The sequence below is a fragment of the Bradyrhizobium sp. USDA 4341 genome, from assembly GCF_054063755.1.
The window spans coordinates 8553159-8610829 of the sequence record NZ_JBSSGO010000002.1 but is presented as its reverse complement, the minus strand read 5'-3'; the positions used below and the strand labels follow the sequence as shown (position 1 = coordinate 8610829).

Here is a 57671-nt window from a genome sequence, read left to right as displayed (position 1 = left end):
ATCCGGCGCAGCTGCAGCTGATCAACTCGCGGATCGCGCCGTTGTGGACCGCCGACGGCCAGAGCCCGTTCGTGCTCGGCACCGACGAGCAGGGCCGCGACGTGCTCTCGGCGATCCTCTACGGCCTGCGCATCTCGCTTGCCGTCGGCGTTGCCGGCGTGGTCTTCGCCGGCGCGCTCGGTATCGCCCTTGGGCTGGTCGCCGGTTATTTCGGCGGCGTGGTCGACAGCGTGATCATGCGGATCGCCGACGTCCAGCTCACCTTCCCGGCGATCCTGATCGCGCTCCTGGTCAACGGTGTCGCCAAATCGCTGCTCGGCAACCGGCTCGACGAGATGAGCACGTTCGGCGTGCTGATCATCGCGATCGGCCTCAGTTTCTGGGTGCAATATGCCCGCACCGTGCGCGGCTCGGTCATGGTCGAGAAGAACAAGGATTATGTGGCGGCGGCTCAGCTGATCGGCCTGCCGGCACCGAAGATCATGCTGCGGCACGTGCTGCCGAACACGATGGGCCCGATCCTGGTCATCGCCACCATCAACCTCGCGCTCGCGATCATCACCGAGGCGACGCTGTCGTTCCTCGGCGCCGGCATGCCCGACACCATGCCCTCGCTCGGCACCCTGATCCGGATCGGCAACAACTACCTGTTTGCCGGCGAATGGTGGATCGTCGCCTTTCCGGGCATTGCCCTTGCCGGCCTGATCCTCTCCATCAACCTGCTCGGCGACTGGCTGCGCGACGCATTGAACCCAAGGCTCCGATGACCCAGCCTGTTCTTTCCGTGCGCAATCTCGAGGTGGAATTCGTCACCCGCCGCGCGACCTTGCGCGCCATCAACGGCGTGTCGTTCGACATCGCCAAGGGCGAGGTGCTCGGCGTGGTCGGCGAGTCCGGCGCCGGCAAGTCGGTCACCGGCCTCGCAGTGATCGGGCTGATCGATCCGCCCGGCCGTATCTCCGGCGGCGAGATCGAGCTCTCCGGCACGCGGATCGACCATCTTCCGCCGGAGGAGATCCGGCGCATCAGGGGCAAGCGGATCGGCATGATCTTCCAGGATCCGCTGACCAGCCTCAATCCGCTCTACCGGATCGGCGACCAGATCATCGAGACCATTCGCACCCACACCAATCTGAGCGAAAGCGCCGCGCGCCGGCGCGCCATCGATCTGCTGGCCGAGGTCGGCATCCCCGCGCCGGAAAAGCGCATCGACGGCTACCCGCATGAATTCTCCGGCGGCATGCGCCAGCGCGTCGTGATCGCGCTTGCGATCTGCGCCGAGCCCGAGCTGATCATCGCCGACGAGCCGACCACCGCGCTCGACGTCTCGGTGCAGGCGCAGATCATCACGCTGATCAAGCGGCTCGGCCGCGACCACGGCACTGCCGTGATGCTGGTGACCCACGACATGGGCGTGATCGCCGAGACCTGCGACCGCGTCGCGGTGATGTATTCCGGCCGCATCGCGGAGATCGGCCCGGTGCAGGAGGTGGTGCGCAACCCGTTGCATCCTTACGCCAGGGGCTTGATGGGCGCGATCCCAACGCTCGCGGGCGAGGACAAGCGGCTGGTGCAGATCCCGGGCTCGATGCCGCGGCTGTCGGCGATTCCGGCCGGCTGCCCGTTCAATCCGCGCTGCGCATTTGTCTTCGATCGGTGCCGCGTCGAACGCCCCGAGCCGATCCGGCAGGGCACCCAATCCGTCGCCTGCCATCTGTTCGAGCCGGCGAAGGAGACGGCGGCATGAGCGGGACATTGATCGAGGTCAAGAACCTGCGCCGCGTCTTCGACGTCTCGAAGCCGTGGCTCAACCGCGTGATCGAGGGCGGCCATCTCGAATTCCTGAAGGCCGTCGACGGCGTCAGCTTCGACATCAAGCGCGGCGAGACGTTTGCGCTGGTCGGCGAATCCGGCTCCGGCAAGACCACGGTTGCGCGCATGGTCGTCGGCCTGTTGCCGCCGAGCTCGGGCGAAGTCGTCATCGATGGCGTCTCGATGACCGATCCGCGGCAGGCGCAGGCGCGCCGCCGGCTGCGTCGGCGCATCCAGATGGTCTTTCAGGATCCCTATGCCAGCCTCAATCCGCGCTACCGGGTCGCCGCCATCGTCGCCGAGCCGATCCGCGCCTTCGACCTGATCGAGGGCGAACGTGAGATCAAGGCCCGGGTCGGCGAACTGCTCTCGCTGGTCGGCCTGCACCCCGACGACGGCCAAAAATTCCCGCACGAATTTTCCGGTGGCCAGCGCCAGCGCATCGCGATCGCCCGCGCACTGGCGTCCGAAGCCGAATTCATCGTCTGCGACGAGCCGACCTCGGCGCTCGACGTCTCCGTGCAGGCGCAGATCCTCAATCTGATGCGCGACCTGCAGGACAAGTTCGGCCTGACCTATCTCTTCATCAGCCACAATCTGGCAGTCGTCCGTCACATGGCGACCAGGATCGGCGTGATGTATCTCGGCCGCATCGTCGAGATCGCCGAGGGCCGGAAATTGTTCGAGAACCCGCGGATGCCCTACACCAAGATGCTGCTCGGCGCGGTTCCGGACCTTGCGATGTCCGGCCGCCAGCGGATCCCGGTCAAGGGCGAGATCCCCAACCCGATCGATCCGCCGCGGGGCTGCGCGTTCAATCCGCGCTGTCCCCTCGCCTTCGATCTCTGCCGCGAGAAGGCGCCGGAACTGATCGACGGCGTCGCCTGCCACGCCGTCAACAGCCCAGCCGCCGCCGTTCCGGCATGATCACGCGGATGGGAGCGGCCATGTCCACCAAGCGGTTGGCATACCAGGCGGCCTGTGATCAAGTGCGCGCGCCACAAGACCTAGCCGGAAGCGCAGCCCCATGAGCAACGTCAACCCCGATCCGTTCACCACAAGGCCTGAGATCGAAGGCACCTTCGGCGTCGTCACCTCGACCCACTGGATCGCGACCGCCGTCGGCATGGCGGCGTTGGAGAAGGGCGGAAACGCCTTCGACGCCGGCGTTGCGGCGGCGTTCACGTTGCAGGTGGTCGAGCCGCATCTGAACGGCCCCGGCGGCGACGTCCCGCTCATCGTGCACGACGTCAAGCGCGGCAAGACCGAAGTGATCTGCGGCCAGGGACCGGCGCCGGCGAAGGCGACGATCGCGCATTATCGCAGCGAAGGGCTCGAAATGGTGCCCGGCACCGGCCTGCTCGCGGCCTGCGTGCCCGGCACATTCGAAACCTGGATGCTGCTGCTGCGCGACTACGGCACGATGAAGCTGCGCGACGTGCTGGAGCCCGCGATCGCCTATGCCCGCGACGGCCATCCGCTGGTCGAGCGCGCGTCGGCCACCGTCAAGACCGTCGAGCAGCTGTTCCGGAAATACTGGCCCACGTCGGCCGAGGTCTATCTGCCTGGTGGCGAGGTGCCGAAACCCGGCACCATCTTCACCAACAGGAAGCTCGCGGAGACCTACGCACGCATCCTGACCGAGGCCGAGAGCGCAGGCGGCGACCGCGTGGCGCAGATCGAGCGCGCGCGGCAGGCCTGGTCGAAGGGCTTCGTCGCCGAAGCGATCGACAGATTCTGCCGCACCCAGGAGGTGATGGACGTCTCCGGCTCGCCGCATCGCGGCGTGCTGTCGGCCGACGATATGGCGCGCTGGCAGCCGACCATCGAGGCGCCGCTGACCTACGATTACGGCCGCTACACCGTGCAGAAGTGCGGCGTCTGGAGCCAGGGTCCGGTGATGTTGCAGCAACTCGCGCTGCTGAAGGGTTTTGAGCTCGACGGGCTCGATCCCGCAGGCCCCGACTTCATCCATCTGCAGATCGAAGCCGCCAAGCTTGCCTATGCCGATCGCGAAACATTCTACGGCGACCCGAAGTTCGCGGACATCCCGATCGAAACGCTGCTGTCCGATGCCTATAACAACGAACGGCGCAAGCTGATCTCGAAAGACAAGGCTTCGCTCGACTTCCGCCCCGGCTCGGTCACAGGCTTCGGCGGCGTCGTGAAGCTGCGACACGCCGAAGGGCACCGCGAAGCGGTCGGGGCCATGGGCGCGGGCGAGCCGACCGTCGGCCGGTTCGGCGAGGTGCGCGGCGACACCGTGCATTTCGACATCATCGACAAGGCCGGCAACATGATCTCGGCGACGCCGTCCGGCGGCTGGCTGCAATCCTCGCCGGTGATTCCCGAGATCGGCTTCTGCCTCGGCAGCCGCGCCCAGATGTTCTGGCTGGAAGAAAACCACCCTGCCTCGCTGGCGCCGGGCAAGCGGCCGCGCACCACGCTGTCGCCGACGATGGCGCTGCGCGACGGCGAGCCGTATCTCTCCTGGGGCTCGCCGGGCGGCGACCAGCAGGATCAGTGGATCACGCAGTTCTTCCTGCGCCATGTCCACGCCAGGCTCAATTTGCAGGAGGCGATCGACGCGCCGGCCTGGCACTCCGAGCATTTCCCGATCTCGTTCTGGCCGCGCACCTCGCGCCCCGGCGTGCTGGTGCTGGAAAATCGCGTGCCGAAATCGACCATCGACGAATTGAAACGTCGCGGCCATGTGGTCGAGATTGGCCCGGATTGGTCGGAAGGCCGCCTCACCGCGGCCTCGAAAGTCGGCCCCCGCCGCCGCGCCGCCGCCAACCCGCGCGGCATGCAGGGTTACGCTGCGGGCCGTTAGACGAGATGACCATCGTATCATGATGACGTCGGATCGAATTGCGGGCCAAGCCTCAAACTCCACCTCGCCCCGCTTGCGGGGAGAGGTCGGATCGCATCGAAGATGCGATCCGGGTGCGGGGGAGCCTCCGCAAACCCGACATCTGCCGCTTTCGCGGAACGAGCCCCTCATCCCAACCCTCTCCCCGCGAAGAGCGGGGAGAGGGAGAAGAGACATGAGATGACCTGGTCGATCATCGCCCGCGACAGCACCACCGGCCAGCTCGGCATCGCCGTCGCGACGCGGTTCTTCGCGGTCGGCGCCCTCGTGCCGCACATTGCACCGGGGATCGGCGCCATTGCGACGCAGGCGCTGGTCAATCCCTATTACGGCATCGACGGCCTCGCGCTGCTGCGCGACGGCAAGAGCCCGCATGAGGCGATCGCGGCGCTGCTCGCGTCTGACGGCGGCCGCGAGAGCCGGCAGGTGCATGTCATGGACGGCAAGGGCCGGATCGCCGCCCACTCGGGCAAGGATTGCATCGACTGGTTCGGCCATATCGCCGGCGACGGCTTCTCGATCGCCGGCAACATGCTGGCGGGGCCCGCCGTGCTCGACGAGACGGCGCGCATCTATGCCGCGAACGAGAAGCTGCCGTTCGCGGAACGGCTGATCAAGGCGATGTTCGCCGGCGAGACAGCCGGCGGTGACAAGCGCGGCAAGCAATCGGCGGCCCTTCTGATCCACGGAACCGAGCAATGGCCGTTGCTCGACCTGCGGGTCGATGACCACGCCGATCCCTTGCGCGAGCTGGAACGGCTGGAAGCGGTCAGCCGCGAACATTGGGTGCCGTTCCGGGACTTCATGCCGACCCGCAACAACCCCGCCGGAACCAGCGACCGCACCAAGATCGACGCCGGCATCGCAGCGGCATCCAAGAGCCGCGAATGACCGCCGGTCCGCTGATCGAGATCGAGGGCCTGCGCGTCACCTTCCATGGCGACGACGGCCGCGTGACGCATGCCGTCGACAGCGTGGATCTTTCGGTAGCCAACGGCGCCACGCTCGGCCTGGTCGGCGAGTCCGGCTGCGGCAAGAGCGTCACCTCGCTCGCGATCATGGGCCTGTTGCCGAAGCAGTCGGCTGCGGTCTCCGGCGCGATCCGCTTCGACGGCTTCGACCTGCTCGACGTGCCGGACGCGACGCTGCGCGACCTGCGCGGCAATCGCCTCGCGATGATCTTTCAGGAGCCGATGACCTCGCTCAACCCGAGCTTCACGATCGGCGACCAGATCGCCGAGACCATTTTGCGCCACCGCGGCGGCTCCCGGCGCGCGGCGCGCGAGCGCACCATCGAGCTGCTGCGCCGCGTCCATATTCCCTCGCCCGAGAAGCGCATCGACGAGTATCCGCACAAGCTGTCCGGCGGCATGCGCCAGCGCGTGATGATCGCGATGGCGCTGGCCTGCGATCCGCAGCTCTTGATCGCCGACGAGCCGACCACCGCGCTCGACGTCACGCTGCAGGCCCAGATCCTCGATTTGATGCGCGAGCTGAAGGCCGCCAGCGGCGCTGCCATCATCCTGATCACCCACGATCTCGGCGTCGTCGCCGAAGTCTGCGACGAGGTTGCGGTGATGTATGCCGGCGAGATCGTCGAGCGCGCGCCGGTCGACGAGCTGTTTGCCAATCCGCAGCATCCCTACACGGTCGGCCTGCTCGGTTCGATCCCGCGGCTCGACCGCCGCACCAGCCATCTCGCCACGATCGAAGGCATGGTCCCGAATATGGCGAACCCGCCGGCAGGCTGCCGCTTTGCCGCGCGCTGCCCGTTCGTGGAAGATGCCTGCACCCGGTCGCCGCCGCCGCTCGCGCTGCTGAGCGCGACCCACGCCTCGCGCTGCATCCGCGCGCCGCTGGAGCGGCTGGTATCATGACTGTGCTGCTCGAGGTCGAAGGGCTGGTGAAGCATTTCGTCGCCGAGCGCTCGGTGTTCGGCCGGCCGACCGCTCATGTGAAGGCGGTCGACGGCGTCAGCTTCACGGTCGAGGCCGGCAAGACGCTGGCGCTGGTCGGCGAATCCGGCTGCGGCAAATCAACCGTCAGCCGCCTGGTGCTGCGGCTGATCGAGCCGGACGCCGGACGTATCCACTTCGAGGGCCGCGACCTCGGCGCGCTCAATGCCGAGCAATTGCGCGCGTTCCGCCGCGACGCGCAGCTGATCTTCCAGGACCCCTACGCCTCGCTCAACCCGCGCATGACGGTAAGCCAGATCCTGACCGAGCCGCTGGCACTGCACAATCTTGTCCCGGCGGCAGGCCGCCGTGAGCGGGTCGAGGAGCTGTTGCGCCTGGTCGGGCTCGAGCCGCGCTTTGCGCGCCGCTATCCGCATGAATTCTCCGGCGGCCAGCGCCAGCGCATCGCGATTGCGCGCGCGCTTGCGGTCGAGCCGAAGCTGATCATCTGCGACGAGCCGGTGTCGGCGCTCGATGTCTCGATCCGCTCCCAGATCCTGAATCTGCTGCGCGACCTGCAGGATCGCCTGAAGCTCGCCTACATCTTCGTCTCGCACGATCTCGCGGTGGTGAAGCACATTGCCGACCGCGTCGCCGTGATGAATCTCGGCACCATCGTCGAGATGGCGGAGGCGCAAGCGCTGTTCGCCGCCCCGCGCCATCCCTACAGCCGCGCGCTGTTGTCGGCGATCCCGGTGCCGAAGCCGCGCGCCAGGCGCAGCCGCATCGTGCTCGAGGGCGAGCTGCCGAGCGCGCTCAATCCGCCCTCGGGCTGCCGTTTCCATACCCGCTGTCCCTATGTGATCGCGCGCTGCCGCAGCGAAGTGCCGCAGTTGCGCGAAGATGGCACCGGATATGCAACGGCCTGTCACCGGACGGGCGAGCTGCCCGGCGCGGAAGCGATCGTGCCGTCCGATGGCGGATTCTCGCCGATACTGGAAAAGCTGGTGGCGGCGTTCAATGCGGCGGAAGCCTCGGGGCGGCCCGGGGTTATTTCGTAAGGAACAAATGCGCAGGGGATTAAGGGGTTGGCGATGAGATTTTGGCGCTTGGCGGTCCTGATGGCGGCCCTCGTGACCTGGTGCGGAACGAGCGCACGTGCCGAGACGACGCTTCGCATCGGGCTCGCCGAGGACCCCGACATCCTCGATCCTTCAGTCGGACGCACCTATGTCGGCCGCATCGTCTTTTCGGCCTTCTGCGACAAGCTGTTCGACATTGACGAGAAGCTGAACATCGTTCCGCAGCTCGCGCTGTCCTACGAGAACTCGGCTGACGGCAAGGAGATGACGATCAGGCTGCGGCCGGGCGTCAAGTTCCACGACGGTGAGCCGTTCGACGCCGAAGCCGCCAAATTCTCGCTGGAGCGCCATCTCACGCTGCCGACCTCGTTTCGCAAACCGGAATTGGCCGCGCTCGACCATGTCGACGTCGTCGATCCGCTGACCATCAAACTGGTGCTCAAGACGCCCTACTCGCCGCTGATCGCCCAGTTGACCGACCGCGCCGGCATGATGGTCTCGCCGAAGGCGGTGAAGGAAGCGGGCGACAAATTCGGCCTGCATCCGGTCTGCGCCGGACCCTACAAGTTCGTCGAACGCGTGCAGCAGGACCGCATGGTGTTCGAGAAATTTCAGGATTACTGGAACAAGGACAACGTCTTCATCGATCGCATCGTGTTCCTTCCTATCGTCGATGCCACGGTGCGGCTCGCCAATCTGAAGTCCGGCGGGCTCGATCTGATCGAGCGCGTGCTCGCCACCGACATCAAGGACGTCCGCGCCGACAAGCGGCTCGTGCTGTCGACCGCGCCCGAACTCGGCTATCTCGGCCTCACCATCAACATCGGCAACGACAAGAGCAAGGGGCCGCTCAGCCAGTCGGAAAAGGTGCGCCAGGCGCTCGACCTGTCGATTGACCGCGAGGCGCTCAACCAGGTGGTCTTCAACGGCGAGTTCACGCCCGGCAATCAATGGGTCAGCCCGGTACATCCTTACTATCAGAAGGCGTTTCCGGTTCGGGGACGCGACATTGCCAAGGCTAAGGCGCTGCTGAAGGAGGCCGGTGTCACGCTGCCCGTCGCCATCGACTACATGGTCCCCAAAGGGGCCGAGAATGAGGCCGTGGCCCAGGTCGTGCAGTCGATGGCGGCCGAAGCCGGCTTCGACATCAAGATCCGCGTGGTCGAATTTGCGACGACCTTCAAGCAGGCCCAAGCCGGCGAATTTCAGGTGTTTCAGATCAACTGGAGCGGCCGGATCGATCCTGACGGCAATTCCTATGTCTTCCTGCACACCAAGGCGCCGCAGAACGACGGCGGCTATTCCAACGCGGAAGCTGACAGACTGATGGAAGATGCGCGGCTGATCAACGATCCCGTCCAGCGCAAGGCGATCTACGAGAAGATGACCAAGATCGTGCTCAATGACGAGCCGATCATCTACATCTATCACCGCACACTCCTGATCGCGCACACCACCAAGGTCGAGGGTTACCGGCAGATGCCGGATGGATTGGTGCGCGTGGTCGGGCTGAAATTGAAATGATCGCCACAGCGCAGGGCACGCGGGGCCGCCAATGCTGAACTTCCTCGCCAAGCGGCTGGTTCAGCTGATCCCGACGCTGTTCTTCGTCTCGCTCCTGATCTTCTCGCTGCAACACCTGCTGCCCGGCGATCCGGCACTCGTGATGGCCGGCGAGGAGCGCGATCCGGCCGTCATCGAACAGATCCGCCAGCAATACCACCTGGATCGATCGATCCCGGTGCAATACGCCTATTGGGTCAAGGGCGTGCTGATGGGCGACTTCGGCGAGTCCCTGCGCAACAAGATGCCGGTGTCGAGCCTGATCGCGCAGAAGCTGCCGGTTACGATGCAAATCGCCAGCATGGCGATCGTGGTCGCCTTCCTGATCGGCATTCCCGCCGGCATCATCTCGGCGGTGAAGAAAGGCACCGCCTGGGATTACGGCGCCAATTTGTTCGCGCTGTGGGGCATCTCGACGCCGAATTTCTGGCTCGGCATCATGCTGATCTTCCTGTTCTCCGTCGAACTTGGCTGGCTGCCGGCCTCCGGCTATGTGCCGCTCAGCGAAAACTGGCGCGCCAGCCTAGCCGCATCCGTCATGCCGGCCTTCGTGCTCGGCAATGCGATCGCCGCGATCCTGATGCGGCACACCCGAAGCGCGATGCTGCAGGTGCTCGAGAGCGACTATGTCCGGACCGCACGGGCGAAGGGCCTCTCCGAACGCACGGTGATCCTCAAGCATGCGATGCGCAACGCGCTGACGCCGATCATCACGCTCGGCGCGCTCGAGCTCGGCACGCTGCTGTCGGGCGCGGTCCTCACCGAGCAGATCTTCTCGATCCCGGGCTTCGGCAAGCTGATCGTCGATGCCGTGTTCAACCGCGACTATGCCGTCGTGCAGGGCGTGGTGCTGACAACGGCGACGATCTACATCACGCTCAACCTGATCGCCGACATCGCCTACATCCTGGTCAATCCGCGGCTGAGGGGCTGACCGGATGACCGACGCCGTACTCAGCACATCAGCTTCGCTTGCCGCCGCCGAGACGCTGGAGAGCCCGGCACGGCGCGCCGGTCGGCGGCTGATCCGGCGCAAGGGTGCCGTGCTCGGCCTCGCCGTGATCGCGCTCTTTGTTCTGCTCGCCGTCTTCGCGCCGCTGATCGTGCCCTATGATCCGATCGCGACGAGCTGGTCGCTGGTGCGCAAGGCGCCGTCGATGCAGCACTGGTTCGGCACCGATGAGCTCGGTCGCGACGTGCTCGTGCGCGTCGTGTTCGGCGCCCGCGCCTCGCTGCTTGCCGGCGTCATCTCGGTCAGCATCGCGCTTGCGATCGGCGTGCCGCTCGGGCTGCTCGCCGGCTATCGCGGCGGCCTCATCGACGCGCTGATCAGCCGCATCACCGATGCGATGCTGGCCTGTCCGTTCCTGATCCTGGCGATCGCGCTCGCCGCCTTCCTCGGCCCGAGCCTCGGCAATGCGATGATCGCGATCGGCGTCTCAGCGACCCCGATCTTCATCCGCCTGACCCGCGGCCAGGTGATGAGCGTCAAGGTCGAGGACTATGTCGAGGCCGCGCGCGCCATGGGAAATCCGCGCTGGCGCATCGCGCTGGTCCACATCCTGCCCAACATCCTGCCGGCTCTGTTGGTGCAGGCGACGCTGTCGATCGCGGCCGCGATCATCGCCGAGGCCGCACTGTCCTTTCTCGGCCTCGGCCAGCAGCCACCGGCGCCGTCCTGGGGCAGCATGCTCAACGCCGCGCAACGCTTCCTGACCAGCGCGCCATGGATGGCGATCTGGCCGGGGCTTGCGATCTTCCTGGTCGTGCTGTCGTTCAACCTGGTCGGCGACGGCCTGCGCGACGCGCTCGATCCGAAGGCGCGGTGACATATCGGCTAAATCTCAACTCTGGGATGCACGGTTTGTTTACGCGATGCGCCGACCTTCGATGCGCCGACCGGCAATTCCGTTCGAGGCGTCCATGCGGTTGTTCTTTGCATTGCTCTTGATCTGTGGATCGGTCCCGCTGGCGCGCGGGGCCTCGCTCGACCTTCCGAAGAGCGACCAGGTCGAGCGAGACGGGCCGTGCCGGGTGCAGGCGACCAGCGCTGGGCCCACCAAGCCTGCAGCGCCCATCCGGATCAGCCATCGTAGCGCACTCTACATCATTCGTCATGTTAACAAGGCTTGCCGAATCCTCGCGGGCGCAGACGCAGATCGCTCGCGATCGGACTCAATTCGCGCCGATCTCTACGACAGCATTGTCCGCCCGATCTATCGCGTTCACCCGGGTGTCGCAGTCGCTTCGTTGAAGCCACCCACGCCAAAGGTATTGCATGCGACGGCGCATGATATGGGACGAACAACCGCGCAACGCCTGGACAACGAGTTCAAGCGCTTACGACAAGACATATCCAAGATCAGCCAGGATGCGGTGGGGCAATCCGCAGATGAGCGCACGGCCAAGGCAGCGCTTGAGGTATTCCTCGATGCCACGGCCGAACTCGCGTTCGCCGGCCATATCGCATTCGACGCATACCCCGACCTGTTCGCAAAGTCGTTCGATGATGTTCCGGCTCAACCCCGTACGGCGGAGTCCGACGCTGGCTTTCGCAAGGGGGCTCCCCCCATCGGCTCGGTCAAGCTGAGCGATTCTGCGTTGGCGCTGATACAATCGTTCATGCGAGAGGTTCATCGCTCGTCGAGACACGATCAGGTCGTGGTCATCTTCTGGGCACGTGATCGGCAGTCAAAGGGCCCCGGCGACGTGGCATGGTCCAGTCAAGGTTCCGGCTGGACGCTGGGCGCCTACCAGAGAACACAGATTCCACCTGACGTCATCGACACTGTTCGAGACGTCGAAATCGTGTTCAGCGCCGAAGCCCCCTCGGCGCTCGCAGGCAAGACAATTGATGCGACGAAGCAGAAGCTGTTCGTTCGCGATTGAACTTAGGCGAGCGTGCATCCGCCTAAATCACCACCTCGCGCAGCACCCTCCTGCAATCCATCTCGTATTCGAGATCGACCACCGGCGGGCGGCAGAAGTGCCAGGTCAGGCCGGACCCGCGTGGCGCCGCGGCGGACCAGCTCGTCGACGATCACGGGATGGATGTCGTGCACGGTATAAGCCTGTACCGCTGTCGTCTCCGCCCAGCCGAAGCTGAACTCCGCAAGACGGCGCTCCATCTCGCCGGTGGTGAAGCGGACCTTCTCCCGCCACGCGCCGGGGCTGAGATCGCGGTAGCAAACGATGCGGTCGGGGTAGCTGGCAGTGCCACTGCGGGCTTCCGCGCCGCCCGCGATCACGAAGGACGGCGACGTGCTCGTGCTCGGCCGCGTGAACGAGAACGCGTAAAACGACGGCTCGGCCGGCGGATCGATCTCGGGACAGACATTGCTGCGCGCCACCGGATTGATGGTGCCGTCGAACAGGCCCCATTCGGCGAGCGTCTTGACGTAGTGCTGGTTGAAGGCGCGGAAGCCGTCCTCGGTAAAGGCCGCCGGCGAACGCAGTTCGCAGGCGCAGAACGAGGTCAGCGGCCGGCCGGCGTCCTTGATGTAGGCCGCAACGCGCGCAAAACCTTCTGCAAGCGACACCAGACGATCGAAGCGCACCCGCTCGATCTCATAGCCGGCGTTCGCCTGCGCGCCGCTTGAATATTGGAACACGGCCGGAATGAACCGGTAATTGCCCGCCGCAAATTCGCTCGCCATGCCTGTTTCCTCCAGATCTTGTGAGGCGAGTACGTTCGGCCCGCCCATCGGCAAGGCTATCACGAGACAAAGAAAAGGCGGCAGTGGCTTTCGCCAGTGCCGCCTTTCCTGCGAGCATGAGCTTGGAGGGCTCAAGTCGGTTTCAGCGCGCCCTCGCGGCCGTCGAGTTCGTAGTCGGCGATCTGCTTGGCGCGCTCGGACCGGGCCGCGGCCTGGTGGTCGGTCGCAATCGTCATGTAGACGGCCGGCAGCACGAACAGGGTGAACAGCGTGCCGATCGTCATGCCGGCGACGACCACGAGCCCGATCGAGAAGCGGCTGGCAGCGCCGGCGCCCGAGGCCGTGAGCAGCGGCAACAGGCCGGTGACCATGGCCGCCGTCGTCATCAGGATCGGGCGCAGACGAATCCGGGCCGACATCTCGATCGCCGAACGGCGGTCCAGTCCCTCCTTGAGCTGCAGCTCATTGGCGAACTCCACCATCAGGATGCCGTGCTTGGTGATTAGTCCGACCAGCGTCAGCAGACCCACCTGGGTGTAGATGTTCATGGTGGCGACGCCAAAGAACAGCGGGATCAGGGCGCCGACGATCGCCATCGGCACGCTGATCATGATCACGAACGGATCACGCAGGCTCTCGAACTGCGCCGCCAGCACCAGGAAGATGATGATGATGGCGAACGCGAAGGTGACCAGCAGCTGGTTGCCTTCGTGGACGTACTGCCGGGAGTCGGCCAGGAAGTCGTAGCTGAAGCCGGACGGCAGCTTCTTGGCTTCACCCTGCAGGAACTCGACCGCCTGCCCCATCGAAACGCCGGGCATCGGCACCGCCTGGAAGGTCGACGAGTTGAGCTGGTTGTAGTGGGTCAGCGCGTTCGGATCGACGCCGGTCTCGACCGTAACCACGGTCGACAGCCGCACCAGCTGCCCGGTCGCGGTCGGGACGTAGAAGTTGTCGAACGATTCGGGCGCGAGCCGGCTGACGCGCGGCACCTGCGGGATCACCTGATAGGAGCGCCCTTCGAGGTTGAAGCGGTTGACATAGTTGCCGCCGAGCAGCGTCGCCAGCGCACCACCGATCGACTGCATGGTGATGCCGAGGTCGCTCGCCTTGGAGCGATCGACCTTCACCCGGACCACCGGCTGGTTGAAGTCGAGGTCACTGTCGGTGACGATGAACAGGCCGCTCTTGCGCGCGGCATCCTTCAGCTTGCTCATCTGGTCGAACACCTGCTGGAATCCGGCCGTCGAAGAGATCACCATCTGCACCGGCAGACCGCCGGGTCCGCCGGGCAACGGCGGCAGGCTGAACGCGAATGCGCTGACGCCCTCGATCTTCGACAGCTCGGCCTGCACCAGCGGCTGCAGCGCCTGAGCCGAGCGCTTGCGCTCATCCCACGGCTTGAGCAGCATGCCGGCGAAGCCGCCCTGCGGACCGGTGATGCCGTTCAGGATGAACCGCAGGTCGGTCTCGGGGAACTTCTGGAACTCCTTGTCCATCTTGTCGCCGTAGAAGTCGATGTAGTCGATGTTGGCGTATTTCGGCGCCTTGGTCACCGCGAACACGATGCCCTGGTCTTCCTGCGGCGCCAGCTCCTTCTGGATGTGCATATAGAGGAAGCCGACCAGACCGAGGATGGTCACGGCGAACAGCGCCGTGATCGGACGGTAGTCGAGCGAACGGTCAAGCTGGCGGCCATAGGCGCGCGTCAACGCGCCGAACACGCGATTGACCAGCCTGGCGAAACGCCCCTCTTCCGCGCTCTTCAGGAACACCGAGCACATCATCGGCGACAGCGTCAGCGCGATCACGCCCGACACGATCACCGAACCTGCCAGCGTGAAGGCGAATTCGCGGAACAGCGTGCCGGTGACGCCGCCGAGGAAGCCGATCGGCGCGTACACCGCCGCGAGCGTGATCGTCATCGAGACGACCGGGCCCACGATCTCGCGCGCACCTTTCAGCGATGCCTGAACTGGTGGCAGGCCCTCCTCGAGATGTCGATGGATGTTCTCCACCACCACGATGGCGTCGTCGACCACGAGACCGATCGCCAGCACCATCGCCAGCAGCGTCAGCAGGTTGAAGCTGAAGCCCGCGGCCAGCATCAGGATGCAGACGCCGATCAGCGACAGCGGAATGGTGACGACGGGGATGATCACCGACCGGAGCGACGCCAGGAACAGGAAGATGACGACAACGACGATCAGGACCGCTTCGGTCAGTGTCTTCTCGACCTCGTCGATCGACGATTGGATGAACTTGGTGGAGTCGTAGGCCACCTTCATCTTCATCGACGGCGGCAGGTTGCGCTCGAGGTCGGGGAACAGCGCGCGGACGCCCTTCACCAGGGTCAGCGGGTTGCCTTGCGGCGTCGCCTTAATGCCGATGAAGATCGCATGCTCGCCGTTGAAGGCGACGCTGGCGTCGGTCGACTGCGCCGCGAGCTCCACCGTCGCGATGTCCTCGATGCGCACGAAGCCGCCGTCCTTCGCCTTCACGATCATCCGCTTGAACTGATCGATGTTCTGAAGGTCGGTATTGGCCGAGACGTTCGAGACGATGAAGAAGCCCTTGGTCTGGCCGGCGGCCGCCTGGAAGTTATTGGCGGCGATCGCAGCCGCAACGTCGTTGGGCGACACGCCGCGTCCGGCCATCCGGTTCGGATCGAGCCAGACACGCATCGCAAAAGTTTGTCCGCCCAAAATGTCGGCCGAAGCGACGCCGTCGACCGTCGAGAGCACCGGCTGCACGACGCGGGTCAGATAGTCCGAGATCGCCGATCCGGTCAGCTCTTCGCTGGAGAAGCCGAGATACATCACGGCGATGGTGTCGCCGGTCGCCTTGCTCACGACCGGGTCGAAGGCTTCCTTCGGGATCAGATATTTGACCGAATTGACCTTGGCGAGCACCTCGGTCAGCGCCTGGTTCGGATCGTGATTGAGCTTGACGTAGACCTGGATCGTCGAGGTGCCGAGCACCGAGTTCGACGTCATGTAGTCGACGCCTTCAGCCGAAGCGACGGCCTGCTCGATCGGGGTGGTGATGAAGCCGTTGATCAGCTCGGGCGACGCGCCGGGATATGACGTCGTGATCGTCACGACGGTATTCGACAGGTTCGGATATTGCCGGATCGGCAGCACCATCGCCGCGCGCAAGCCGATCAAGAGGATCAGCAGGCTGACGACGACCGACAGCACCGGGCGCTTGATGAAAATATCAGTGAAGGCCATCGCCAACTCGATTCGTGTTGTCTGCCGATTGCGGCAACATGTGGCGGAGGGCCAATCGGCCCTCCGGGTTTTATGATCGGGATTAGAGCTTCGGCTTGGAGTGCCGAAGCTCTAACTTCTTATCTTGACGCGTTTTCTTCACGCGAACCGGTGTCCACTTCGCTCGAAAACGCTTAGTAGCGTGGCGGCTCGGCCGGAACCGGCGGCTGCGGATCGTTCGAGATCGCGACAGCCATGCCCGATTGCAGCTTGATCTGGCCGACGGCCACGACCCTGTCCCCGGCCTTCAGGCCCTTGAGGATCTGGACGCGGCCTTCGACACGGTTGCCCGTCTTCACGAAGGTGCGGTCCGCGGTCAGGCTGGTCTTGCCGTCCTCACCCTTCTTCTCGGTGATCAGGAACACCGAGTCGCCGTACAGCGTGTAGTCGACGGCGGTTTCGGGAATGGTCACGACCGGCGGCTTCTCGGGCAGCACGATCGTGGTGGTCGCGAACATGCCGGGCTTAAGGATGCTTTCCGGATTCTGGATCGTCGCCTGCACCCGGATGTTGCGGGTCTCGGTCGCGATCTGCGGCTCGATGGTGGTGATCTTGCCCTCGAAGGTGCGGCCCGGATAGGCGTCGACCGCGACCCGCACGGCCTGGCCGACCTTGATCTGCGAGCTCTGCTTCTCGGTCACGGTCAGGTTGGCGTACAGCACCGACAAATCCGTCAGCGACACGATCTGCGTGCCGGCCGTCAGATACTGGCCGACTTCGACCTGACGAACGCCGAGATCGCCTTCGAACGGCGCGCGCACCAGCTTCTGCGAGATCAGCGCTTCGGTCTTGGCGATGCCCGCCTTGGCCTGGTCGTAGGTCGCCTGCGCCGTATCGACGGTCGACTGCGGCCCGAACTGGCGCGACGCGAGCTGCTTGGCGCGGTCGAGCTGCTGCTCGCCCACGGTCGCCTGCGCCTTGAAGCTGGCGAGGTCGCCCTGCTCCGGTGCGTCGAACAACTGCACCAGCGGCGTGCCCGCCTTCACATGGCTGCCGGCGGTGAACTGGATCTCGGTGATGCGGCCCGGCACGTCGGTCGTGACATTGACCTGGTGCACGGCGACGAGATCGCCGACGGCGGTCAGCAGGTTCGGAATCACCTCGGTCTTCGCCTCAGCGATCGAGACGTTCGACGGCGGCGGCTTATTGTTGGCGAAGAACTGCGCGATCATGTGGCTGCGGAAGGCGTTGAAGCCGACCAGCGCGCCGACGAGCAGGGCCAGCAACAGGCCTACGATGATGAACCAACGCACCAGGCGGACGGGGCGCTTGGCTTGCTTTTCCTTGAGCGGTTGCCCCGAGATGTGGCTTTCGGTCTGGATATTCATGTCATGCACTTTCTGCAGTTACCGACGGTCCTGCGCTCGGCGACGGCTGGCGGCCCAAATGAGTTGAAATTGCGGCTTCGGTAAGTCCGATGCCGCGAAGAATGAACTGGCAAAGCTGCCGTTCGGCCGCGGCGGCATCCCCATAGGGGAGACAAGGTGTCGCAGGCAGTTGCGTCAGCGCGCCCATAAGCACGGTATGGTGCGCAAACCAGAACAGGTTGAGCGGCTCGTCGCCGATCCGCGTCGCTTCGCCGGCGGCGATCGCGCGCTCGAGCGAGGCGGCGAAAGTCGGACCGATCAGCTTGCCGACCTTGTCGTAGAGCAGGCGCGCAAACTCGCCGTCGTCGAGATGGCTCGTCACCATCAGCCGCATCCGCTGCGCCTCTTCCTGGTCGGGCGCGTCGCGCAGCTGCATGAAGTGGCCGACCATGCCCTGCACCAGTTCGATCAGCGTCGCGGTGGAGGGCTCTTGGCCGAGCAGATGCGCGAGATCGGGATCCGCCTCGCACTCTTCGGCAAGGATTTCGGCGTACAGCGCAGCCTTCGACGGGAAGTGCTTGAACAGCAGCCCTTCCGAAATGGCAGCCGCGGCCGCCACGCTCTTTGTCGTGGTGCCGGCAAAGCCGTTGCGGGCGAAACACCGCTTTGCGGCGCTCAGGATCAACTGACGCCGCAAGTCACTCGTCATGCGTAAGGTAGACATTTGGATCGTGAGTAATCACTCACTTTACCAAAAGTCAAGGTTCTATTGCACCGCGAAAGCCACTTTATATCGGAGTGTGTCCGATCGACCCTCTGATGCGGTTGACGATGAAGGTGCCGTCGCGGCTGGACAGCACGCGTTCCAGATTGGCACCGTCGATCTTCGCGCTGGCGAACCGTGGCCCCGCCGTAACGTCTTGCAAAGACGAAGCAAAAGCGTCGACCTCAGCCATCGTGCTGATCGCTCGGCTATCTCCGATTCCGCAGGCTTTGGCAACACCCACGAGGTCGGCGGGGCCGCCGGTATGGCTGGCCTGGCCGCCGGTCTCGCCATAGGCCTCGTTGTCGAGCACGATGATCGAGAGGTTTTTCGGCTGCTGCAGCGCGACGGTCGCGAGGCTCCCCATCCCCATCAGCATCTCGCCGTCGCCGGTGATCACGACGACCGGCAGCGTCGGCTGGGCCAACGCGAGGCCGAGCCCGATCATCACCGCGCCGCCCATGCCACCCCAGAGGTAGAAGTTGCGGTCGTGGTCGCCGGCCGCGGCGATGTCATAGGTCGAGGCGCCGAGGCCGCCGATGGCGAAGGCGCCCTTGCGATCCCTCAGCAGTTCGGCAACCACGGCGCGGCGGTCGAGGAGATTGGCTTTGCTCATTTGGTGAAGACCTTTGCCCCGATCAGGCGCTGCGACAGCAGGACGGCGGTTGGCGTGCAGGCGTTGTAGGCTTGCGCCGCGCCGGCTTCGACGACCTCGCGCACCTCATCCGGACGCGAGGCGCGCAGCACCTTGATCCCCCCCAATTCGAGAATGCCTTGGGTGTTCGAGCCCATCGGCACCTGCCAGGGATTGAACTCGCCCCATTCGCCGCGCATCGTCACCAGCGTGAGGAACGGCAAGCGGAAGATCTGCACCAGCGACAGCATGTTGATGCAATTGCCGACCCCGCTCGACTGCATCAGCAGCACGCCGCGCTGGCCGCCGGCCCAGGCGCCTGCGAGCAGCGCCACGCCTTCCTCCTCGGTGGTCAGCGCGATGCCGCGCATCGAGGACGATCCCAGCACGCGCTCGATCAGCTCTGAATGCCCGGCGTCCGGCACATAAGGCACCTGACGCACCTCGAAGCGCTGCAAGATCGAAAAGATCTCCTCGGGCCAGGAGGCCGCGGTGTCGGCTCGGGCATGCATCGGCGTTTCCGGTCTTGATTGTTTGGCCGCGACTGTAGAGGGGCGCACGCGCTTCATCAAAGCGCAAAACCGCATATGGCTCTGCGATTTACTCGCATCGCGCGGCGTGCGCCGCGGTGTTCCCGGTGCCGCAAATCCTGTTGCGCGGCCGCCGCTCGCGGCCTACGATAGTTGCAAATGAAACTAATCAGGGTTGGATATCCGCCATGAACGGGCACGCGCGAGAGCTGGCTGACGGCTTCGACCTGGAAAAGCTGACGCCGGACTTTTACACGAACCCCTACCCGACCTATCGCGCGCTGCGCGAGCACGCGCCGGTCAAGCGGCTGCCGAACGGCTGCTATTTTCTCACCCGCTACGACGACCTCATCGCCGCCTACAAGAACACCAAGACGTTCTCGTCCGACAAGAAGAAGGAGTTCTTGCCGAAATACGGCAACTCGCTGCTCTACGAGCACCACACGACCAGCCTCGTCTTCAACGACCCGCCGGCGCACACCCGCGTGCGGCGGCTGATCATGGGCGCATTGTCGCCGCGAGCGATCGCCGGCATGGAGCCGGACCTGATCGCACTGGTCAACAGTCTGCTCGACCGGATCGCCGCGAAAGACCGCTTCGAGCTGATCGGCGACTTCGCCTCCGCGATCCCGGTCGAGGTGATCGGCAATCTGCTCGACGTGCCGCACGACGAGCGCGAGCCGCTGCGCGACTGGTCGCTGGCGATCCTGGGCGCGCTGGAGCCCGTGATCGCAAAGGATGCATTCGACCGCGGCAACGATGCGGTGAAGGATTTCCTCGCCTATCTCGAAACCCTGCTCGAAAGGCGTCGCGCCAAACCGGGCAATCCCGAGCGCGACGTGCTGACGCGATTGATCCAGGGTGAGGACAATGGCGAGCGGCTGACCGCGAAGGAATTGCTGCACAACTGCATCTTCCTGCTCAACGCCGGCCACGAGACCACGACCAACCTGATCGGCAACGGGCTGGTGACGCTCACCCAATATCCCGAAGAAAAGCAGCGCCTGATCGCGCAGCCCGAGCTGATCAAGACCGCAGTCGAGGAGATGCTGCGCTACGAGAGCTCGAACCAGCTCGGCAACCGGATGATCGTGGAGGAGACCGAGCTCGGCGGCATCAAGATGCCGGCCGGCACGCTGGTCACTTTGTGCATCGGCGCCGCCAACCGCGACCCCGCGCAGTTCCCCAACCCGGAAGGCTTCGACGTCGCGCGCACGCCGAACCGCCACCTCGCCTTCGGGACCGGCGCGCATCAATGCGCCGGCATGGCGCTGGCGCGCCTCGAAGGCGCCATCGCGATCTCACGCTTCCTGGCGCGCTTCCCGAACTACGCACTCGACGGCGAGCCGGTGCGCGGCGGCCGGGTGCGCTTCCGCGGCTTCCTCAGCGTGCCATGTCGGCGCGGCGCGTGATCCGATGACGACAGGGCAACTGCGCGAGCGCTGGGGCGATTCGCTGCTGACGGTGCTGACCGTGCTGCTCGTGATCATGATGTTCGTGGTGGCGCCGTTGCAGGCGCTTGGCCTGTTTGAGTTCCAGATATTCGAGCTGTTGCTCGCCATCTTCCTGGTCGGCGGCGTCTTCGTGATGTCGGGCAGCACGATCGCCGTCGTCACCATGCTGGTCGCGCTCGCGATGATCGTGACCGGCGCCGTCTTGCGGCTGCGCTCCCCCTCGATCCTCGACCTCAATCTGTTCGCCGGCTCCTGGCTCTTGGTCGGCATCACGATGGCGGTGACGGTCGCGCGCGCGACCTTCGCGCCGGGACGCGTCACCTATCACCGGGTGATCGGCGCGGTCCTGCTCTATCTTACGGTGGCGGTGATCTTCTCGTCGCTCTACACCTTCATCGGCACGCTGGTGCCGAACGCGTTTGCCGGCATGAAGGTCGAGGACCGCCCGACGCTCGCAAGCCAGCTGATCTATTTCTCCTTCGCCACGCTCACGACGACAGGCTATGGCGACGTCGCGCCGCTGCATCCGATTGCGCGGAGCCTCTGCAATGTCGAGGCGATCTTCGGCCAGCTCTATCCGGCGACACTGCTTGCCCGGCTCGTCACGCTCGAGATCGCGCACCGCGACCAGGATTCGTAGCGCAGCGCCACCACAATGGACCGAATTTGGTCCACAGTAATCCTTTAAGCCGCGCGGGCCGATACCCAAATCAGTGATAATGTGCAGGGACGGCACCCTTGGTGCCGGCACAACTGGAGTGACGAGACATGCGTCCGCCAGTCACCGATTTCATCGCAAGGGAAGCGCAGTTCGGCGCCCAGAACTACGCGCCGCTCGGCGTCGTGTTGTCACGCGGCGAAGGCGTCTGGGTTTGGGATACCGATGGCAATCGCTACCTCGATTGCCTGTCCGCCTATTCGGCGGTCAATCAGGGCCACTGCCATCCAAAAATCCTCGCCGCCATGGTGGAGCAGGCCGGCCGGCTGACGCTGACCTCGCGGGCCTTCCACAACGATCAGCTCGCCCCGTTCTACGAGGAGCTCGCCGAGTTGACTGGATCGCACAAGGTGCTGCCGATGAACAGCGGCGCTGAAGCTGTGGAGAGCGCGATCAAGTCGGTGCGCAAATGGGGCTACGAGGTCAAGGGCGTGCCTGACGGTGCGGCCGAGATCATCGTGTGCGCCGACAATTTCCACGGGCGCACGCTTGCAATCGTCGGCTTCAGCACCGACCCGGACACAAGCGCGCATTTCGGGCCGTTCGCGCCCGGCTTCAAGATCATCCCGTTCGGCGATGCCAGGGCGCTGGAGGACGCGATCACGCCCAATACCGTCGCCTTCCTGGTCGAGCCGATCCAGGGCGAGGCCGGCGTCATCATTCCCCCTGCCGGCTATTTCGCCGAGGTCCGCGCGCTCTGTACCCGCAACAACATCATGCTGGTCCTCGACGAGATCCAGACCGGGCTCGGGCGGACCGGCAAGCTGCTCGCGGAACAGCACGAAGGCATCGAGGCCGACGTCACGCTGCTCGGCAAGGCGCTGTCCGGCGGTTTCTATCCGGTTTCGGCGGTGCTTTCCAACAACGAGGTCCTCGGCACGCTGAAGCCTGGCCAGCACGGCTCGACCTTCGGCGGCAATCCGCTCGCCTGCGCGGTGGCACGCGCGGCGCTGCGCGCGCTGGTCGACGAAGGTATGATCGAGAACGCGGCCATCGAAGGCGCGCGCTTCCTCGACGGCTTGCGCAGCATCCGCGCCAACACGGTTCACGAAGTCCGCGGACGCGGGCTGATGCTCGCGGTCGAACTTCACCCCGAGGCCGGCCCTGCGCGCCGCTATTGCGAAGTGCTGCGGGAGAAAGGCATCCTTGCCAAGGACACCCATGACCACACCATCCGGATTGCCCCGCCGCTCGTGATTACAGGCGATCAGGTCGATTGGGCGCTGGAGCAGATCGGCGCTGCGCTGACGCAGGACCTTTCGTGACGGCGGGATAGTTAAGGTGGGCGAGTAACAATGACGCGCGGAGGCAGCCCAAGCCTTCCCGCGAGCCCATGTGAGCGGCCGGGCGGCTATCTGAACCGCAAGTTTGCGCGGGAGAGCTGGCTGATCGAGGAACACCCCATCAGCCGCATGTCCCGCACCAGCTCCGCCTGCAGCAGACCAAGCGCCCGCTCGACCCCGGCCTGGCCGGCCGACGCCAGCGGATAGAGATAGAAGCGTCCGAGGCCGACGGCCTTGGCGCCCAGCGACAGCGCTTTCAGCACGTGGCTGCCCCGCTTGATGCCGCCGTCCATCATCACATCGATCCGGTCGCCCACGGCATCGACGATCTCGGCCAGCTGATCGAACGCCGCCCGCGAGCCGTCGAGCTGCCGGCCGCCGTGGTTGGACAGGATGATGCCGGTGCAGCCGATCTCAACCGCGCGCTTCGCATCATCAGCCGACATGACGCCCTTCAGGCAAAACTGGCCGTTCCACTGCCGGACCATTTGCGCGACGTCGTCCCATGTCATGGCCGGATCGAGCATTTCCGTGAAATAACGCCCGATCGACATCGCACCGCCGCTCATATCGACATGCTCGTCGAGCTGCGGCAGCTTGAAGCTCTCGTGGGTGACGTAGTTGATGGCCCAGGCCGGCTTGATGGCGAATTGCAGCATGCCGCCGAGCGTGAGCCTGAAAGGAATCGAAAACCCGGTGCGCAGGTCGCGCTCGCGGTTACCGCCGGTGATGCTGTCGACGGTCAACATCATCACGTTGACGCCGGCCTGCTTGGCGCGCTGCATCATCGCCGTGTTCAGGCCTCGGTCCCGGTGGAAATAGAACTGATAGACCTGCGGCGTAGCGTAGGCCTTGCGCAATTCCTCCAGGCTCACGGTACCAAGCGAGGACACCCCGAACATCGTTCCGTATTTCGCTGCGGCGGCGGCGACGGCCCGTTCGCCCTGATGATGAAACAGACGCTGCAGCGCGGTCGGCGAACAATAGAACGGCGTCGCCAGCTTCTGTCCCATCACGGTGACCGAGAGATCGACGTTCTCCACGCCGCGCAGGACATTGGGCACCAGATCGCAACGCTCGAAGCTCGCGGTGTTCTGCCGAAGCGTCGCCTCGTCGTCCGCCCCACCGTCGATGTAGTCGAAGATCGGCCCGGGAAGCCGCCGCCGCGCCAGTTCGCGGAAGTCATGGAAATTGTGGCAATCGCTCAAGCGCATGTCGTGCTCCGAAGGTCCGGACCGCGGAGTTCAACGGCCCCCAGTGCCGTCCACACCCCCAGCACCCGGAATAACGGGCACGCTTCGCCTTGTCCACCGAAGGGGTGGGTCAGACCACGGAGCGGTGCCGCTCGATGCAGGTCGTCAGGACCGCATCCATCGGCTTCGTCCACCAGTCATTCGAGAAGATCTCGATCTCCGAATAGCCGGCAAAGCCCTGCGCTTCGACCATTGCGCGCACCGATCTGATGTCGATGACGCCGTCGCCCATCATGCCGCGATCGTTGAGGATGTCCCTGGTCGGCACCAGCCAGTCGCAGACGTGGAACGCGAGCAGCCGGTCCTTGCCGGCGCGCGCGATCTGGCTATTAAGTTCGGGATCCCACCAGATGTGATAGACGTCGAGCGCGACGCCGATCGCACCGCTGCGGCCGGGATCGAGCGCATCGCAGATGTCGAGCGCGTGTTTCGTGGTGTTCACGCAGGCGCGGTCGGCGGCATAGGCCGGATGCAGTGGCTCGATCGCGAGCGGCAGCTTTGCTTGTTTTGCGTACTCCAGCATCTCGGCGATGCCGTCGTGCACCTGGGATCGAGCCGTCGCGATGTCCTTGGACGCAGCGCTGCCCGGCCGCGAATATTGCGGTAGGCCGCCGACCACGAGCACGATGCAGGGAGCGCCGAGCGCCACCGCCTCGTCGACCGCCCGTCGGTTGTCGTCGCGCGCCTCGCTGCGATGCGCGCTGTCAGCCGTGAACATGCCCCCGCGGCAATAGCCTGAGAGATCGAGCCCGGCGTCCTTCACCGCGCGCACCGCACGATCGAGGCCGACGCCAGCGACCTGGTCGCGCCAGGGATCGATGGCCCGGATGCCGTGGCGCGCGCAGGCCTCGATGATGGCGATGAGATCGCCCTGCTTGCGGACGGTCGCGGTGTTCAGCGACAGCCAGCGGTGGTCGTTGGAAAAATCGCGCATCAGGCGTCGATACCGCGCGTGGCCATGATCGCCGCCATTCGGCGCGTCGCGAGCTCCGGATTGGCGAGCAGCCCCGCTTTGTCGGCGAGCCGGAACAGCTCGGCAAGATGCAGGGTCGAGCGCGCGCTCTCCTGCCCGCCGACCATCGTGAAGTGATCCTGATGGCCGTTGAGATAGGCCATGAACACGATGCCAGTCTTGTAGAAGCGGGTCGGCGCCTTGAAGATGTGGCGCGACAGCGGCACCGTTGGTCCCAGCACGTCGTGGAAGCCGGCCTCGTCGCCCGCAGTCAGGCGCGACAGCGCATAGGACGCGGCGGGCGCGATGGCATCGAAGATTCCGAGCAGCGCGTGGGAAAATCCCTTGTCGTCGCCGGCGATCAGCTCCGCATAGTTGAAGTCGTCGCCGGTGTACATTTTCACGCGCGGATCGAGCCGCCGCCGCATGTCGATCTCGCGCTGCTTGTCGAGCAGCGAAACCTTGACGCCATCGACCCTGGCGGCATTGGCGTTGATGATCGCAACCGCAATGTCCATCGCCTTGTCGAGGTCTGCCGTGCCCCAGTAGCCCGACAGAGCCGGATCGAACATGTCGCCGAGCCAATGGATGATCACGGGCTCCCGGACCTGCGACAACACACGGTCATAGACCCTCGCATAATCGTCCGCATTCCTGCCGAGCTTTGCCAGCGCGCGCGAGGCCATCAGGATGATGCGTCCCCCCGCTTTCTCGACCGCCGCGATCTGCTCCTCATAGGCGCGGATCACGTCGTCGATCGACCTGGCGTCCTCCACCGCGAGATGGTCGGTGCCGGCGCCCGAGAACACCAGCGCGTTGCCTTTTGCCTTCGCCGCTCTCACCGAGCGCTGGATCAATTCGAGCGACGTCGCCCAATCCAGGCCCATGCCACGCTGGGCGGTATCCATCGCCTCGGCAACGCCGAGGCCGAGGTCCCAGACGTGCTCACGGAATGCGATGGTCTTGTCCCAGTCGATCGCAGCCGTCAGCCAGGGATCAACGTCGGCGCGCGGATCCGCCACCACATGGGCGGCCGAGAACGCGACGCGGTTCAGCGTGCCCGCAAGCTTTGCCGGAAAACTCCGCGACGCCGCCAGGCGATAGGTCTCGAGGCCGCCATCGGCGGTTGGCAGCTTCAGCGACAGCGACGATATCGGCAGGACCGGCTTGTTCATGACAAAAGCCCTTTCTCAGACCACGATCGGGGCGACGTCGATCCAGCGCCGCTCCTTCCAGCTCTGCAGCGCACATTCGGCGAGCTGCACGCCCTTGGCGCCCTCGAGCAGCGTGTATTTGTAGGGCGCGTCCGCGCAAACATGGCGGATGAACATCTCCCACTGCTCCTTGAAGCCGTTGTCGTAGACGACGTTCTCAGGGAGCTTCTGCCAGTCGGCGTAGAAATCGTGCAGCCGCTTCTCGTCCGGATTCCACACCGGCCGCGGCGTCGCCTGGCGCGCCTGGATCATGCAGTCGGTCAGGCCCGCCACCGCCGAGCCATGGGTGCCGTCGACCTGGAAGGTGACGAGGTCGTCGCGGTAGACGCGCGTCACCCAGCTCATGTTGATATGGGCGATCACGCCGCCTTTCAGCTTGAAGGTGGCATAGGCGGAATCGTCGGCGGTCGCCTGGTACTTCTTGCCTTTCTCGTCATAGCGCTCGGGGATATCTGTCGCCCCGATGCAGACCACGCTCTCGACTTCGCCAAAGAGATTGTCGAGCACGTAGCGCCAGTGGCAGACCATATCCAGAATGATACCGCCGCCATCCTCGGCGCGGTAGTTCCACGACGGCCGCTGTGCCTCCTGCCAGCCGCCCTCGAACACCCAGTAACCGAACTCGCCGCGCACCGAGAGCATGCGGCCGAAGAAGCCGGAGTCGCGCAGGAAGGCGAGCTTCTTCAGGCCCGGCAGGAACAGCTTGTCCTGCACCGTGCCGTGCTTGAGCCCCTTGGCATTGGCAAGCTTCACGACCGCAACGGCTTCCTCGAGATTGGTCGCGATCGGCTTCTCGCAATAGACATGCTTGCCGGCGTTGATCGCCTTGGTCAGCAACGAGGGCCGCGCCTGCGTCGTGGCTGCATCGAAGAAAACGGCGTCGCCTTTGTCGGCCAGCGCGCGATCGAGATCGGTGGTGTGGCGCTCGATGTTGTAGCGCTTGGCCAGGCTAGCGACCTTCTCCGCGTCGCGGCCGACCAGGATCGGATCGGGCATGATGCGGTCGCCGTTCGACAAGAGCACGCCACCCTGCTCGCGGATCGCAACGATCGAGCGGATCAGATGCTGGTTGAGTCCCATCCGGCCCGTAATGCCGTTCATGATCAGGCCGAGGCGTTTGGTCGTCATGCTGTCTGCTCCTGCGAAACGCGTTGTGTGGGCCGCTTGAGCGGCTGCATGGTGGACCAGTCCGGATGGATCGAACTGGCAAAGCCCGGTGCGGCGGCGATCGATCCCGTCAGCAGGTCGCCGTCATGGATCGCGAGGCGGACCTTGCCGCCGGCGCGCGTGTAGAGATCGGAATGCGCGGTGAGAAAGGCATCGGCCTCATCAGCCGGGGTGTCGGCAAAGCCGTCGACGTAATGATGTCCGTTGCGTTCGGCATGGGTGACGCCGATCAGCGCCCCGAGCGCGAGATCCTGCTGCACGCCGAGCCCGGCCTGACAGGTCAGGTCCTCGCCGCTGATGAAATACCGGCCATCCGCGCTCCATGCCGCCGCACGCGTGGCATTGATGATCGACTTGTAGATACCCTTGCACGATTTCGAGGAGATGCCGCGATAGCCGAGCGCCCGCGCCTGCGGGAATGCATCGTAGGAATCGTCGGCCTCGTCGATGATGAAGCTGCGCGCGGCCAGCGCCCCGAGCGGCGAAGTCTTGGTGATATCGCGCGGCATCGGCTGCTCGATATAGAGCAAGTTTGCCGCGATCGGCTCAAGCGCCGCGTCATGGTCGAGCCGATCGACCAGCGCGTTCAGTGCGGCAAGGTCGGCATACTGCTCGTTGGCGTCGAGCGTGACCTGGGTAGCGTAAGGCAGCCTGGTGAGCTCGCGGCCGATCCGCACCAGCCGCGCCGCGTCATGCGCGGGATCGCCGTTCAGCTTGAGCTTGAAATAGCGCGCACCGGCATTCTCGTTGCGATCGGCGATACCGCCCTCACCCTCAACCTTATCGTCCATCCCGACCGTATGCCGGACGGCGACACGATCGAGCCGCTTGCGGGTCGAGAGGAATTTCGCGATGGCCGCATCGTCGAGGTCCGGCGTCAGCCGCGCGTCGATATCAGCGATATTGCCGGTCATGCCGTCGAAGAAGTTGACACTCGCCACGCGCAGCAATCCATCCAGGATCGCCTTGTCGATCTCGGCCGGGCCGAAGCTCGCTGCGAGTGGCGGAATGTCCTGCGCAGCGCAGGCCGCGACCTGCGGACCGATACAGGCGGCGTGCAGGCCGAACGCGGTGTCAAAGCCCCTGTTCGCCAGATAGAGCTCGCGGGCAATCGCAAGCGAGCGGCGCAGGCCGTCGAGCGACTGCGCCTCGGTCAGATGCGGCCGCTTGTCGAACCATTTCGGCGCCAGCATTTCGGCGCTCGCGCCGGTCGCACGGCCCTTGCCTTCCACCTCGATCTCGACCCGCACGAACAGTTGCGTCGACGCGGTGATCGTTACCGCGCCGAAACGGAACGGCCGGGCGAACACCAGCGGTCGTTCAAAGAAGGCGATATCGTTGACTTTGAGGCGAAGCGGCATTGGAGACTCGGGTGTTAGTCCAGCGACCCCTGCGTGAAGAAATGCTTTCGGATCCGCTGCACCAGTTCGGCGAAGACGGGATCGGACATCGTCTCGAGCGAGCGCGGCCGTGGCATTGGCACGTCATAGATCGCGGCGATCGCGCCGGGCCGCTCGGTCATCACGAGCACGCGGTCGGCGAGGAACACGGCCTCCGGGATCGAGTGCGTGATCAGGAGCACGGTCTTGCCGGTCTCGCGTTGGATCCGCATCAGCTCGACATTCATCCGCTCGCGCGTCATGGCGTCGAGCGCGCCGAACGGCTCGTCCATCAGCATGATCTTGGGATCATGCACCAGCGCGCGACAGATCGAGGCGCGCTGCTGCATGCCGCCGGACAGCTGCCAGGGCAGCTTCTTCTCGAAACCCTCGAGCCCGACCAGCTTCAGCAGCGCCTTGGCGCGGGCAAGATACTTGTCCCGCGGCAGCTGCTTCATGTCGATCGGCAGCATCACGTTGGAAAGGATGTTGCGCCACGGCAGCAGCAGGGCATTCTGGAACACGATGCCGACATTGCCGTGCGGCCTGGTCACGGGCTCGCCGTCGACCAGCACCTCACCCGTCGTCGGCGGCAACAGGCCCGAGATCATCTTGAGCAGCGTGGACTTGCCGCAGCCGGAGGGCCCGACCACGACAAAGAACTCGCCGTCATTGATGGTGAAGTCGAGCGGCCGCAGCGACGGCACGTCGCCGTCGCGCGAGCGGTAGGTCTTCGACACGCCCGACAGCGTGATGCCCGGCGTGGCGCCGGCCGCGCGGTCCGACACCAGCCGCAGATGCGCGGCGGGCTGCTCGGCATGGATTGGCTTGGTCGCCGGGTTCATCGCGGGTCTCTCCACCCGTCGTCCCTGCGAAAGCAGGGACCCATACGCCGTGTCCTCTGGTTCGGGCACGCGGGTAGAGGCCTTCCGCACCAATCGGCGCCGGTGGTTATGGGTCCCTGCTTTCGCAGGGACGACAGTCCGTGGTGATGGTTCACGAATTACCCTTCGGCAGATAGTCGTTGGTGTAGAACGCCTTCGGATTGGCCTTGGCCTTAGCGTCGAGGCCGCCATACTCGACCATCAGATTGACCGACTCGGTCATGTTCTGATCGGTGACCTGGAACGGCCGCCTGGCCTTGGTCTCCGCCGTGCGATAGAGCGGGATCGTCAGCTCAAAACCCTGCGTCAGCGTGTCGATCTTGCCGCCTTTCGGGTTGGCGTCGAGGATCGACTGCGCGGCCGCCTTCGGCTCTTTCTCCGCAGCTTCCACCGCCTTGGTGGTCGCCGACATGAAGCGGCGGACCAGGTCGGCATTGGCCTTCACATAGTCGGAGTTCGCGATGATGCCGGACGACACCATGTTGATGCCATAGTCGGCGAACTTGATCGGGTAGACGTCCTTGCCGGTGGCGTCCTTGATCTTCATCGACTGGTCCATGACGTAGCCGAGCAGCAGATCGGCCTGGCCGTTGATCACGGCGTTGAGCTTGGTCTGGCCGTCGCCGGCAACGGTCTGGAAGTCGCTTTCCTTGAGGCCGGTCTTCTTCAGGAACAGCGGCCAGATCTGCGTCATCGAATCCGCCGGCGTGATCGCGACCGTCTTGCCCTTGATGTCCTCCGGCTCCCTGATGTTCTCGTCGACGAAGCCCATCGCCGACATCGGGCTGGTCTGCAGCAGCACGCCGGTGGCGATCACCGGCGCCCCCTTCACCGCCGCGCGCATCATCGTGGGCACGTCGACATAGCCGAAATCGGCGGTCTTGGCCGCCACCGCCTGCGTGGTCGCGGCCGAGCCGCGGCCTTCCTGGATCTCGAGGTCGATGCCTTCGGCGGCATAGATGCCCTTTGCCTTGCCGTAATAGAACGGCGCGTGCTCGCCATAGACGTACCAGTTCAGCATCAGCACGACCTTGTCCGCCGCGGACGCTGGAGCCACCGCAAGCGCGGTCCAGGCCAGTGCGGCGCCGGCGACCGCAATCAAACGCTTCATGGTTGTTCTCCCTTTTATTGTACCGCGGCCCTTGTCTGGGCCGCTTGTCCGGTTGCTGCGCTAGGACGCGAAGATGATGTCGTCGCGCTGGCTGACGTGCCAGGGGATCACCAGCCGCTCGATGCGGTCGACGATCCAGAACAGGATGACGCCGAGCAGCGCCAGGATCACCAGCGCCGCGAACATCGTCGGCAGGTCGAAGGTGCCGATCGAGCGCTGCATCACGTAGCCGATGCCGGAATTCGAGCCGACGAACTCGCCCACCACCGCGCCGACCACGGCGAGCGTCACCGACACCTTCAGGCCGGAGAAAATTGCAGGCATCGCGTGCGGCAGGTTGACCGCACAGAACACCTTGAAGCGGCTGCCCTGCATCGCGCGCGCGAGGTCGACCATATCGGGATCGACCGACTTGAAGCCCTGCACCGCCGAGACCACGACGGGGAAGAAGCCGAGCAGGAACGCGGAAATCACCTTGGGGATGATGCCGAAGCCGAACCACACCACGAACAGCGGCGCGATGGCGATCTTCGGCACCGATTGGGAGAACACCAGGAGCGGATAGACGTAGCTCTCGACCGTCTTCGAGCCCGCGATCAGCATCGCTGTGGGAATGCCGAACAGCGCCGAGAGCAGGAAACCGCAGATCGTCGCATAGGTGGTCGGCCAGGACTGCCGCAGCAGCTCCGGCCAGTCGCTCCACAGCACCGCGACGACGTCGCCGGGCGACGGGATCTGATAGGCCGGGATGTGGAACAGGCGGATCGCGAGGTCCCAGGCCACCACGATCACCACCAGGAACAGGAACGGACGCACCCACGCCGCATTCAGCACCTTCGACACGCCCGAAGGGCTCTTCGCCTCCGCCACGTCACGCTCCCTTGCAGTCTCTGTGTTCGTCCAGAAATTAACCCGTTGGATAAATACTGTCCAGCCCCTCGCGCCTAGCAAAATCGCGCCGAAAGTACGCGACTTTCGTCAGGCGAGATTTTTGGATTTGAGTCCGTAGCCCGGATGCAGCGCAGCGAAATCCGGGACCGCATTATCCGCGGATGCAGCTCCCCGGATTGCGCTTCGCTCCATCCGGGCTACGCGCCTTCGCTCATCCGGGCTACGGGGGCGGCCGCGCCCTCACACCACCCGGTGTTCCGCCGCGCGCAGCGGCGGCATCGCGCTGCCAAACGCGGCGGTGGACTTGCCGGTCAGCGCCGCCAGCACCAGCGCGGTCATGTGCTCGAGCCGCTGGTCGCGGGCGTCCTTCTTGAGCAGGTCGCGGCCGAAGATCACGCTCAGCGTGGCGCTGTTGGAGAGATAGAAGAACGCCAGCCCGGCGATCGAGATATAGAGCTGCACCGGATCGACCGCGTCGCGGAAATCGCCGCTTTCGACCCCACGCGTCACCACGGTGCGGATCATCTCGACAAAGGGCGAGTGCATCGACTTGACCTTGGTCGAGCGCTTCAGGTGCTTTGCCTTGGCGAGGTTTTCCGTGTTCAGCAACGCCAGGAATTCGGGGTTGCGCAGGAAATAGTTCCACGTGAAATCGATCAGGCGCCCGATCGCCTCGGGCGGGTCGAGGTGCTCGAGATCGAGCGAGCGCTCCTCGGCGCGGATCTTCTCGTAGGCGCCTTCCAGCACCTCGAGATAGAGATCCTCCTTGTTGCCGACGTGGTAGTACAGCATGCGCTTGTTGGCGTCGGCATTGGCCGCGATGCGGTCGACCCGCGCGCCAGCGAGGCCATGGGCGGCGAATTCCTGCTTGGCCGCCTCGAGAATCCGCAGCCGCATCCCCTGGGGGTCACGCTGCCATCTCTGTATCCGCTTTGCTTTGGCCAAATCGATCGCCCGTGATGCTGAATTGATGAATGTAGCATGACGCGCGGCGTTTGAGAACGAATGTTGTCGTGACGGCCATGCGGGAATATTTCTCGCAGCGGCGACAGCCCCTCTCCTTCGTCATTCCCCGGTGCGCAATTGCGCACCTGAGGGCGTGCGCAGCACGAACCCGGAATCCATTCATCCACGGAACATGTTGCTCGATGGATTCCGGGTTCTCGCTTCGCGAGCCCCGGAATGACGGAGGAGATCGGCGCTCGGATTGCCTGCGGTGCACGCTGTCGGGACGACGCGCGCATGAAACGCGGCCTAGTCTGGCTTTCCCTGTGAGGGCTGCACCAGAAGCGTCGGCACACCGCACGTGCCGTTGCGCACCGTCATCACGCGCGTGCCGGGCTTGCGGCCGGTGCGAATCTCCGAGACGTCGACGCCGGCGGCAACCAGCCGCGCGCGGGTGGCATCGACATCAGTGACGCGCCAGCAGATGCCGCGCAGCCGGTCCGGCGCGTCCGGCTCCGCCTTGTTGTTTTCCTTGCCCGGCCGGTGCGTGACCTCGACCACAAGGTCGCCGCAGCGGAAAAACATCAGCCGGCCCCATTCGGGATGCGACCGGTCGAGCGCCATGTCGAGCCTGAGCCGCGCGCCGTAGAGCGCCGCAGCACGTTCCGGGTCGGCGGTCGAGACCACCACATGATCCATCGCGGTGATCGAGGCCGGCGTGGTGCGCACCGACAGCGGCCGCTCCTGCTCTCGCTCCAGGAAGAACATGCGCACACCCCGTGTCGCATCGGTCGCCGCGCGCGTCCGCTTCCACGACAGCGTGGCGCCGCTGGTCTCGTCGCGGCTCTCGACCTCGGCGACGGGCTCGGGCTTCAGGGTCAGCCGCTCGAGCCTGCGGTGTGTCCTGGCAATATCGCTGGTGCGGAAGCAGAGGCTCGCAAGCCCCTCGCCTTGCGTGACGAGCGCGCTGCGGACGCGCTGGGCGGCATCGTCATCGCCGCGCGGCGCCATCAATTCCAGCGTCGTGTTGTCGAGCGTGAACAGCACGCGGTCGGCGCCGTCGCCGCTGTTGCGCCAGGCCGGCGCCCGCGCAAACAGCGTCTCGTAGGCGGCGCTGGCGGCAGTAATGTCGCCGGTGAGGACGACGACATGATCGAGACCGGTAATCATGGCTCTGGCCTCCTCGAATCTGCCGTCATTGTGCTTCTCCTTACGAATCCCGGAACGCGGCCCGCCGGCGGCCGTTATGCCGCATACCAGAACAGCCCGGCACATCCATCATCTCTACCTGTAAACCAAGCAGGGTTGCGAATAATTTCAGCGATATCGGCCGATCAGCGGTGCTAGTCTAATCGACGGCCGGGACCACACCAAGCGATCACGGGAAGCGAATGCAGGCTCTCTTCATTGGACAGACCTATATCGACGTCACCTTCATCACGGATCACATGCCTGTCGGCGACGAGAAGCACGTTGCGGACGCCTATGCAGTGTCGTTCGGCGGCAACGCGGTGACCGCGGCGTTCTGCTGCGCCAAGCTCGGCGTCGAGCCGGACCTGATCGCCACCATGGCCAATGACTGGCTGGGACGGATGTTCTGGGACATGGCCGACAGGTACGGCATCTCGTTCCATCCCCGCAAGGTGAACTCCTCCTCGCTATCCTTCATCATGCCCAACGACGGCAAGCGCGCCATCGTCCGCTGCCGCGACGACCAGCACATCCATCCCTTTCCGCTGCTGAACATCAAGGGCTGCCGCGCGCTGCACATCGACGGCCACCAGCCGGACGCCGCGATCCACTATGCGAAGCTCTGCCGTGAGGACGGCATCCTGACCTCGCTCGACGGCGGCGGCCTGCGCACCAACACCCACGAGCTGCTCGCATTCATCGACGTCGCGATCGTCGCCGAACGGCTGTGTGAGCAGATGGACAAGACGCCGGAGCAGATGCTCGACTATCTCAAGAGCCGCGGCTGCCGGGTCGGCGGCATCACCATGGGTGAGCGCGGCCTGCTCTGGTACGACGAGGCGGGCACGGTGCAAACGCTGCCGGCATTGCCGATTCCGCGCAAGCGCGTGATCGACACCAACGGCGCCGGCGACGTCTTCCACGGCGCCTACATTTATTCCTATCTCGCCAATCCCGGCAAAGCCTGGCATGAGCATTTCGAGTTCGCGCGCGCAGCGTCGACCTACAAGATCCAGAAGCTCGGCAACGAGGCCGGCCTGCCGACGCTCGCCGACATCGCTGCGGTCAAGCAGGAGTTCGGCGCCGCGGTCTGACAGGGCGGAGTGGGGTAAGGCATGGGGCGCGTCTTCGTCGCCGGCAGCATCAATATGGACGTGGTGGCGACCGCCGAGCGCCATCCGCGGATCGGCGAGACCGTCGCCGGCGAGGCCGTGCTGTATTTTCCCGGCGGCAAGGGCGCCAACCAGGCGGTAGCGTCGGCCAAGCAGGGCGTGCCGACCACGCTGGTCGGCCGCCTCGGCACCGATGCGTTCGGCAAGGAGCTGAGAGCCTTCCTTGCCGCGCAAGGCGTCGATCTCAGCTTCGTCAAGGACACTGGCAGCGCGCATTCGGGCACGGCGATCATCACGCTTGCCAATGCCGACAACACGATCGTCGTCGTGCCGGGCGCCAACGGACTGGTCGATGCCGATGATGTCGCAGCCCCCGCGCTCGCGAAGGGTGACGTCGCGGTCAGCCAGTTCGAGATCCCGCTGCCGACGATCGCCGCATTCTTCAGCCGCGCCCGGGCCGCGGGCGCCACTACGATCCTCAATCCGGCACCGGCGAAGCCGGCTGACAAGGCGCTGCTCGATCTGGTCGATGTCCTGATCCTCAACGAGACCGAACTTGGCCTGCTCACCGGAGCGGAGCTGCGCGACAGCGACGACCCCTCCCGCTTCGCCGAGGCGGCACGAACCTTGGGGCGTGGCAAAACCGTCTGCGTCACGCTCGGCAAGCGCGGCGTGCTGGCACTGGTCGAGGACCAACCGCTGCTCGTGCCCGGACACGAGGTCAAGGCCGTCGACACCACAGGCGCCGGCGATTGCTTCGTCGGCGCCCTCGCCTCGCAGCTCGCTATCGGCAAGCCGCTCGGCGACGCGCTGGCCTACGCCAACATCGCCGCCTCGATCTGCGTGCAACGGATGGGGGCGGCGCCGTCGATGCCGACGGCGCAGGAGGTTGAGGGCGCTCTTTCCACGAGTCGTCCCGGCGAAGGCCGGGACCCATAACCACAAATCTCAAATGTTATGCGGCGCCGGAACGACTAGTCCCGTTCACTACACCCGCCGCGCAGTATGGGTCCCGGCCTTCGCCGGGACGACGGGGGTTAGGAAAGCGCGCTCTTGAGGTCGAAGCTCGCATCAGCCGCCTGCTCCGGTGTGATCGAGCCGCCCGCGCCGAGCAGCCGGCGGCCGAACATGTGATCGCCGGCGCGATTGACCGACTCGATGCCGAGCAGCCTGTCGCCACGATAGCAGAACGCCGAGAATGCCCCCTGCGCGCGGTCGCCGCGCACCACGACGCGGTCGTAGCCGGTGGTGAGACCCGCCATCTGCAGCTTGTCCGGACCCTGGTCGCTCCAGAACCACGGCAGGCCGTCATAGACCTCGGTCTTGCCGGTCAGCCGCGACGCCACGCAGCGCGCATGGTCGGTCGCGTTCTGCACCGACTCCAGCCGCAGCGATCCGCCGAAGCGCTTGCTGGTATAGAGCGCGCAATCGCCGATCGCGGAGACATTCGGATCGGCGGTCGAAAGATGCTCGTCGACGATGATGCCTGATGCGACCGGCAGGCCGGCCTCCGCGGCGAGCTCGACATTCGGCAGCACGCCGACGCCGACCACGACGAGATCGGCCGGGATATGCGTGCCGTTGCTCAGGCTGACGCCGGTGACCTTGGCACCATCAGCCTCGATCGCCGTGACCTGCACCCCGAGGTGGATCCGGATGCCGGCCGAGCCGTGCCGCGCCTGCGAGAACTCGGAGATCTCCGCAGTCACCGCGCGCGCCATCACGCGCGAGGCGAGCTCGACCACGTCGACCTCGAGGCCCTTGGCCCGCGCGGTCGCGGCGAATTCGAGCCCGATGAAGCCCGCGCCGATCACGACGACGCGCATACCGGGTGCGAGCAAATCGCGCAGCGCCTGGCTCTCGTCCAGGATGCGCAGGTAGCGGACGGCGTCGAGCTTTGCGTTGGGAATATCGAGCAGCCGGTTCCGCGCGCCGGTCGCGAACACCAGATGGCCGTAGTCGAGCGACGTGCCGGAGGCGAGCGCCACTTTCCGCGCGTTGCGGTCGACCGCATGGGCGCGATCGGTGATTAGCTCGATCTTGTTGTCCTGGTAGAACTTGTCGGGCCGGAACATCAGGGTCTCGGGCCCGCCGGTCCCCTTCAGATAGGCCTTCGACAAAGGCGGCCGCTGGTACGGCAAATGGCCCTCGTCATTGATCAGGGCGATGCGCTCGGCGAAGCCGGCCTGGCGCAGCGACGCGGCGAGCTGGAAGCCGGCATGTCCGGCGCCGACGATGATGACCGAGCCTGTCATCGGAACAACCCAAATACGCGCGAGCAGGAGTGACCCATGCCGTTTCCTCTTGTCGATGTTAGCTTGCGTGCCCCGTCACCACAGCGCTCGTGTCTGCGTACCGAAGGCGCGCGCCATTTGGCCTCATGGCTCGCGCTGATGCAAGGGGGTCTCCGGCAAATCTGGGCACCCGAAAGCCGCCTCCGGACGCCTGGCCGGATTGCCACAGCTGCCGCCAAGGCCTTAAATGTCCGGAAATAACAAGCCCAAGGTCCTCAAAATGCCCGATCCCGCCTCCGCCAACGACCCCGCCTTGCTCCGCATCGACGGCGCCATCGCGACCATCACGCTGAACCGGCCCGCCGCGTTCAACGCTATCGACATGACGATCGCCAAAAGGCTCGAGCAGCTCGGCGCAGAGGTCGAAGCCAACAAGAACGTCCGCGTGCTGGTCATCGAGGGCGAAGGCCGCGCCTTTTGCGCCGGCGGCGATCTGCAGACCATCGGTGCTGCGACCGAAGCCAACAACATCGCGCCCGTGGTCGGCGAGATGCTTCACCACTACCATGCCTTCATCGAGACGGTTCGGCGGATGCCGAAGATCGTGCTGTCCAGCGTGCACGGGTCGGCGGCCGGCGCCGGGATGGGCCTCGCCTTCGTGACCGACCTGTGCATCGCCGCGGAGGATGCCCGCTTCACGCCCGCCTATGCCAAGATCGGCGTATCGCCCGACGGCGGCAGCACGGTCGGCATCGTCGGCACCGTTGGGACCCGTCGCGCGTTGCAGATTTTCCTTGCCGAGGATGGCTTCACCGCGCAGCAGGCCTATGAATGGGGGCTGGTCGTCAAGACCGTCCCCGCGGCCGAGCTGAAGGCGGCCACCCGGCAGCTCGCCGAGCGCCTGGCGAAAAATCCGCCCGCCGCAATCGCCGGGACCAAGTCGCTGGTCTATCAGGCTGCCACCACGCCGACCAAGCAGCAACTCGACGCCGAGGAACACAAGATCATTACGTCGATGCATACCGAGGATTTCCGCGTCGCGGTGAAGAAGTTCACCAGCAAGTCGAAGTAGAGGTTTGGCTAATTCGGGCAGATGTATCCGGTGCCGCCGGGTGCCTTGAAGCAGCCGACCGATTCCGGGATCACCTGCTTGGGCAGCCACAGCACGACCTTCGGGAAATAGATCGTGAAGCAGATCGTGACCAGGAACACGACGTAGATCGGCAGCGCCGCCCGCAGCGCTTTTGCAAAGCTGATGCCGACGAATTTCGAGGCCATCAGCAGCACCAGCCCGTAGGGAGGCGTGATCAGGCCGAAGGCCAGTGTCGCGATCAGCACCACGCCCATATGCACGCCATTGATGTCCCCCGCTTGGGTCAGCGCGTTCACCAGCGGCATGAAGATGATGATCGTCGGCACCGGCTCGATGAAGTCGCCGACCACGGTGAACAGCAGCACCATCAGCAGCATGATGAGATGCGGATCGTTGCCGGCGATCGAGGTGATCCAGTCGGCGATGTAGATGGCGCCGCGCAGATAAGCCAGCATCCAGCCGAATGCGTTCGCGGCGCCGATCGTGATCAGCGGCAGCGAGAAGATCAGGCCGGCCAGGCAGAAGTCATACGGGATCTTTTTCAGGTGCCCGCGGTTCAGCGCCGGGATCACGACGAGGATGATGTAGGCGACCGCGACCACGCCGGCCTCGGTCGGCGTGAACCAGCCGGTCAGGATGCCGCCGAGCAGGATCACCGGGATCATCAGCGGCAGCGCGGCGTCGCCGGCGGCGAACGCGATCTGTCGCAGCGGCGCGCGCGGCTTGCGCAGGCCTGACGGGCCGAAGAAATAGCAATAGACCATCAGCCCGAAGCCGATCATCAGGCCGGGGACCACGCCGGCCATGAACAGGCCGGCGATCGAGACGTTGCCGACCGCGCCATAGACCACGGCCGTGATGCTCGGCGGCACCAGCGCCGCGATCGTCGAGGCCGAGGCGATGATCGCGGCGATGAAGGCCGGCTCATAGCCCTCCCGCCGCATCGGCCCGCCGAGAGCCCGGCTCATGACCGCGACATCGGCGGTGGTCGAGCCCGACATTTCCGAGAAGAACATGCTGAACACGACAACGACCTGCGACAGCCCGCCCCTGATGTGACCGACCAGCGAGACCGACAGGTTGGCAATGCGGACCACGACATTCGCCGAGCTCATGAGCTCGCCGACCAGCAGGAAGAACGGGATCGCCAGCAGCGCCTCGGAATCGACGCCGTCGAAGATCTTCTGGATGATCGCGGCCAGCGACACATCCGACAGCATTGCGCCGATGAACACGCCCGCCATCAGCGAGAACGGCACCGGCACGCCGAGATAACCGAAGAACAGGAAGCAGGACGACATCAACACCAGCACGACCGGTGCGCTCACGGCTGCACTCCCGTGGTCGCACTGGTGTTGATCGCGGGAATCGCAAGATCCTCGTCCGGCGGCTCCGGATGCTCAAAGCCGTCGCGGATGCCGTTGACGAGCTGCTCGATCGTGAACAGGCCGATCAGGATGCCGGACAGCGGGATCACCGCATAGAGCGATGCGATCGGCGTTCCGGACGGCAGCCGGAAACTGCCGAAGCCGCGAAGGTAATTTTGATAACCGTACCAGACCAGGCAAAAAGCAACGCCCAGCACCACAAGCCTGATGACGATCTCGACGACCAGCCGCGACCTGCCGTGCATCGCCTCCGAGAGCGCGGTGAGATAGAGGTGATCGTTGCGCCTGGTCGCGACCGCGGCGCCAATGAAGATCGCGTAGATGAACAGCGTCGAGGTCACCTCCTGCAGCCACAGCCAGGGATGACCGACGGTGCGGGTGACGATGTCGGCGGTCACTGATAGCGAGAAGCCGAAGCACAACAGGCCGCACAACATCATCAGGATCAGCTCGAGCCGATCCAGCGCCCGCCATTTCAGATGCCGCTGCCGTTGCAGCACCAGTCTGTCGGCGATGGCCATCGAATGCTCCGTCCTCGTAGATCGTCCCGGCAAAGGCCGGGACCCATAACCACCGGCGCCTGTTGCTTTGAGAAAGAACGGCGGCCTGGTGCTTCAATGGACGGGCCGCGGCGTATGGGTCCCGGCCTTCGCCGGGACGACGCATGAAGTGGGCTAGTTGATAGCGCGGATCAAGTTCTTGATCTTCTCCGCATGCGGGCCGAGCTCCTTGGCGAGTTTGTCGAGATAGGGATCGGCGATCGCGGTGAAGCTCTTCTTGTCCACGTCATCGACCACCTTGACGCCGAACGACTTCAGCTTGGTCAGCGCATTCCGTTCCAGCTCGAAGGCCTTCTGCGGCTCCTTGGCGCTGACCTCGTTGGCGGCGGCCTGCACCCATTGCTTCTGCTCGGCGGAGAGGCTCTGCCAGAGCTTGTCGGAGACGAACAGCAGGGCATTGTTGGCCTCGTGCTCGGTGATCGACAGCACGGGCGCGACCTCATAGTGCTTGTTGACGAGATAGACATTGATGCTGTTCTCGGCGGCGTCGACCACGCCGGTCTGCAGCGAGGTGTAGACGCTGCCGAACGGCATGTGCACCGTCTGCGCGCCATAGGCCGGGAACATGGTGTCCTCGGTCGCGGTCGCCTGCACCCGGACCTTCACGCCCCTGAGGTCGCCGACGTTGTGGATTTCCCTCTTGCTGTAGATGTGGCGCACGCCCTGCGAACCGGTGCCGATCACATGCAGGCCCTGCGCGGTCTCGTCGATCATCGTCCTGATGGCCTCGAACACCTGCGGGTCCGCCAGCGCCTTGATCACATGGGCGTCGTTGCGGAACAGGAAGTGCAGCGACATCACGCCGGCCTGCGGCGAGATCGTCGCCGTGTTGGCGGAGGAGACGATCGCGAACTCGATATCGCCTGATTTCACAAGCTGCAGCAGCTGCGGCTCCTGGCCGAGCTGCGCGCCGGGATATTGGTCGACGATCATCGTCCCCTTGCTCAATTCCTTGAGCTTCTCGGCGAACAGATCGCCGGCGACCGAATAGCCGGTGTTGCGCGGCTGGTCGTAGGCGAAGCGGAAGTGCTTGACCTCCTGCGCGCCGGCGCGCGCCGGCAGCAGCAGCGCTGCCGCAGCCATGGCGATCCCGACGATCCTGGCTGAATAGCCCATCGCGACGTTCCCCCTGTTTTTGATTGACGCGATCATCCCACCAGTCCCGCGGGATTGTCAATAAAACAGAGGTAATTGGACGACCGCGGCCGTTATCGCGCATCGCGGCGCTTGAATTATCGATAATTCGACGACTTCGCCGAATGACGTGCGCTACTTGCCAGTTACTTCCCCTTGGCGCGCATGAAGTCGAAATCGCAGCCCTCGTCGGCCTGCAGGATGGTCTCATTGAACAGATGTGCGTAGCCGCGCTTGGCCCAATCCGGCGTCTTCGCCGGTGCCAGCGCTTCACGGCGCCTCTGCAACTCGGCCTCGTCGACCAGGAGATCGATGCTGCGCTTGTCAACATCGAGCCGGATCATGTCGCCGTTCCGCACCAGCCCGAGCGGACCGCCGACGGCGGACTCCGGCGTGATGTGCAGCACGATGGTGCCGAACGCTGTACCACTCATCCGCGCATCGGAGATGCGGACCATGTCCTTCACTCCGGCACGCGCGAGCTTCTTCGGAATCGGCAGGTAGCCCGCCTCCGGCATGCCCGGCGCGCCCTTCGGGCCAGCGTTGCGCAGCACCAGCACGTCGTCGGCAGTCACGTCGAGCGCGGGGTCGTCGACCCGCAGCGTCATGTCCTCGACCGACTCGAACACCACGGCACGGCCGGCGTGCTGGAGCAGCTTTGGGCTCGCCGCCGATTGCTTGATGACGGCACCGCGCGGCGCGAGATTGCCGTGCAGGATCGCCATCGCGCCTTCGGCCTTGATCGGGTTCGCCTTGGAGCGGATTGCATCCTGCCCCGGCACATCCTCCGCGTTGGCCACGACCTCGCGCAGGGTCTGGCCGGTGATCGTCCGAGCATCGAGGTCGATGAGGTCGCCGAGCTGCGCCATCAGCTTCGGCACGCCGCCGGCATGATGGAAATGCTCCATGTAGTGTTCGCCCGACGGCTTGAGGTCGACCAGCACGGGCACCTCGCGGCCCAGCTTGTCGAACGCCTCGAGATCGATCTTGTGAGGCGAGCGGTTGGCAATCGCCGTGAGGTGAATGAGCCCGTTGGTCGAGCCGCCGATCGCTTGCATCACGACCTGTGCGTTGCGGAACGACGACGGCGTCAGGATCTCGCTCGGCTTCGGCCCCTTGGTCTTCGCCATTTCGGCGGCAACGCGGCCGCTGGCCTCCGCGGAGCGGAAGCGTTCGGCATGCGGCGCCGGGATCGTCGCGCTCATCGGCAGCGACAGGCCGAGCGCCTCGGTGATGCAGGCCATGGTGGAGGCCGTGCCCATCACCATGCAGGTGCCGACCGACGGCGCGAGACGGCCGTTCACGGCCTCGATCTCGGTATCGTCGATCTCGCCGGCGCGATACTTGCCCCACAGCCGACGGCAATCGGTGCAGGCGCCCAGCACCTCGCCCTTGTGATGGCCGACCACCATCGGGCCGACCGGAATCACCACCGTCGGCAGATCGGCGCTGATGGCGGCCATGAGCTGCGCCGGCAGGGTCTTGTCGCAGCCGCCGATCACGATCACCGCATCCATCGGCTGGGCGCGGATCATCTCCTCGGTATCCATCGCCATCAGATTGCGCAGGTACATCGAGGTCGGATGCGCAAAACTCTCGGCGATCGAGATGGTCGGGAACACGAACGGCATCGCGCCCGACAGCATCACGCCGCGCTTCACCGCTTCGATGATTTGCGGCACGTTGCCGTGGCAGGGATTGTAGTCGCTGTAGGTGTTGGTGATGCCGACGATCGGGCGATTGAGCGCATCGTCCGAATAGCCCATCGCCGTGATGAAAGCCTTGCGCAGGAACAGCGAGAAGCCGGCGTCACCATAGCTGGTCAGTCCCTTGCGAAGTCCGTCGGCCATTTTCTTCTCTTCCCGTGGTTGGTCGGCCGCACTTAAGGAGCGGCAGGAATTATTGTCAATATGAGATAATCTGGCGGAGCAGCGCAGCTGGTCTGCGGCAAAATCGCCCCCATTATTGACAATAGCCATGGCGTCATGCTGACCTCCGGCACCGACCCGAAGCCGAGAGCGCATGACAGCCGAGCCCACTTTGCCCGTTATCCAGACCCCCTCGCGGGAGGAGGAACAGGCGGAAGTGATCCGCCGGCTGGAGGAGGACATCATCTTCGGCCGCTTCGCGCCCGGACTGCGGCTGGTCGAGGATACCCTGATGCAGCGCTACGGCGCGAGCCGGCATTTCGTCCGCCAGGCGCTGTTCCAGCTCGAACGCCAGGGCATCGTGCTGCGCGAGAAGAATGTCGGCGCCACGGTGCGGTTCTATTCGGCCGAGGAAGTGCGGCAGATCTACGAGGTGCGCGAGATGCTGACGCGCCAGGCCGCGCTGATGATCGCCCTGCCCGCGCCCGACAGCCTGATCGACCAATTGAGCGAGTTACAACGGCATTACTGCCTCAAGGCCGACGCGCAGGACATGCGCGGCATCCACGAAACCAACGATGCATTCCACCTCGCGCTGTTCTCCGCCTGCGGCAATCCCTACCTGGTCCGCTCGCTGCAGGACTACATGAACCTGACATTGCCGATGCGCGCCAAGAACCTCGCCGACAGCGAAGGCCTCGCATTGTCGCGCCGCCAGCACGAATTGATGATCGAGCTCTTGAGGGGCCGCGACAGCTGGGCGCTGGCGCAGCTCTGCGTCGATCACATGCAGTACAGCAAGGCGGATTACCTCGTCCGCATCTCCAACGACAAAAAGCCGCAATAGCGCGATACGCGGCCTCCTCGTGAAGGAGACGGCGATGCGTTACGTGGCAATATTCCTAGGATCATTCGCCGCGCAGCTCGCGCTTGGCGGAATTGCCGACGCGGCCGATCCGCGCGCGACCGAGCTCACCTATGAGCCCTGGACCAAGACCTGCCTGACGGAGGCGAGTTGCTTCGTCGCTGCCGCCGCGCGCGGCCAGTGCGCGCCGTCGGGCGGCTCCATCAGCGTCTCGCCACAGACCAGCACGCGCGCGCTGCTTACCGCGAATGTCGGAACGCGGACCATGCTGGAAGGCACGATCAGCCTCCGCATCGATCAGGACGAACCGATGCAGGTCGCCAGGACGCACTGCTACACCCTCGGCTGCGGCGGCACGCTGGAGGCCAATGGCGAGCTGATCGAACGGCTGAAGCACGCGCAAACGATCGTGGTGGAAGCGAAGAACCTGACTGGACAGAAGATCAGCCTCAACTTCCCGCTCGCCCACTTCTCCGAGACCTATAATGGACCCGGAAGCGCACCCAAGGCATCCGGGCAAAGCTCGAGCGAGCCGCAGCGCCAGCACACCGAGGCGGTGAAGCAGCTCCCGCAGTGCGACGACTGATCATTTCTTCCAGTCGATCACCTTCGTCTTGTCGCCGTCGAACTCCATGCTGCAGAACGCACCGCCCTGGTAGAAGTCGCCGACCGGGTCCGGCGGCAGCTTGGCCTGCTCGGCCATCGCGTGCTCGCGGAAGTCTTCGCCACGGCCGCTCGGACGATAGCCAAGATCGTAGGCGCGGTGATTGTCCCACCACGAGCGCTCGTTGTAGGACGCGCCATACAGCACCTCGAAATGGATGTCGGGATGTTCGAGCCCGATCCGGCAGAGCTGAACCAGATCCTCGGGCTTGAGCCAGATCGACAGCCTGCGGTGATCGAGCGGTGCCTCGCCGAAATTGCCGATCCGGATACAGGTCACCTTGATGCCGTGCTTGTCTGCATAGAGCGCGCCGACGCCCTCGCCGAACACCTTGCTCACCCCATAACGACTATCCGGCCGCGCGGTGACATCGGTGCCGATACGGTGGTGGCGCGGGTAGAAGCCGACCGCGTGATTGGATGAGGCGAAGATCACGCGCTTGACGCCCTTCTTGCGCGCCGCCTCGAACAGATTGTAGCAGCCGATGATGTTGGCCTGCAGGATCGCGCCCCAGGAACCCTCGACCGAATAGCCGCCGAAATGCAGGATGTCGTCGACACCCTCGCAGATCGCCTCGACCTCAGCGAGATCGGCGAGATCGGCCGCCTTGAATTTTTCGTTGCTGCCGAGATCGGAGGGCTTCTTGATGTCGCTCAGCAAGAGGTCCGGATAGATCGGCGGCAGCAGCTTGCGCAGGCTCGTGCCGATTCCCCCCGATGCGCCGGTCATCAATATGCGTGGCATGCCGTCCCTCGTCTTTGCTGTTTGCCCAAGGGAATCATTGGGCCGAATTGCGGTCGCAGGCCGACAATGATAGCAAACCATGCGCTCAAGGAAACACCATCGAAACACAACAACGAGAACAGCAAATGTCCGATGTTCATTCCGCCGGCTGGCGTCCCGCGACCTGTTATCCCGATCCTGCGATCCACGCGCTCGATCCGCGCTTCGAGAAATACTGGCTGAAGCTCTCCGCCGTTGAGCGCATCGCCACCGGCCTGCGCTGGGCCGAAGGGCCGGTGTGGTTCGGCGACGGCCGCTACCTCTTGTGCAGCGACATCCCGAACCAGCGCATCCTCAAATGGGAGGAGGAGACCGGCGCGGTCAGCATCTTCCGCAAGCCGTCGAGCTTCGCCAACGGCAACACCCGCGATCGCCAGGGCCGGCTGGTCACCTGCGAGCATGGTGGACGCCGCGTGGTGCGCACCGAATATGACGGATCGATTACGGTGCTGATCGATTCCTTCGGCGGCAAGCGGCTGAACTCGCCGAACGACGTCGTGGTGAAATCCGACGGCGCGATCTGGTTCACCGATCCGATCTTCGGCCTCCTCGGCAATTACGAGGGCTACAAGGCCGAACCCGAGATCGAGCCCCACGTCTACCGGCTCGATCCGGCAACCGGCAAGGCCAGCATCGTCGCCGAGGGCGTGCTCGGCCCGAACGGGCTGTGCTTCTCGCCGGACGAGAATATCCTCTATGTCGTGGAATCCCGCGGCGAGCCGAACCGCAAGATCCTGGCCTATGACGTTTCCGCCGACGGCAAGACAATCGCGAACAAGCGCGTGTTCATCGATGCCGGCCGCGGCACGCCCGACGGCATGCGCTGCGACATCGACGGCAATCTGTGGTGCGGCTGGGGCATGGGCGATCCCGAGCTCGACGGCGTCGTCGTGTTCGCGCCCGACGGCGTCATGATCGGCCGCATCGCGCTGCCGGAGCGCTGCGCCAACCTCTGCTTCGGCGGACTGAAGCGCAACCGCCTGTTCATGGCGGCGAGCCAGTCGATCTATGCGCTCTACGTCAACACCCAAGGCGCGCTCGGCGGTTAGTTTGTCGTCCCGGCCTTAGTGCGCAATTGCGCACTAAGGCCGGGACGACGATAAAACTTCGAGCTTCCTAAAAGTCTGACGCCGGAGCGGTGATCCGCCCCGGCGCCAGAATGTTGTCTCTCGTGGATCGAGCTTACGCGGCGTTGTAGCCGGCGACCGCCTTGGCCTCGAGATATTCTTCCAGACCGTAGCGGCCCCACTCGCGGCCGTTGCCGGACTGCTTGTAGCCGCCGAACGGCGCGCTGCGTTCGTTCGGCACGCCCTGCAGGTTGACGTTGCCGGCGCGGATCTGGCGGCCGACGCGGCGCGCGGTCTCCACGGTGTCGGCCGAGACGTAACCGGCGAGGCCATAGGGCGTGTCGTTGGCGATCTTCACCGCCTCAGCCTCGTCCTTGGCGCCGAGGATGGTCAGCACCGGTCCGAAGATTTCCTCGCGGGCGATCGTCATGTCGTTGGTGACGTCGGCGAAGATGGTCGGACGGACATAGAAGCCCTTGTTGACGCCCTCGGGCAGGCCTGGGCCACCGGCGACGAGCGTTGCGCCCTCGTCGATGCCCTTCTGGATCAGCGCCTGGATCTTGTCCCACTGACCGCGGTTGACGACCGGGCCGATCGTCGTGCCGTCGGCGCGCGGATCGCCGGCCTTGGTCTTGTCGGCGACGCCCTTCGCGATCGCGGCCACTTCCTTCATCTTGGAGAGCGGCACGATCATGCGCGACGGCGCGTTGCAGGACTGGCCCGAGTTGTTGAACATGTGCATCACGCCGCCGGTCACCGCCTTGGCGAGGTCGGCACCCTCGAGGATCACGTTCGGCGACTTGCCGCCGAGCTCCTGGCTGACGCGCTTCACGGTCGGCGCCGCACGCTTGGCGACATCGACGCCGGCGCGGGTCGAGCCGGTGAACGAGATCATGTCGATGTCCGGGTGCTCGCTCATCGCGGCACCCACCTCCGGGCCGAGGCCGTTGAGGAGGTTGAACACGCCCTTCGGCACGCCGGCTTCATGGAGGATTTCCGCGAAGATCAGCGCCGAGGTCGGGGTGAACTCCGACGGCTTCAGGATCATGGTGCAACCGGCGGCGAGCGCGGGCGCGACCTTGCAGGCGATCTGGTTGAGCGGCCAGTTCCAGGGGGTGATCATGCCGACCACGCCGACCGGCTCGCGCACGATCACGGCGGTGCCCATGGTCTCCTCGAACTCGTACTTCTTGAGCACTTCGAGGGTGTTCATGAGGTGGCCAAGGCCAGCACCGGCCTGCAGCTTCTCGGCCATCGGGAGAGGCGCGCCCATCTCGTCGGAGACGGCGGCGCCGATTTCCTTCATGCGGCCCTTGTAGACCTCGACGACCTTGGTGAGCAGCGCGATGCGCTCCTCGCGGCTGGTCCGGGAATAAGTCTCGAACGCGCGCTTGGCGGCGGCGACTGCCTTGTCGACATCGGCCTTGGAGCCGAGCGCAACCTCATACATCGCTTCTTCGGTCGCCGGATTGACGACGGGGGTGGACTTGCCTTTGACGACGGGATCGACCCAGGCGCCATCGATGTAGAATTGCATACGATTGACCATCGGAAACCTCTTGTAGGGGGCGTATGGATAAGGGGAACGGAAAGCGTTCGGCAGGCATCCTTGCACGAAAGCAGGGCGAATTGAACCCGCCATATGCGGGGCGCGGCTCGTGCACGCGAACGGGATATAATGTCGCTGCCGCACCGGTGGCAAGGTTGGTCTCGTCGCCCCGGCGAAAGCCGGGGCCCATAACCACCGACCGCAATTGGTAAAGGGTGCTGTTAGAACGAGTCGCGCTTACTTACTTCCACTTGTGGTTATGGATCCCGGCCTGCGCCGGGATGACGATGAGGAGAGATCCCTCGTTACACCGCCATCTTGCGATGCCGCACCGGGGCGCCGACCGACACGCTTTCCGCCGCATCGATGATCGCGTTGGCGTCGATGCCATAGTGGCGGTAGAGGTCTCCGATCGTCCCGGTCTGGCCGAAATGCTCGACACCGAGCGCCTCGAGGCGGTGGCCGCGCACGCTGCCGAGCCAGCCCAGCGAGGCCGGATGGCCGTCAATCACGGTCACGATGCCGCAGTCGCGGCCGAGCGGCGCCAGCATGCGCTCGATATGACTCAAATGCTGCGTGCCACGGCGGTCGCGGCGCAAATTCCGCGCCGCGGACCAACCCGCATAGAGCCGGTCGGCAGAGGTTACCGCCAGGAGACCGACATCGCGGTGGCTCTCGCCGATCAGGCCGACCGCCTCGATCGCTTCCGGCGCGACGGTGCCGGTATACGCAACAACGATGTCGCAGTTCGGGCCCGGCTTGCGCATCCAGTAGGCGCCATCGGTGATGTCGCGCTGCAGGTCCGGTGTTATGATCCGCTGCGGTTGCTCCAGCGTCCGGGTCGAGAGTCGCAAGTAAACCGAACCGCCCTCGGCACCCTCGCGCTGCATGTGGCCGAAGCCCCAGCCCATGATCACGGCAAGTTCATCGACGAAGGCCGGATCGAATGAGGCAAGCCCGTCCTGCCCGATCCCGATCAGCGGCGTCTTGATCGACTGATGCGCGCCGCCTTCTGGCGCCAGCGAGATGCCCGACGGCGTCGCCGCCACCATGAAGCGGGCATCCTGGTAGCAAGCATAGTTCAGCGCATCGAGCCCGCGCTCGATGAAGGGGTCGTACAGCGTGCCGACCGGCAGCAGCCGCGCACCGTTGATCTGCTGCGACAGGCCGAGCGCCGACAGCATGATGAACAGGTTCATCTCGGCGATGCCGAGCTCGAGGTGCTGGCCCTTCGGCGAATATTCCCAGGTGTAGGCTGACGGGATCTTCTCCTGCCGGAACAGGTCGTGGTTCTCCGCCTTCGCGAACAGGCCGCGGCGGTTGACCCAGGCGCCGAGATTGGTCGACACGGTGACGTCGGGCGAAACGGTGACGATGCGCGACGCAAGCTCGCTGTCGCCGCGTGCGAGCTCATGCAGCACCAGGCCAAAGCCCTGCTGCGTCGACATCTGCGCGGAGGCCTTGAAGGCCAGCCGCTCCGGCACGTCGATTTCCGGCGCCGAGAGACGACGGCGTCCCTCGCGGTTGAACGGCGCCTCGGCCAGGAACGCCTCGAGCTTCGCGGGCTGCTGCGACAGGCCCTCGAACTTGTCCCACTCGTGGCCGGTGCGGATGTTCTGCGCGACGCGCCACTTCTCCATCTGCGCCACCGTCATCAGGCCGGCGTGGTTGTCCTTGTGGCCCTGCATCGGCAGGCCGACGCCCTTGATGGTGTAGGCGATGAAGCAGACCGGACGATCATGGTCGATCGCCTCGAAGGCCTCGATCATGCTCGCCATATCGTGGCCGCCGAGGTTCGACATCAGCGCCAGCAGCTCGTCGTCGCTGCGGCGATCGATCAGCGCCGACACGTCGCCCTGATCACCGATATCGTCACGCAGATGCTTGCGGAACGCAGCACCCCCTTGGAAGCAGAGTGCCGCGTACATCTGGTTCGGGCAATTGTCGATCCAGCGCCGCAGCGCCTCGCCGCCCGGCTCGGCAAACGCCTCGAGCATCAGCTTGCCGTACTTCACGATCACCACGTCCCAGCCGAAGTTGCGGAACATGGTCTCGAACTTGGCCCACAGTCCCTCGCGCACCACGGCGTCGAGCGACTGCCTGTTGTAGTCGACCACCCACCAGGTGTTGCGCAGGCCATGCTTCCACCCCTCCAGCAGCGCCTCGAAGATGTTGCCCTCGTCCATCTCGGCGTCGCCGACCAGCGCGATCATGCGGCCCTCGGGCCGGTCCTTCATCCAGCCGTGCGCCTTGACGTAGTCCTGCACCAGCGAGGCGAACAGCGTCTGCGCCACGCCGAGGCCGACCGAGCCGGTCGAGAAGTCGACGTCGTCCGTGTCCTTGGTGCGCGACGGATAGGACTGCGCGCCCTTGTAGCCGCGGAAATTCTCCAGCTTGTCGCGGGTCTGGTGGCCGAACAGATACTGGATCGCATGGAACACCGGGCTTGCATGCGGCTTCACCGCGACGCGGTCCTGCGGGCGCAGTACCGAGAAATAAAGCGCCGACATGATGTTGGCGAGCGAGGCTGACGAGGCCTGATGGCCGCCGACTTTCAGCCCGTCGGCCGAGGGCCGCACGTGGTTGGCGTGGTGGATGGTCCACGACGACAGCCACAGCACCTTGCGGGCCAGGGCGGACAGCATGTCGAGGCGTTCAGGCGCGATTCCCATGGCAATGCTCCGGGCGAATATGCCCAATGTTACTGCCGCGGCGGCCGCCGAAAATCTCAATTCCACGCGACAGCATAGGAAAAATTGGGATAAATTCCCACGATCCGGCCTTCACCTGCGAGTTCATCCCAATGCCTGCCCTCGACGCCATCGACCGCAAGATCCTGAGTCTGCTCCAGACCGACAGCCGCATGACCATGCAGGAGCTCGCCGACAAGGTCGGGCTGTCGGTGTCGCCCTGCCACCGCCGGGTCAAGCTGCTCGAGCAGCGCGGCGTGATCTCTCGCTACATCGCAACCGTCGACCAGAAATCGCTCGGGCTGCATGTCTCGGTCTTCATCTCGATCAAGCTGGCGCGGCAGAAGGAGGAAGACCTGAACCGTTTCGCGCGCGCGATCTCGAAATGGGACGAGGTGCTCGAGTGCTATCTGATGACCGGCAACCGCGACTATCTCTTGCGCGTGGTCGCCGCCGACCTCTCCTCCTATGAGGCGTTCCTGAAGAACAAGCTGACCCGGCTCGACGGCATCGCCTCGATCGAGTCGAGCTTTGCGCTGAGCCAGGTGAAGTATTCGACCGCGTTGCCGGTGTGAGTATTGGTTAGTAACTCCAGCGGTGCCAACACCACGATGTCGTCCTGGCGAAAGCCAGGACCCATAACCACCGCATTTGGTTGTGAAGGGAATCTGTCAAACAGCGCGATATCATCACCCGCGCATGCGCATGCGGGTGATCCAGTATTCCAGAGACGCCCGTGCTTGAACCGAGAGGCCGCGGCGTACTGGATCGCCCGGTCCCGTCTCCGCCAAGGCTGCGACGAGGCTACGGATCCGCGGCGCGCCGAAGCTTTGGCGGAGGCGGCGAGCCGGGCGATGACAGATGTGGATGGGACGTGTGGATGGGACGCAGTTGCGCATCCGTGCGCCGGGCAACTCAGTGATTGGCACCTCGGCCGCGGTGAACCAAGCCGGATGTTGCCCTCGCCGCAGGTCCCGCGCTGCAAATTAATTCGCCGCGACCGGATCGTCGCGGGAACCCGGCGGCGGCCCTCGATGTTGATGTCAGGCATCACTGAGTATCCGAAGGGTGAGGAAAGATGCTGAGGGCTGCCCGCTGCAGACACACCGTGTTGGCGCTCGCCACGATCCTCGCGGTCGCGGCATCGGCCGCGCTGCTCGCAGGCAGCGCCGATGCTGCTCGCGGTGGCGGAGGCGGCCACGGCGGTGGAGGTCATGGCGGTGGCGGTGGCGGCTTTCATGGCGGCGGGGGCGGATTTCATGGTGGCGGCGGTGGCTTTCATGGAGGCGGAGGCGGCTTCCACGGTGGTGGTTTCCACGGTGGTGGTTTCCACGGCGGCGGATTCCACGCCGGCGGCGCGCGTGGCGGCGGCTTTCACACTATTCATCCCGCTGCAAGAGCCGGCCCGCGGCTCGGTGGCGGCTCCGGCGCGCGTCATAACCAATTCCGGCCCGCCGCTCATGCCGCGCGCGTCGCGCCGAGCGTAGCCGCCGGCCGCCATGCCGCCTCGCCCGCCGCGATGCGGCACAATGCGAGCGCCGTGGGGCACGCGTTGGCCTCGCACCAGGTCCGCGCCGCGATGCAGAGACCGGGCGGCCTGCGCAACCCGATGGCGCGCGCCGCGATCACGACGGCCGCCGCCGGAGCCGCCATGGGTGGCGTTGGGTGGTGGCGCCATCCGAATGGCGGCTATGGCTGGGTCGGCCCGATCTTCTGGCCCTATGCCTATTACGATCTTTATGACTACGCCTGGTGGGGCGGGGGCTATGACCCGTACTTCTGGGATTACGGCTATGGCGATCTGTATGCCGGCCTGTTCGGTCCCTATGACTACGATGCCTTGAGCGGCTATGCCTATTACCTGCCCGGCTATGCCGGTCCCCGGCCGCCGGCCACGGGTCGATCGCGCGCCACCGCTCAGACCACAACCCTTGCCGACATGTGCGGCAGCGACAGAAGCGATATCGCGGGCTTCCCGATCGAGCAATTCCGCAGCGCCATCCAGCCCAATGCGGAGCAGAGCACTGCGCTCGACGAGCTCGCCAGCGCATCGCAGAAGGCGTCCGCGACCATTCTCAATTCATGTCCCAAGGACGTGCCGCTGACGGCGCCGAGCCGCCTCGTCGCGATGCAGCAGCGCCTCCAGGCCATGCGCGACGCAGTCGGGATTCTTCAGCCGGCGCTGGAGAGGTTCTATGGGCTGCTCAGCGACGATCAGAAAGCGAAGGTGACCGCGCTGGTGGCAGATCAGCACCGCGGCCAGCATGAGGCGACGGCGGACAACGGCAACTGCAATACCGCGCAGCCCGCCGCCATCGCATGGCCCGGCGACATCATCGAACGCAACGTCAAGCCAACCGATGCACAGCGGGCGAGCCTCGATGCCTTGCGGGACGCAGCGACAAAGGCCGAGGACACCCTGAAATCGTCCTGTCCGCCCACCGATGCGCGCACGCCACCGGCACGCCTTGCGGCGGTTGGAGCCAGATTAGATTCCATGCTTCAGGCGATCGGAACGGTACGTCCGGCCCTGGACACTTTCTACAGCGCGCTCAGCGACGAGCAGAAGGCCGCGTTCGACGCTGTTGGCCCCGAGCGGGACGGCGGCAGGAGCGCGATGGCCGCCGCAGGCGGTGACGAACCGCCGCGAAGCCGTCATCGCCGCCATCACCATCATGGCCCAAATGTCGGCGGCATGATCTTCCGGATGATCGGCTTGTAAGGCTCGCCATCGCCTCGCGCTTAGGGTGGTGACATCATCCCGCGATGTCTCAGCGGGGCAACCAGCCGGAGCAACCAGGCTACGGCGCGATCCACATGCCAACCACGATGATCGCCAGTGCGACGGCAATCACCAGCATATCGGTCGTGAGCCAATCGGGCATTCCATTCGATGGCTGCTCGCTCATGTCCGCGACTCCTTCTGTTCGCGTCGAGCCAATATGGTGAAGCGGAGCAGCGCGAACGAGGATGAACTGGATCACACATGGGCGCGACAAGCGGTCGCTCCGAATTTCATGCATCCGCGCGCCCTCAAGTTGCAGCACGCGATTGATCTGCCGCGCAGGTTTCTGAACATGTTCGACAACGCCGGCGGCGATAGCAAGCAAGATAGCACGTCAGCGCGCAGCGCGTAGGGTGGGTTAGCCGGAGGCGTAACCCACCATCTTTGCTGCAGGCGACACGGTGGGTTACGCGGAGTTTATCATCGGGTCGCCCTTTGGGCGGACCCGTTGGCTAACCACCCTACGCGTAGCGCTCATCCTCACAGCACCTTGCGCTGCGCGAGATTCTTCATCAGCGCGCCAACGCCGAAAGTCCAGGGCTCGCATTCGTCGCTGCCTCGCATGCGGTTGACGAGCTTGCCGAGCTGGGGCGCTTCGATGGTGACGATGTCGTCGCGCTTGTGGGTGAAGCCTTCGCCCTTGGCGTCGCGGTCCTTCACCGGCGCGAACATCGTGCCGAGGAACAGCGCAAAGCCGTCGGGATATTGATGCACGGGCCCGATGGTCTGGGCGACCAGATCGGTCGGGTCGCGGCTGATCTTGGAGATCGAGGAATGGCCTTCGAGCACGAAGCCGTCTGCGCCCTTCACGGTGAGGCCGACATCCATCTTCCTGACGTCGTCGAGCGAGAAGGTCCCGTCGAACAGCCGCAGCAGCGGACCGATCGCGCAGGAGGCGTTGTTGTCCTTGGCCTTCGACAGCAAGAGCGCCGAGCGACCCTCGAAATCGCGCAGGTTGACGTCGTTACCGAGCGCCGCGCCGACGATCTTGCCGGCGCCGGAGACGACAAGCACGACCTCCGGCTCGGGATTGTTCCAGGTCGACTTCGGATGTAGCCCGGCATCCATCCCGGTGCCGACCGAGGATAGCGTCGGCGCCTTGGTGAACACTTCGGCGTCGGGGCCGATGCCAACCTCCAGATACTGGCTCCAGGCGTTCTGGTCGATCAGCACCTGCTTCAACCGCATCGCCGGCTCGGAGCCCGGCTTCAGCTTGGAGAGATCGTCGCCGACCAGGCGCACCACCTCCTTGCGGATCGCGTCCGCCGACGACGGATTGCCGCGCGCCCGCTCCTCGATCACGCGCTCCAGCATCGAGATCGCGAAGGTGACGCCGGCGGCTTTCAGCACCTGCAGGTCGACTGGCGCGAGCAGATGCGGTCTTGTCGCGTCGCGGCCATCGGGCGGCGTGTTGGTGAGGATCGCCTCGAAATCGCCGATCCGCTCGCCGTGCGTGGCACGCAACGCGGCCGCAGGATCGGCTTCCTCGCACAGCGCGCTCACGGTGGGGAAGCGCGCGGTGACGTCGAACACGCCATCACCCCGCACCGCGATCACGGCGGGTCCGCCCGCCTGCGGCAGCCAGACCCGTCCGACCAGCGTGCCGGCGGTGCCGTCCTCGGGCAGGACGTCTTTTGGCGTGAGCGAAATCATCGGCGTCTCCTTTTTTGATCTTGTCATCGCTTGTTAGCACAGTCCCGCCGGCTGCGTGAAACACCGGTCATGCCAATGTCATAGAGGGGTAACATCGCCCGTCAATGCTCCCGCCGATCGATCTAGCACACTGAAAGACGGACCTTCATGACCGCCTCCAACCTCACCGACGAAGCCGCCCGCGACGAAGCCTTGCGCGAGGAAGCTTTGCGCGCCCGCGTCCACCAGGAGATGGCCGACAGCCTCGACGAGGAACTCGAGCTCGAGCTCGACGACGTGAGGCTCGACGAGTTCGAGCACGATGGGGCCGCCGGAAGCCCGTCGATCGATCGCAAGGTCTACTTCCGCGAATTGCTGCGGTTGCAGGGCAAGCTGGTCAAGTTGCAGGACTGGGTGCAGCACGAGAAGAAGAAGGTCGTCGTGCTGTTCGAGGGCCGCGATTCCGCCGGCAAGGGCGGCGTCATCAAGCGCATCACCCAGCGGCTCAACCCGCGCATCTGCCGTGTCGCGGCGCTGCCGGCGCCGAACGAGCGCGAACGCACGCAATGGTACTTCCAGCGCTACGTCTCGCATCTGCCGGCCGGCGGCGAGATCGTGCTGTTCGACCGCAGCTGGTACAACCGCGCCGGCGTCGAGAAGGTGATGGGGTTCTGCAACGACGAACAGTATGAGGAGTTCTTCAGGTCGGTGCCGGAATTCGAGCGCATGCTGATCCGCTCCGGCATCATCCTGCTGAAATACTGGTTCTCGATCACCGACGAGGAACAGGCGTTCCGCTTCTCGATGCGGATCCACGATCCGCTGAAGCAGTGGAAGCTGAGCCCGATGGATGTCGAGGCGCGGACTCGCTGGGAGCTCTACACCTAGGCCAAGGAGACGATGCTGGAGCGCACGCACCTGCAGGACTCGCCGTGGTGGATCGTCGATGCCGTCGACAAGAAGCGTGCCCGGCTGAACTGCATCTCGCACCTGTTGACCCAGATCCCCTATCAGCAGATCACCCACCAACCGGTGGTGCTGCCGCCGCGGGTCCGCAACCCCGACTATCACCGCGGCCCGATCCCGCCGGAGATGTACGTGCCGGGAACGTATTGATGCTCGTTCCCCCTCTCCCCGCCCTTCGCGGGGTCGAGACAAGCGAAGCTTGCTCTTAGAGGGTTGGGGTGAGGGGCTGCTCCCGCACACTCGCTGAAGATCACGCCCGCGGAGACTCCCCCTCACCCGGATTGCATCTGCGATGCAATCCGACCTCCCCGCAAGCGGGGCGAGGTAAGAAGACCGGCGCTTCGGCGCCTACCAATGGCGCAGGCGCGCGCACTTGCTGGCACCGGATACCGACGCTAGGCTTCCCCCGATCTGGTGCAGGGAGGCCCGCTTGACTCAATCCGACGACATCACAATTTCCGAAGATCGCCGCGACGCGCTGCGCTATGCGCTCGGGATCGGCAGCGGCGCGGCGCTCGCGGCCGCCATGGCAACCCCGGCCTCGGCGCAGACCCAGGCCGACAACACCCTGGATCGCATCAGGGCCAACAAGGTGCTGCGGATCGCGGTGCTGCCGGGCGAGCTGCCCTATTTCAACAAGGATCTCGCCACCGGCACCTGGTCCGGTTTCTCGATCGAGATGGCGAACGACCTCGCCAAGCTGCTCGACGTCAAGCTCGAATATGTCGAGTCGACCTATGGCAATTCAATTCTCGATCTGCAGGCCAACAAGATCGACCTCGGCTTTGCGCTCAACCCGACCCCGCAGCGGGCGCTGGTGGTGGACTTCACCAACCTGGTGTTCCCGCATCCGTTCGGCGCGATGCTGAAGAAGGGGCTGGAGGCCAAGACCTGGGCCGACATCAACAAGCCCGAGGTCAAGATCGCGGTCGACGTCGGCTCGGCCAACGAGGCGGTGGCGCGGCGCTTCGCGCCGAACGCCACCATCAAGTCGCTGAAGTCGCGCGACGAGGTGATGCTGGAAATGTCGTCGGGCCGCGTCGATTGCGTGGTCAACGCGCTGGTGCTCGGGTTGACCGCGATCGCCAAGAACCCGAACCTCGGCACCTACAAGATCCTGGCCTCGCCCTCGGTGACGATCGCGAGCGGCATGGCGGTGCGGCGCGAGCAAGACAAGCGCTGGCGCGATTTCCTGTCCGTGTGGGTCGACTACAACCGCGGCATCGGCCAGATGCGCGAATGGTTCGTCAAGGGCCTCGGCCTCGCCGGCGTCAAGCCGGAGGACGTGCCGGTGGAGCTGAGTATTTGAGGTAATTGCCAAGACGGTAGTGATCTCCCTCTCTCGCTTGCGGGGGAGGGTCGGGGTGGGGGTGTCGCCACAAGCGACGCTCTTCGTATGGAGAAAGCCCCCACCCGGATCGCATCTAACGATGCGATCCGACCTCCCCCGCAA

General features: G+C 65.0%; 48 protein-coding genes and 2 pseudogenes (1 of these 50 only partly in view). 24 read left to right on the top strand and 26 right to left on the bottom strand.

Annotated features, from left to right (window positions below):
* The 11 genes from ACVIGB_RS46130 to ACVIGB_RS46080 all read left to right on the top strand — a co-directional run.
* Window positions 1-767 carry the 3' portion of an ABC transporter permease gene (locus ACVIGB_RS46130; RefSeq protein ID WP_456724264.1) on the top strand. 196 nt of this gene lie to the left of the window's left edge, so the window shows 767 of its 963 coding nt (coding positions 197-963); its start codon lies beyond the left edge, outside the window; it ends in the stop codon at window positions 765-767.
* Window positions 764-1747, top strand: coding sequence for an ABC transporter ATP-binding protein (locus ACVIGB_RS46125; protein WP_229164289.1), 984 nt, complete (start codon window positions 764-766; stop codon window positions 1745-1747). The genes ACVIGB_RS46130 and ACVIGB_RS46125 overlap by 4 nt, the downstream gene beginning before the upstream one ends.
* The gene (locus ACVIGB_RS46120; RefSeq protein ID WP_456724265.1) at window positions 1744-2739 is read left to right on the top strand and encodes an ABC transporter ATP-binding protein; all 996 of its coding nucleotides are present in this window, start codon (window positions 1744-1746) and stop codon (window positions 2737-2739) included. The genes ACVIGB_RS46125 and ACVIGB_RS46120 overlap by 4 nt, the downstream gene beginning before the upstream one ends.
* A 100-nt stretch (window positions 2740-2839) precedes the next feature.
* Window positions 2840-4645 carry a gamma-glutamyltransferase family protein gene (locus tag ACVIGB_RS46115; RefSeq protein WP_456724266.1) on the top strand — a complete coding sequence of 602 codons (1806 nt, stop codon included), beginning with the start codon at window positions 2840-2842 and terminating at the stop codon, window positions 4643-4645.
* 219 nt (window positions 4646-4864) lie between these two features.
* Window positions 4865-5575 (top strand): DUF1028 domain-containing protein, encoded by a 711-nt coding sequence (locus ACVIGB_RS46110; RefSeq protein WP_456724267.1) that lies wholly within the window; start codon window positions 4865-4867, stop codon window positions 5573-5575.
* Complete coding sequence (locus ACVIGB_RS46105; protein ID WP_092124993.1) at window positions 5572-6561, top strand: ABC transporter ATP-binding protein; 990 nt, start codon at window positions 5572-5574, stop codon at window positions 6559-6561. Before ACVIGB_RS46110 ends, ACVIGB_RS46105 begins: the two co-directional genes overlap by 4 nt.
* Window positions 6558-7640, top strand: coding sequence for an ABC transporter ATP-binding protein (locus ACVIGB_RS46100; RefSeq protein WP_456724268.1), 1083 nt, complete (start codon window positions 6558-6560; stop codon window positions 7638-7640). Before ACVIGB_RS46105 ends, ACVIGB_RS46100 begins: the two co-directional genes overlap by 4 nt.
* Before the next feature lie 33 nt (window positions 7641-7673).
* Window positions 7674-9185, top strand: a complete 1512-nt coding sequence (locus tag ACVIGB_RS46095) for an ABC transporter substrate-binding protein (protein WP_456724269.1) — start codon at window positions 7674-7676, stop codon at window positions 9183-9185.
* A gap of 31 nt (window positions 9186-9216) precedes the next feature.
* Window positions 9217-10158: an ABC transporter permease gene (locus ACVIGB_RS46090; RefSeq protein ID WP_456724270.1), complete on the top strand. Its 942-nt coding sequence runs from the start codon at window positions 9217-9219 to the stop codon at window positions 10156-10158.
* Between the two features lie 4 nt (window positions 10159-10162).
* Window positions 10163-11053, top strand: a complete 891-nt coding sequence (locus ACVIGB_RS46085; protein WP_456724271.1) for an ABC transporter permease — start codon at window positions 10163-10165, stop codon at window positions 11051-11053.
* 94 nt (window positions 11054-11147) lie between these two features.
* Complete coding sequence (locus ACVIGB_RS46080) at window positions 11148-12113, top strand: hypothetical protein (RefSeq protein WP_456724272.1); 966 nt, start codon at window positions 11148-11150, stop codon at window positions 12111-12113.
* Between the two features lie 22 nt (window positions 12114-12135).
* Here the strand turns inward: ACVIGB_RS46080 and cnbZ are convergent.
* The 6 genes and pseudogenes from cnbZ to ACVIGB_RS46050 all read right to left on the bottom strand — a co-directional run bounded on the left by cnbZ (window position 12136) and on the right by ACVIGB_RS46050 (window position 19368).
* Window positions 12136-12880: pseudogene (cnbZ, locus tag ACVIGB_RS46075) on the bottom strand (2-amino-5-chloromuconate deaminase CnbZ).
* Window positions 12881-13011: 131 nt separating this feature from the next.
* Window positions 13012-16113, bottom strand: coding sequence for a multidrug efflux RND transporter permease subunit (locus ACVIGB_RS46070; protein ID WP_092124987.1), 3102 nt, complete (start codon window positions 16111-16113; stop codon window positions 13012-13014).
* 173 nt (window positions 16114-16286) lie between these two features.
* Entirely contained in the window at window positions 16287-17480 is a 1194-nt protein-coding gene (locus tag ACVIGB_RS46065) for an efflux RND transporter periplasmic adaptor subunit (RefSeq protein ID WP_092124986.1), read from the bottom strand.
* A gap of 1 nt (window position 17481) precedes the next feature.
* On the bottom strand, window positions 17482-18183 hold the full coding sequence (locus ACVIGB_RS46060; RefSeq protein WP_173641598.1) for a TetR/AcrR family transcriptional regulator: 702 nt from the start codon (window positions 18181-18183) through the stop codon (window positions 17482-17484).
* A gap of 64 nt (window positions 18184-18247) precedes the next feature.
* Window positions 18248-18838, bottom strand: a complete 591-nt coding sequence (locus ACVIGB_RS46055; RefSeq protein ID WP_456724273.1) for a thiamine pyrophosphate-dependent enzyme — start codon at window positions 18836-18838, stop codon at window positions 18248-18250.
* Window positions 18835-19368 (bottom strand): phosphonopyruvate decarboxylase, encoded by a 534-nt coding sequence (locus tag ACVIGB_RS46050; protein ID WP_456724274.1) that lies wholly within the window; start codon window positions 19366-19368, stop codon window positions 18835-18837. Before ACVIGB_RS46050 ends, ACVIGB_RS46055 begins: the two co-directional genes overlap by 4 nt.
* Window positions 19369-19574: 206 nt before the next feature.
* On the opposite strand from ACVIGB_RS46050, the gene ACVIGB_RS46045 reads away from it, so the two are divergent.
* The 3 genes from ACVIGB_RS46045 to rocD all read left to right on the top strand — a co-directional run bounded on the left by ACVIGB_RS46045 (window position 19575) and on the right by rocD (window position 22823).
* Complete coding sequence (locus ACVIGB_RS46045) at window positions 19575-20798, top strand: cytochrome P450 (RefSeq protein WP_456724275.1); 1224 nt, start codon at window positions 19575-19577, stop codon at window positions 20796-20798.
* A 4-nt stretch (window positions 20799-20802) separates the two neighbouring features.
* On the top strand, window positions 20803-21480 hold the full coding sequence (locus ACVIGB_RS46040) for an ion channel (protein WP_456724276.1): 678 nt from the start codon (window positions 20803-20805) through the stop codon (window positions 21478-21480).
* Window positions 21481-21608: 128 nt separating this feature from the next.
* Window positions 21609-22823, top strand: a complete 1215-nt coding sequence (rocD, locus tag ACVIGB_RS46035; protein ID WP_456724277.1) for an ornithine--oxo-acid transaminase — start codon at window positions 21609-21611, stop codon at window positions 22821-22823.
* 86 nt (window positions 22824-22909) lie between these two features.
* Here rocD and ACVIGB_RS46030 read toward each other — a convergent pair whose 3' ends face one another.
* From ACVIGB_RS46030 to ACVIGB_RS45985, 10 genes are all read right to left on the bottom strand, one after another.
* Complete coding sequence (locus ACVIGB_RS46030; protein ID WP_456724278.1) at window positions 22910-24055, bottom strand: alpha-hydroxy acid oxidase; 1146 nt, start codon at window positions 24053-24055, stop codon at window positions 22910-22912.
* A 109-nt stretch (window positions 24056-24164) separates the two neighbouring features.
* On the bottom strand, window positions 24165-25028 hold the full coding sequence (locus ACVIGB_RS46025) for a sugar phosphate isomerase/epimerase family protein (protein WP_456724279.1): 864 nt from the start codon (window positions 25026-25028) through the stop codon (window positions 24165-24167).
* Window positions 25028-26221, bottom strand: a complete 1194-nt coding sequence (locus ACVIGB_RS46020) for a dihydrodipicolinate synthase family protein (protein WP_456724280.1) — start codon at window positions 26219-26221, stop codon at window positions 25028-25030. Before ACVIGB_RS46020 ends, ACVIGB_RS46025 begins: the two co-directional genes overlap by 1 nt.
* Window positions 26222-26236: 15 nt before the next feature.
* On the bottom strand, window positions 26237-27388 hold the full coding sequence (locus ACVIGB_RS46015; protein WP_456724281.1) for a Gfo/Idh/MocA family protein: 1152 nt from the start codon (window positions 27386-27388) through the stop codon (window positions 26237-26239).
* A complete protein-coding gene (locus tag ACVIGB_RS46010) occupies window positions 27385-28788 on the bottom strand; it encodes a hypothetical protein (protein ID WP_456724282.1) in 1404 nt (467 codons plus the stop codon). Before ACVIGB_RS46010 ends, ACVIGB_RS46015 begins: the two co-directional genes overlap by 4 nt.
* A 14-nt stretch (window positions 28789-28802) precedes the next feature.
* Window positions 28803-29651, bottom strand: a complete 849-nt coding sequence (locus ACVIGB_RS46005) for an ABC transporter ATP-binding protein (RefSeq protein WP_456724283.1) — start codon at window positions 29649-29651, stop codon at window positions 28803-28805.
* Between the two features lie 151 nt (window positions 29652-29802).
* Window positions 29803-30801 (bottom strand): ABC transporter substrate-binding protein, encoded by a 999-nt coding sequence (locus ACVIGB_RS46000; RefSeq protein ID WP_456724284.1) that lies wholly within the window; start codon window positions 30799-30801, stop codon window positions 29803-29805.
* Between the two features lie 60 nt (window positions 30802-30861).
* The gene (locus tag ACVIGB_RS45995) at window positions 30862-31671 is read right to left on the bottom strand and encodes an ABC transporter permease (protein ID WP_092124973.1); all 810 of its coding nucleotides are present in this window, start codon (window positions 31669-31671) and stop codon (window positions 30862-30864) included.
* A 261-nt stretch (window positions 31672-31932) separates the two neighbouring features.
* On the bottom strand, window positions 31933-32589 hold the full coding sequence (locus tag ACVIGB_RS45990) for a TetR/AcrR family transcriptional regulator (RefSeq protein ID WP_456724285.1): 657 nt from the start codon (window positions 32587-32589) through the stop codon (window positions 31933-31935).
* A 357-nt stretch (window positions 32590-32946) separates the two neighbouring features.
* Window positions 32947-33807 carry a VOC family protein gene (locus tag ACVIGB_RS45985; protein WP_456724286.1) on the bottom strand — a complete coding sequence of 287 codons (861 nt, stop codon included), beginning with the start codon at window positions 33805-33807 and terminating at the stop codon, window positions 32947-32949.
* A gap of 221 nt (window positions 33808-34028) precedes the next feature.
* Between ACVIGB_RS45985 and ACVIGB_RS45980 the strand changes: the two genes are divergently transcribed.
* The gene (locus ACVIGB_RS45980) at window positions 34029-34922 is read left to right on the top strand and encodes a sugar kinase (RefSeq protein WP_456724287.1); all 894 of its coding nucleotides are present in this window, start codon (window positions 34029-34031) and stop codon (window positions 34920-34922) included.
* 21 nt (window positions 34923-34943) lie between these two features.
* Complete coding sequence (rbsK, locus tag ACVIGB_RS45975) at window positions 34944-35879, top strand: ribokinase (protein WP_456724288.1); 936 nt, start codon at window positions 34944-34946, stop codon at window positions 35877-35879.
* 98 nt (window positions 35880-35977) lie between these two features.
* Here rbsK and ACVIGB_RS45970 read toward each other — a convergent pair whose 3' ends face one another.
* Complete coding sequence (locus ACVIGB_RS45970) at window positions 35978-37195, bottom strand: NAD(P)/FAD-dependent oxidoreductase (RefSeq protein ID WP_456724289.1); 1218 nt, start codon at window positions 37193-37195, stop codon at window positions 35978-35980.
* A gap of 259 nt (window positions 37196-37454) precedes the next feature.
* Here ACVIGB_RS45970 and ACVIGB_RS45965 point away from each other — a divergent pair, with 259 nt between their 5' ends.
* The gene (locus ACVIGB_RS45965) at window positions 37455-38246 is read left to right on the top strand and encodes an enoyl-CoA hydratase/isomerase family protein (protein ID WP_456725265.1); all 792 of its coding nucleotides are present in this window, start codon (window positions 37455-37457) and stop codon (window positions 38244-38246) included.
* Between the two features lie 8 nt (window positions 38247-38254).
* Here ACVIGB_RS45965 and ACVIGB_RS45960 read toward each other — a convergent pair whose 3' ends face one another.
* The 4 genes from ACVIGB_RS45960 to ACVIGB_RS45945 form a co-directional block, all read right to left on the bottom strand.
* Window positions 38255-39595: a TRAP transporter large permease gene (locus tag ACVIGB_RS45960; RefSeq protein ID WP_456724290.1), complete on the bottom strand. Its 1341-nt coding sequence runs from the start codon at window positions 39593-39595 to the stop codon at window positions 38255-38257.
* Window positions 39592-40176, bottom strand: coding sequence for a TRAP transporter small permease (locus ACVIGB_RS45955; protein ID WP_456724291.1), 585 nt, complete (start codon window positions 40174-40176; stop codon window positions 39592-39594). Before ACVIGB_RS45955 ends, ACVIGB_RS45960 begins: the two co-directional genes overlap by 4 nt.
* 153 nt (window positions 40177-40329) lie before the next feature.
* The gene (locus ACVIGB_RS45950; protein ID WP_456724292.1) at window positions 40330-41331 is read right to left on the bottom strand and encodes a TRAP transporter substrate-binding protein; all 1002 of its coding nucleotides are present in this window, start codon (window positions 41329-41331) and stop codon (window positions 40330-40332) included.
* A gap of 164 nt (window positions 41332-41495) precedes the next feature.
* Entirely contained in the window at window positions 41496-43199 is a 1704-nt protein-coding gene (locus ACVIGB_RS45945) for an IlvD/Edd family dehydratase (protein ID WP_456724293.1), read from the bottom strand.
* Between the two features lie 172 nt (window positions 43200-43371).
* Between ACVIGB_RS45945 and ACVIGB_RS45940 the strand changes: the two genes are divergently transcribed.
* The gene (locus tag ACVIGB_RS45940) at window positions 43372-44064 is read left to right on the top strand and encodes a GntR family transcriptional regulator (RefSeq protein ID WP_456724294.1); all 693 of its coding nucleotides are present in this window, start codon (window positions 43372-43374) and stop codon (window positions 44062-44064) included.
* Window positions 44065-44098: 34 nt separating this feature from the next.
* Entirely contained in the window at window positions 44099-44668 is a 570-nt protein-coding gene (locus tag ACVIGB_RS45935; protein ID WP_456724295.1) for an invasion associated locus B family protein, read from the top strand.
* On the opposite strand, the gene ACVIGB_RS45930 is transcribed toward ACVIGB_RS45935, so the two are convergent.
* Window positions 44669-45490, bottom strand: coding sequence for an NAD-dependent epimerase/dehydratase family protein (locus ACVIGB_RS45930; RefSeq protein ID WP_456724296.1), 822 nt, complete (start codon window positions 45488-45490; stop codon window positions 44669-44671).
* 125 nt (window positions 45491-45615) lie between these two features.
* Between ACVIGB_RS45930 and ACVIGB_RS45925 the strand changes: the two genes are divergently transcribed.
* Entirely contained in the window at window positions 45616-46578 is a 963-nt protein-coding gene (locus tag ACVIGB_RS45925) for an SMP-30/gluconolactonase/LRE family protein (RefSeq protein WP_456724297.1), read from the top strand.
* Window positions 46579-46711: 133 nt separating this feature from the next.
* Here ACVIGB_RS45925 and ACVIGB_RS45920 read toward each other — a convergent pair whose 3' ends face one another.
* Window positions 46712-48145, bottom strand: a complete 1434-nt coding sequence (locus ACVIGB_RS45920) for an aldehyde dehydrogenase family protein (protein WP_456724298.1) — start codon at window positions 48143-48145, stop codon at window positions 46712-46714.
* A 305-nt stretch (window positions 48146-48450) separates the two neighbouring features.
* On the bottom strand, window positions 48451-50817 hold the full coding sequence (locus ACVIGB_RS45915; protein WP_456724299.1) for a transketolase: 2367 nt from the start codon (window positions 50815-50817) through the stop codon (window positions 48451-48453).
* 131 nt (window positions 50818-50948) lie between these two features.
* Here ACVIGB_RS45915 and ACVIGB_RS45910 point away from each other — a divergent pair, with 131 nt between their 5' ends.
* Both ACVIGB_RS45910 and ACVIGB_RS45905 read left to right on the top strand, forming a co-directional pair.
* Entirely contained in the window at window positions 50949-51410 is a 462-nt protein-coding gene (locus ACVIGB_RS45910) for an Lrp/AsnC family transcriptional regulator (protein ID WP_092124958.1), read from the top strand.
* Between the two features lie 503 nt (window positions 51411-51913).
* Complete coding sequence (locus tag ACVIGB_RS45905) at window positions 51914-53557, top strand: Spy/CpxP family protein refolding chaperone (RefSeq protein WP_456724300.1); 1644 nt, start codon at window positions 51914-51916, stop codon at window positions 53555-53557.
* 79 nt (window positions 53558-53636) lie between these two features.
* Here ACVIGB_RS45905 and ACVIGB_RS45900 read toward each other — a convergent pair whose 3' ends face one another.
* Both ACVIGB_RS45900 and ACVIGB_RS45895 read right to left on the bottom strand, forming a co-directional pair.
* Window positions 53637-53945 carry a hypothetical protein gene (locus ACVIGB_RS45900; RefSeq protein ID WP_456724301.1) on the bottom strand — a complete coding sequence of 103 codons (309 nt, stop codon included), beginning with the start codon at window positions 53943-53945 and terminating at the stop codon, window positions 53637-53639.
* Window positions 53946-54100: 155 nt separating this feature from the next.
* A complete protein-coding gene (locus tag ACVIGB_RS45895; RefSeq protein WP_456724302.1) occupies window positions 54101-55273 on the bottom strand; it encodes a fumarylacetoacetate hydrolase family protein in 1173 nt (390 codons plus the stop codon).
* Window positions 55274-55420: 147 nt separating this feature from the next.
* Between ACVIGB_RS45895 and ppk2 the strand changes: the two are divergent.
* Together ppk2 and ACVIGB_RS45885 are read left to right on the top strand one after the other, a co-directional pair.
* A pseudogene (gene ppk2, locus ACVIGB_RS45890) lies at window positions 55421-56368 on the top strand (polyphosphate kinase 2).
* A 280-nt stretch (window positions 56369-56648) separates the two neighbouring features.
* On the top strand, window positions 56649-57527 hold the full coding sequence (locus ACVIGB_RS45885) for a transporter substrate-binding domain-containing protein (protein WP_212311271.1): 879 nt from the start codon (window positions 56649-56651) through the stop codon (window positions 57525-57527).
* The last annotated feature ends 144 nt before the right edge of the window (window positions 57528-57671 follow it).

Bases quoted from the DNA above. Each gene is read 5' to 3' on its own strand.
- ACVIGB_RS45990 (WP_456724285.1), bottom strand. From the start codon at position 32,589: ATGCGGCTGCGGATTCTCGAGGCGGCCAAGCAGGAATTCGCCGCCCAT.
- ACVIGB_RS46025 (WP_456724279.1), bottom strand. From the start codon at position 25,028: ATGCGCGATTTTTCCAACGACCACCGCTGGCTGTCGCTGAACACCGCG.
- ACVIGB_RS45920 (WP_456724298.1), bottom strand. From the start codon at position 48,145: ATGGTCAATCGTATGCAATTCTACATCGATGGCGCCTGGGTCGATCCC.
- ACVIGB_RS46000 (WP_456724284.1), bottom strand. From the start codon at position 30,801: ATGAAGCGTTTGATTGCGGTCGCCGGCGCCGCACTGGCCTGGACCGCG.
- ACVIGB_RS46050 (WP_456724274.1), bottom strand. From the start codon at position 19,368: ATGCATGCCCGAGCCGACACCGCGGCCTCCTGGCCCGAGGAGATCTTT.
- ACVIGB_RS46100 (WP_456724268.1), top strand. From the start codon at position 6,558: ATGACTGTGCTGCTCGAGGTCGAAGGGCTGGTGAAGCATTTCGTCGCC.
- ACVIGB_RS45935 (WP_456724295.1), top strand. From the start codon at position 44,099: ATGCGTTACGTGGCAATATTCCTAGGATCATTCGCCGCGCAGCTCGCG.
- ACVIGB_RS45955 (WP_456724291.1), bottom strand. From the start codon at position 40,176: ATGGCCATCGCCGACAGACTGGTGCTGCAACGGCAGCGGCATCTGAAA.
- ACVIGB_RS46090 (WP_456724270.1), top strand. From the start codon at position 9,217: ATGCTGAACTTCCTCGCCAAGCGGCTGGTTCAGCTGATCCCGACGCTG.
- ACVIGB_RS45980 (WP_456724287.1), top strand. From the start codon at position 34,029: ATGCAGGCTCTCTTCATTGGACAGACCTATATCGACGTCACCTTCATC.
- ACVIGB_RS46060 (WP_173641598.1), bottom strand. From the start codon at position 18,183: ATGTCTACCTTACGCATGACGAGTGACTTGCGGCGTCAGTTGATCCTG.
- ACVIGB_RS45905 (WP_456724300.1), top strand. From the start codon at position 51,914: ATGCTGAGGGCTGCCCGCTGCAGACACACCGTGTTGGCGCTCGCCACG.
- ACVIGB_RS46105 (WP_092124993.1), top strand. From the start codon at position 5,572: ATGACCGCCGGTCCGCTGATCGAGATCGAGGGCCTGCGCGTCACCTTC.
- ACVIGB_RS46120 (WP_456724265.1), top strand. From the start codon at position 1,744: ATGAGCGGGACATTGATCGAGGTCAAGAACCTGCGCCGCGTCTTCGAC.
- ACVIGB_RS45985 (WP_456724286.1), bottom strand. From the start codon at position 33,807: ATGATTACCGGTCTCGATCATGTCGTCGTCCTCACCGGCGACATTACT.
- ACVIGB_RS46015 (WP_456724281.1), bottom strand. From the start codon at position 27,388: ATGACGACCAAACGCCTCGGCCTGATCATGAACGGCATTACGGGCCGG.
- ACVIGB_RS45895 (WP_456724302.1), bottom strand. From the start codon at position 55,273: ATGATTTCGCTCACGCCAAAAGACGTCCTGCCCGAGGACGGCACCGCC.
- ACVIGB_RS46030 (WP_456724278.1), bottom strand. From the start codon at position 24,055: ATGCGCTTGAGCGATTGCCACAATTTCCATGACTTCCGCGAACTGGCG.
- ACVIGB_RS46020 (WP_456724280.1), bottom strand. From the start codon at position 26,221: ATGAACAAGCCGGTCCTGCCGATATCGTCGCTGTCGCTGAAGCTGCCA.
- ACVIGB_RS46055 (WP_456724273.1), bottom strand. From the start codon at position 18,838: ATGAGCAAAGCCAATCTCCTCGACCGCCGCGCCGTGGTTGCCGAACTG.
- ACVIGB_RS45930 (WP_456724296.1), bottom strand. From the start codon at position 45,490: ATGCCACGCATATTGATGACCGGCGCATCGGGGGGAATCGGCACGAGC.
- ACVIGB_RS46080 (WP_456724272.1), top strand. From the start codon at position 11,148: ATGCGGTTGTTCTTTGCATTGCTCTTGATCTGTGGATCGGTCCCGCTG.
- ACVIGB_RS45940 (WP_456724294.1), top strand. From the start codon at position 43,372: ATGACAGCCGAGCCCACTTTGCCCGTTATCCAGACCCCCTCGCGGGAG.
- ACVIGB_RS45965 (WP_456725265.1), top strand. From the start codon at position 37,455: ATGCCCGATCCCGCCTCCGCCAACGACCCCGCCTTGCTCCGCATCGAC.
- rbsK (WP_456724288.1), top strand. From the start codon at position 34,944: ATGGGGCGCGTCTTCGTCGCCGGCAGCATCAATATGGACGTGGTGGCG.
- ACVIGB_RS45915 (WP_456724299.1), bottom strand. From the start codon at position 50,817: ATGGGAATCGCGCCTGAACGCCTCGACATGCTGTCCGCCCTGGCCCGC.
- ACVIGB_RS46110 (WP_456724267.1), top strand. From the start codon at position 4,865: ATGACCTGGTCGATCATCGCCCGCGACAGCACCACCGGCCAGCTCGGC.
- ACVIGB_RS46040 (WP_456724276.1), top strand. From the start codon at position 20,803: ATGACGACAGGGCAACTGCGCGAGCGCTGGGGCGATTCGCTGCTGACG.
- ACVIGB_RS46045 (WP_456724275.1), top strand. From the start codon at position 19,575: ATGAACGGGCACGCGCGAGAGCTGGCTGACGGCTTCGACCTGGAAAAG.
- ACVIGB_RS45970 (WP_456724289.1), bottom strand. From the start codon at position 37,195: ATGACAGGCTCGGTCATCATCGTCGGCGCCGGACATGCCGGCTTCCAG.
- ACVIGB_RS46005 (WP_456724283.1), bottom strand. From the start codon at position 29,651: ATGAACCCGGCGACCAAGCCAATCCATGCCGAGCAGCCCGCCGCGCAT.
- ACVIGB_RS46070 (WP_092124987.1), bottom strand. From the start codon at position 16,113: ATGGCCTTCACTGATATTTTCATCAAGCGCCCGGTGCTGTCGGTCGTC.
- rocD (WP_456724277.1), top strand. From the start codon at position 21,609: ATGCGTCCGCCAGTCACCGATTTCATCGCAAGGGAAGCGCAGTTCGGC.
- ACVIGB_RS46010 (WP_456724282.1), bottom strand. From the start codon at position 28,788: ATGCCGCTTCGCCTCAAAGTCAACGATATCGCCTTCTTTGAACGACCG.
- ACVIGB_RS46125 (WP_229164289.1), top strand. From the start codon at position 764: ATGACCCAGCCTGTTCTTTCCGTGCGCAATCTCGAGGTGGAATTCGTC.
- ACVIGB_RS46085 (WP_456724271.1), top strand. From the start codon at position 10,163: ATGACCGACGCCGTACTCAGCACATCAGCTTCGCTTGCCGCCGCCGAG.
- ACVIGB_RS46095 (WP_456724269.1), top strand. From the start codon at position 7,674: ATGAGATTTTGGCGCTTGGCGGTCCTGATGGCGGCCCTCGTGACCTGG.
- ACVIGB_RS46065 (WP_092124986.1), bottom strand. From the start codon at position 17,480: ATGAATATCCAGACCGAAAGCCACATCTCGGGGCAACCGCTCAAGGAA.
- ACVIGB_RS45925 (WP_456724297.1), top strand. From the start codon at position 45,616: ATGTCCGATGTTCATTCCGCCGGCTGGCGTCCCGCGACCTGTTATCCC.
- ACVIGB_RS45950 (WP_456724292.1), bottom strand. From the start codon at position 41,331: ATGGGCTATTCAGCCAGGATCGTCGGGATCGCCATGGCTGCGGCAGCG.
- ACVIGB_RS45910 (WP_092124958.1), top strand. From the start codon at position 50,949: ATGCCTGCCCTCGACGCCATCGACCGCAAGATCCTGAGTCTGCTCCAG.
- ACVIGB_RS46115 (WP_456724266.1), top strand. From the start codon at position 2,840: ATGAGCAACGTCAACCCCGATCCGTTCACCACAAGGCCTGAGATCGAA.
- ACVIGB_RS45945 (WP_456724293.1), bottom strand. From the start codon at position 43,199: ATGGCCGACGGACTTCGCAAGGGACTGACCAGCTATGGTGACGCCGGC.